The sequence below is a fragment of the Micromonospora sp. NPDC005087 genome (assembly GCF_042872965.1).
Taxonomy (GTDB): domain Bacteria; phylum Actinomycetota; class Actinomycetes; order Mycobacteriales; family Micromonosporaceae; genus Micromonospora.
The window spans coordinates 505,777-552,289 of the sequence record NZ_JBIALB010000004.1; the positions used below are offsets into that span (position 1 = coordinate 505,777).

The 46,513-nt window shown below is 71.2% G+C and carries 51 protein-coding genes and 1 riboswitch (1 of these 52 cut by a window edge); of the genes, 44 read left to right on the top strand and 7 right to left on the bottom strand.

What is annotated here, in order from left to right; translation table 11 throughout:
* From rplB to truA, 29 genes are all read left to right on the top strand, one after another.
* Positions 1–570, top strand: partial view of a 50S ribosomal protein L2 gene (rplB, locus tag ACFYPS_RS13485; protein ID WP_088950237.1) — the 3' portion only. 270 nt of this gene lie to the left of the window's left edge; only the last 570 of its 840 coding nucleotides appear in the window; its start codon lies off the left edge, out of view; the stop codon is at positions 568–570.
* Between the two features lie 12 nt (positions 571–582).
* Complete coding sequence (gene rpsS, locus ACFYPS_RS13490; protein WP_007465299.1) at positions 583–864, top strand: 30S ribosomal protein S19; 282 nt, start codon at positions 583–585, stop codon at positions 862–864.
* A 41-nt stretch (positions 865–905) separates the two neighbouring features.
* Complete coding sequence (rplV, locus tag ACFYPS_RS13495) at positions 906–1,364, top strand: 50S ribosomal protein L22 (protein WP_007465297.1); 459 nt, start codon at positions 906–908, stop codon at positions 1,362–1,364.
* Positions 1,364–2,233: a 30S ribosomal protein S3 gene (gene rpsC, locus ACFYPS_RS13500; RefSeq protein WP_007465294.1), complete on the top strand. Its 870-nt coding sequence runs from the start codon at positions 1,364–1,366 to the stop codon at positions 2,231–2,233. The genes rplV and rpsC overlap by 1 nt, the downstream gene beginning before the upstream one ends.
* A 3-nt stretch (positions 2,234–2,236) precedes the next feature.
* On the top strand, positions 2,237–2,662 hold the full coding sequence (gene rplP, locus ACFYPS_RS13505) for a 50S ribosomal protein L16 (protein ID WP_007465292.1): 426 nt from the start codon (positions 2,237–2,239) through the stop codon (positions 2,660–2,662).
* Complete coding sequence (gene rpmC, locus ACFYPS_RS13510; protein WP_007465283.1) at positions 2,662–2,898, top strand: 50S ribosomal protein L29; 237 nt, start codon at positions 2,662–2,664, stop codon at positions 2,896–2,898. The genes rplP and rpmC overlap by 1 nt, the downstream gene beginning before the upstream one ends.
* Positions 2,895–3,173 carry a 30S ribosomal protein S17 gene (rpsQ, locus tag ACFYPS_RS13515; protein ID WP_089018945.1) on the top strand — a complete coding sequence of 93 codons (279 nt, stop codon included), beginning with the start codon at positions 2,895–2,897 and terminating at the stop codon, positions 3,171–3,173. Before rpmC ends, rpsQ begins: the two co-directional genes overlap by 4 nt.
* Positions 3,174–3,271: 98 nt before the next feature.
* Positions 3,272–3,640: a 50S ribosomal protein L14 gene (gene rplN, locus ACFYPS_RS13520; RefSeq protein WP_015619002.1), complete on the top strand. Its 369-nt coding sequence runs from the start codon at positions 3,272–3,274 to the stop codon at positions 3,638–3,640.
* Positions 3,637–3,957 carry a 50S ribosomal protein L24 gene (gene rplX, locus ACFYPS_RS13525; RefSeq protein ID WP_007465276.1) on the top strand — a complete coding sequence of 107 codons (321 nt, stop codon included), beginning with the start codon at positions 3,637–3,639 and terminating at the stop codon, positions 3,955–3,957. Before rplN ends, rplX begins: the two co-directional genes overlap by 4 nt.
* Positions 3,957–4,523, top strand: a complete 567-nt coding sequence (rplE, locus tag ACFYPS_RS13530) for a 50S ribosomal protein L5 (protein WP_074314595.1) — start codon at positions 3,957–3,959, stop codon at positions 4,521–4,523. The genes rplX and rplE overlap by 1 nt, the downstream gene beginning before the upstream one ends.
* Before the next feature lies 1 nt (position 4,524).
* A complete protein-coding gene (locus ACFYPS_RS13535; RefSeq protein WP_074314593.1) occupies positions 4,525–4,710 on the top strand; it encodes a type Z 30S ribosomal protein S14 in 186 nt (61 codons plus the stop codon).
* A gap of 116 nt (positions 4,711–4,826) precedes the next feature.
* The gene (gene rpsH, locus ACFYPS_RS13540) at positions 4,827–5,234 is read left to right on the top strand and encodes a 30S ribosomal protein S8 (RefSeq protein WP_007465270.1); all 408 of its coding nucleotides are present in this window, start codon (positions 4,827–4,829) and stop codon (positions 5,232–5,234) included.
* 16 nt (positions 5,235–5,250) lie between these two features.
* Positions 5,251–5,793 carry a 50S ribosomal protein L6 gene (rplF, locus tag ACFYPS_RS13545; RefSeq protein ID WP_074314591.1) on the top strand — a complete coding sequence of 181 codons (543 nt, stop codon included), beginning with the start codon at positions 5,251–5,253 and terminating at the stop codon, positions 5,791–5,793.
* Positions 5,790–6,179, top strand: coding sequence for a 50S ribosomal protein L18 (rplR, locus tag ACFYPS_RS13550; RefSeq protein ID WP_354964793.1), 390 nt, complete (start codon positions 5,790–5,792; stop codon positions 6,177–6,179). Before rplF ends, rplR begins: the two co-directional genes overlap by 4 nt.
* A gap of 33 nt (positions 6,180–6,212) precedes the next feature.
* The gene (gene rpsE, locus ACFYPS_RS13555) at positions 6,213–6,827 is read left to right on the top strand and encodes a 30S ribosomal protein S5 (RefSeq protein ID WP_354964792.1); all 615 of its coding nucleotides are present in this window, start codon (positions 6,213–6,215) and stop codon (positions 6,825–6,827) included.
* A complete protein-coding gene (gene rpmD / locus ACFYPS_RS13560) occupies positions 6,827–7,009 on the top strand; it encodes a 50S ribosomal protein L30 (protein WP_030329904.1) in 183 nt (60 codons plus the stop codon). Before rpsE ends, rpmD begins: the two co-directional genes overlap by 1 nt.
* Positions 7,009–7,452, top strand: a complete 444-nt coding sequence (gene rplO / locus ACFYPS_RS13565; protein ID WP_030329906.1) for a 50S ribosomal protein L15 — start codon at positions 7,009–7,011, stop codon at positions 7,450–7,452. Before rpmD ends, rplO begins: the two co-directional genes overlap by 1 nt.
* Before the next feature lie 233 nt (positions 7,453–7,685).
* Positions 7,686–9,014, top strand: a complete 1,329-nt coding sequence (gene secY / locus ACFYPS_RS13570) for a preprotein translocase subunit SecY (protein WP_354964791.1) — start codon at positions 7,686–7,688, stop codon at positions 9,012–9,014.
* Positions 9,015–9,668: an adenylate kinase gene (locus ACFYPS_RS13575; RefSeq protein WP_007465256.1), complete on the top strand. Its 654-nt coding sequence runs from the start codon at positions 9,015–9,017 to the stop codon at positions 9,666–9,668. It abuts the gene before it with no gap.
* An 87-nt stretch (positions 9,669–9,755) separates the two neighbouring features.
* A complete protein-coding gene (map, locus tag ACFYPS_RS13580; RefSeq protein WP_354964790.1) occupies positions 9,756–10,607 on the top strand; it encodes a type I methionyl aminopeptidase in 852 nt (283 codons plus the stop codon).
* 100 nt (positions 10,608–10,707) lie between these two features.
* Positions 10,708–11,289 carry a DUF1707 domain-containing protein gene (locus ACFYPS_RS13585; RefSeq protein ID WP_354964789.1) on the top strand — a complete coding sequence of 194 codons (582 nt, stop codon included), beginning with the start codon at positions 10,708–10,710 and terminating at the stop codon, positions 11,287–11,289.
* Between the two features lie 303 nt (positions 11,290–11,592).
* Positions 11,593–11,814, top strand: coding sequence for a translation initiation factor IF-1 (gene infA / locus ACFYPS_RS13590; RefSeq protein WP_007073013.1), 222 nt, complete (start codon positions 11,593–11,595; stop codon positions 11,812–11,814).
* Positions 11,815–11,905: 91 nt separating this feature from the next.
* A complete protein-coding gene (gene rpmJ / locus ACFYPS_RS13595; protein ID WP_012184307.1) occupies positions 11,906–12,019 on the top strand; it encodes a 50S ribosomal protein L36 in 114 nt (37 codons plus the stop codon).
* A gap of 263 nt (positions 12,020–12,282) precedes the next feature.
* Positions 12,283–12,663 carry a 30S ribosomal protein S13 gene (gene rpsM / locus ACFYPS_RS13600; RefSeq protein WP_007465236.1) on the top strand — a complete coding sequence of 127 codons (381 nt, stop codon included), beginning with the start codon at positions 12,283–12,285 and terminating at the stop codon, positions 12,661–12,663.
* An 87-nt stretch (positions 12,664–12,750) separates the two neighbouring features.
* Complete coding sequence (gene rpsK / locus ACFYPS_RS13605) at positions 12,751–13,158, top strand: 30S ribosomal protein S11 (RefSeq protein ID WP_007073011.1); 408 nt, start codon at positions 12,751–12,753, stop codon at positions 13,156–13,158.
* Between the two features lie 13 nt (positions 13,159–13,171).
* On the top strand, positions 13,172–13,798 hold the full coding sequence (gene rpsD, locus ACFYPS_RS13610) for a 30S ribosomal protein S4 (protein ID WP_089018952.1): 627 nt from the start codon (positions 13,172–13,174) through the stop codon (positions 13,796–13,798).
* 99 nt (positions 13,799–13,897) lie between these two features.
* Positions 13,898–14,920: a DNA-directed RNA polymerase subunit alpha gene (locus ACFYPS_RS13615; protein ID WP_354964788.1), complete on the top strand. Its 1,023-nt coding sequence runs from the start codon at positions 13,898–13,900 to the stop codon at positions 14,918–14,920.
* Between the two features lie 34 nt (positions 14,921–14,954).
* A complete protein-coding gene (gene rplQ, locus ACFYPS_RS13620) occupies positions 14,955–15,515 on the top strand; it encodes a 50S ribosomal protein L17 (RefSeq protein ID WP_121677729.1) in 561 nt (186 codons plus the stop codon).
* A gap of 68 nt (positions 15,516–15,583) precedes the next feature.
* Positions 15,584–16,414, top strand: coding sequence for a tRNA pseudouridine(38-40) synthase TruA (gene truA, locus ACFYPS_RS13625; protein ID WP_354964787.1), 831 nt, complete (start codon positions 15,584–15,586; stop codon positions 16,412–16,414).
* Positions 16,415–16,456: 42 nt separating this feature from the next.
* Here truA and ACFYPS_RS13630 read toward each other — a convergent pair whose 3' ends face one another.
* On the bottom strand, positions 16,457–17,485 hold the full coding sequence (locus ACFYPS_RS13630) for a hypothetical protein (RefSeq protein WP_387324588.1): 1,029 nt from the start codon (positions 17,483–17,485) through the stop codon (positions 16,457–16,459).
* Between the two features lie 138 nt (positions 17,486–17,623).
* On the opposite strand from ACFYPS_RS13630, the gene ACFYPS_RS13635 reads away from it, so the two are divergent.
* From ACFYPS_RS13635 to ACFYPS_RS13645, 3 genes are all read left to right on the top strand, one after another.
* A complete protein-coding gene (locus ACFYPS_RS13635) occupies positions 17,624–18,229 on the top strand; it encodes a methyltransferase (protein WP_354964785.1) in 606 nt (201 codons plus the stop codon).
* A gap of 41 nt (positions 18,230–18,270) precedes the next feature.
* Positions 18,271–19,950, top strand: coding sequence for an ATP-binding cassette domain-containing protein (locus ACFYPS_RS13640; protein ID WP_354964784.1), 1,680 nt, complete (start codon positions 18,271–18,273; stop codon positions 19,948–19,950).
* A 66-nt stretch (positions 19,951–20,016) separates the two neighbouring features.
* Entirely contained in the window at positions 20,017–20,979 is a 963-nt protein-coding gene (locus tag ACFYPS_RS13645) for an aldo/keto reductase (RefSeq protein ID WP_354964783.1), read from the top strand.
* Between the two features lie 114 nt (positions 20,980–21,093).
* Here the strand turns inward: ACFYPS_RS13645 and ACFYPS_RS13650 are convergent, their stop codons facing one another.
* Positions 21,094–26,934 carry a ThuA domain-containing protein gene (locus tag ACFYPS_RS13650; RefSeq protein ID WP_387324592.1) on the bottom strand — a complete coding sequence of 1,947 codons (5,841 nt, stop codon included), beginning with the start codon at positions 26,932–26,934 and terminating at the stop codon, positions 21,094–21,096.
* 311 nt (positions 26,935–27,245) lie between these two features.
* A riboswitch (TPP riboswitch) is annotated at positions 27,246–27,355 on the top strand.
* On the opposite strand from ACFYPS_RS13650, the gene thiE reads away from it, so the two are divergent.
* The 7 genes from thiE to thiC all read left to right on the top strand — a co-directional run bounded on the left by thiE (position 27,350) and on the right by thiC (position 33,310).
* Entirely contained in the window at positions 27,350–27,976 is a 627-nt protein-coding gene (thiE, locus tag ACFYPS_RS13655; protein ID WP_387324595.1) for a thiamine phosphate synthase, read from the top strand. It overlaps the preceding riboswitch by 6 nt.
* The gene (thiO, locus tag ACFYPS_RS13660; protein ID WP_354964780.1) at positions 27,970–29,184 is read left to right on the top strand and encodes a glycine oxidase ThiO; all 1,215 of its coding nucleotides are present in this window, start codon (positions 27,970–27,972) and stop codon (positions 29,182–29,184) included. Before thiE ends, thiO begins: the two co-directional genes overlap by 7 nt.
* Positions 29,175–29,375, top strand: a complete 201-nt coding sequence (thiS, locus tag ACFYPS_RS13665; RefSeq protein WP_354964779.1) for a sulfur carrier protein ThiS — start codon at positions 29,175–29,177, stop codon at positions 29,373–29,375. Before thiO ends, thiS begins: the two co-directional genes overlap by 10 nt.
* Positions 29,372–30,151, top strand: coding sequence for a thiazole synthase (locus tag ACFYPS_RS13670; protein WP_354964778.1), 780 nt, complete (start codon positions 29,372–29,374; stop codon positions 30,149–30,151). The genes thiS and ACFYPS_RS13670 overlap by 4 nt, the downstream gene beginning before the upstream one ends.
* A complete protein-coding gene (locus ACFYPS_RS13675) occupies positions 30,148–30,918 on the top strand; it encodes a thiamine phosphate synthase (protein ID WP_354964777.1) in 771 nt (256 codons plus the stop codon). Before ACFYPS_RS13670 ends, ACFYPS_RS13675 begins: the two co-directional genes overlap by 4 nt.
* On the top strand, positions 30,915–31,700 hold the full coding sequence (gene thiD / locus ACFYPS_RS13680; protein WP_354964776.1) for a bifunctional hydroxymethylpyrimidine kinase/phosphomethylpyrimidine kinase: 786 nt from the start codon (positions 30,915–30,917) through the stop codon (positions 31,698–31,700). Before ACFYPS_RS13675 ends, thiD begins: the two co-directional genes overlap by 4 nt.
* A gap of 17 nt (positions 31,701–31,717) precedes the next feature.
* Positions 31,718–33,310: a phosphomethylpyrimidine synthase ThiC gene (thiC, locus tag ACFYPS_RS13685; RefSeq protein ID WP_354964775.1), complete on the top strand. Its 1,593-nt coding sequence runs from the start codon at positions 31,718–31,720 to the stop codon at positions 33,308–33,310.
* A 57-nt stretch (positions 33,311–33,367) separates the two neighbouring features.
* On the opposite strand, the gene ACFYPS_RS13690 is transcribed toward thiC, so the two are convergent.
* The 4 genes from ACFYPS_RS13690 to ACFYPS_RS13705 all read right to left on the bottom strand — a co-directional run bounded on the left by ACFYPS_RS13690 (position 33,368) and on the right by ACFYPS_RS13705 (position 38,392).
* Positions 33,368–36,271 carry a hypothetical protein gene (locus ACFYPS_RS13690; protein ID WP_387324600.1) on the bottom strand — a complete coding sequence of 968 codons (2,904 nt, stop codon included), beginning with the start codon at positions 36,269–36,271 and terminating at the stop codon, positions 33,368–33,370.
* A 77-nt stretch (positions 36,272–36,348) separates the two neighbouring features.
* Positions 36,349–36,657 (bottom strand): cupin, encoded by a 309-nt coding sequence (locus ACFYPS_RS13695; RefSeq protein WP_354964773.1) that lies wholly within the window; start codon positions 36,655–36,657, stop codon positions 36,349–36,351.
* Positions 36,654–37,604, bottom strand: a complete 951-nt coding sequence (locus ACFYPS_RS13700; RefSeq protein ID WP_354964772.1) for an LLM class F420-dependent oxidoreductase — start codon at positions 37,602–37,604, stop codon at positions 36,654–36,656. The genes ACFYPS_RS13695 and ACFYPS_RS13700 overlap by 4 nt, the downstream gene beginning before the upstream one ends.
* 2 nt (positions 37,605–37,606) lie before the next feature.
* Positions 37,607–38,392, bottom strand: a complete 786-nt coding sequence (locus ACFYPS_RS13705) for an ABC transporter ATP-binding protein (RefSeq protein ID WP_354964771.1) — start codon at positions 38,390–38,392, stop codon at positions 37,607–37,609.
* Positions 38,393–38,663: 271 nt separating this feature from the next.
* Here ACFYPS_RS13705 and ACFYPS_RS13710 point away from each other — a divergent pair, with 271 nt between their 5' ends.
* Both ACFYPS_RS13710 and ACFYPS_RS13715 read left to right on the top strand, forming a co-directional pair.
* Positions 38,664–39,695, top strand: coding sequence for an ABC transporter substrate-binding protein (locus tag ACFYPS_RS13710; protein WP_354964770.1), 1,032 nt, complete (start codon positions 38,664–38,666; stop codon positions 39,693–39,695).
* A gap of 102 nt (positions 39,696–39,797) precedes the next feature.
* A complete protein-coding gene (locus ACFYPS_RS13715; protein ID WP_354964769.1) occupies positions 39,798–40,658 on the top strand; it encodes an ABC transporter permease in 861 nt (286 codons plus the stop codon).
* A 196-nt stretch (positions 40,659–40,854) separates the two neighbouring features.
* Here the strand turns inward: ACFYPS_RS13715 and ACFYPS_RS13720 are convergent, their stop codons facing one another.
* Positions 40,855–42,036, bottom strand: a complete 1,182-nt coding sequence (locus ACFYPS_RS13720) for an ABC transporter substrate-binding protein (protein ID WP_354964768.1) — start codon at positions 42,034–42,036, stop codon at positions 40,855–40,857.
* Between the two features lie 444 nt (positions 42,037–42,480).
* On the opposite strand from ACFYPS_RS13720, the gene ACFYPS_RS13725 reads away from it, so the two are divergent.
* From ACFYPS_RS13725 to ACFYPS_RS13735, 3 genes are all read left to right on the top strand, one after another.
* Positions 42,481–45,579 (top strand): nitrate- and nitrite sensing domain-containing protein, encoded by a 3,099-nt coding sequence (locus tag ACFYPS_RS13725; RefSeq protein WP_354964767.1) that lies wholly within the window; start codon positions 42,481–42,483, stop codon positions 45,577–45,579.
* Positions 45,576–45,983, top strand: a complete 408-nt coding sequence (locus ACFYPS_RS13730; RefSeq protein WP_007465177.1) for a roadblock/LC7 domain-containing protein — start codon at positions 45,576–45,578, stop codon at positions 45,981–45,983. The genes ACFYPS_RS13725 and ACFYPS_RS13730 overlap by 4 nt, the downstream gene beginning before the upstream one ends.
* Positions 45,984–46,073: 90 nt before the next feature.
* Entirely contained in the window at positions 46,074–46,439 is a 366-nt protein-coding gene (locus ACFYPS_RS13735) for a DUF742 domain-containing protein (RefSeq protein WP_387324605.1), read from the top strand.
* The last annotated feature ends 74 nt before the right edge of the window (positions 46,440–46,513 follow it).

Sequence of the window (46,513 nt, forward strand, 5' to 3'; positions counted from 1 at the left end):
CGCATCGCGCTGCTGCACTACGCCGACGGCGAGAAGCGGTACATCATCGCGCCGAAGGACATGAAGCAGGGCGACCGCGTCGAGTCCGGCCCGGGCGCCGACATCAAGCCGGGTAACAACCTGCCGCTGCGCAACATCCCGGTCGGTACCACCATCCACAACGTGGAGCTGCGTCCGGGTGGCGGGGCCAAGCTGGCCCGTTCCGCCGGCGTGGGCATCCAGCTGCTCGGCCGTGAGGGCGCGTACGCGACCCTGCGTATGCCGTCCGGCGAGATCCGGCGGGTGGACGTGCGTTGCCGCGCCAGCGTCGGCGAGATCGGCAACGCCGATCAGTCGAACATCAACTGGGGCAAGGCCGGCCGGATGCGGTGGAAGGGCAAGCGCCCGACCGTCCGTGGTGTCGCCATGAACCCGGTCGACCACCCGCACGGTGGTGGTGAGGGTAAGACCTCCGGTGGTCGCCACCCGGTCAACCCGCAGGGTAAGCCCGAGGGCCGCACCCGCCGTAAGGGCCAGCCGAGTGACCGGCTGATCGTCCGCCGTCGCTACGCCACGCGTAAGCGCGGCTGAGGGAGATAAGACATGCCTCGCAGCCTGAAGAAGGGCCCGTTCGTAGACGACCACCTGCTCAAGAAGGTGGAAGTTCAGAACGACAAGGGCTCCAAGAACGTGATCAAGACCTGGTCGCGGCGCTCGACGATCATCCCGGAGATGCTCGGGCACACGATCGCGGTGCACGACGGACGCAAGCACGTCCCGGTGTTCGTGACCGAGGCGATGGTCGGGCACAAGCTCGGCGAGTTCGCGCTGACCCGCACGTTCAAGGGTCACGAGAAGGACGACCGGAAGAGCCGTCGGCGCTGACGCCGCGGGCATACGGATAGAGGGAACAAGGGGTTACAGCGATGCCAGGAAAGGGCGACGCTCCGGTGCTTCCGGGCGCGCGGGCGGTTGCGCGGCACGTGCGCATCTCGCCGATGAAGGCGCGCCGGGTGGTCAACCTCGTCCGCGGCCTGCCCGCGAAGGAGGCTCTCACGGTGCTGCAGTTCGCGCCGCAGGCTGCGAGCGAGCAGGTGTACAAGGTGCTCGCTAGCGCGATCGCCAACGCGGAGAACAACGAGCGGCTGGACCCCGACGCGCTGCTCGTGAGCGAGGCGTTCGTGGACGAGGGCCCGACGATGAAGCGGTTCCAGCCGCGGGCGCAGGGCCGGGCGTACCGGATCCGCAAGCGCACCTGCCACATCACCGTGGCGGTCGAAGCGGTCGCGCCGGCAGCGCCGAGGAAGGCCGCGGCGAAGAAGGCCGCCCCGGCCACGGAGGCCGCACCGGCCGAAGCGCAGAGCAAGACGGAGGACGCCGAGTAATGGGTCAGAAGGTTCACCCCACTGGGTTCCGGCTCGGCATCTCGACCGACTGGAAGTCCCGCTGGTTCGCGGACAAGCTCTACAAGGACTACATCGGCGAGGATGTCAAGATCCGCCGGATGATGTCCAAGGGCCTCGAGCGCGCCGGCATCTCCAAGGTCGACATCGAGCGCACCCGCGACCGGGTCCGGGTCGACATCCACACCGCCCGGCCGGGCATCGTCATCGGCCGTAAGGGTGCGGAGGCCGACCGGATCCGCGGCGAGCTCGAGAAGCTCACCGGCAAGCAGGTGCAGCTGAACATCATCGAGGTGAAGAACCCCGAGTCGGACGCTCAGCTCGTCGCGCAGGGCGTGGCCGAGCAGCTGTCCAGCCGGGTCAGCTTCCGTCGGGCGATGCGCAAGGCCATGCAGTCGGCGATGAAGAACCCGGTCTGCAAGGGCATCCGTGTTCAGGTCTCGGGTCGCCTCGGCGGCGCCGAGATGAGCCGGACCGAGTTCTACCGTGAGGGCCGGGTTCCGCTGCACACGCTGCGGGCCAACATCGAGTACGGCTTCTTCGAGGCCCGTACCACGTTCGGTCGGATCGGTGTGAAGGTCTGGATCTACAAGGGCGACGCCGTCCCGGGCCGGGAGGCTCCGGCCGAGGCCGGTCCGTCCCGCCCGCGTCGTGGTGAGCGCGGCGACCGTCCCGAGCGTCCGCGCCGTGGCCGGTCGGGTTCGTCCGGCACGACGGCTGGTGGCACCGAGGCTGGCCGTGCTGCTGCGACCACCATCGCGCAGCAGGCCGAGACGCCGAGCGGCGAGCCGGTGGACAGCGCAGCTGTCGCCGCCGCGGCTGCTCCGGCAGAAACGCAGCAGGAGGGCTGACAGATGCTGATGCCGCGCAAGCCCCCGAAGGGCTTCCGCAAGCCGCACCACCCGGACCGCAGTGGCGCGTCCAAGGGTGGTAACCGGGTGGTGTTCGGCGAGTTCGGGATCCAGGCTCTCGAGCCGGCGTACGTGACCAACCGCCAGATCGAGTCGGCGCGTATCGCGATGACCCGTCACATCAAGCGTGGTGGCAAGGTCTGGATCACGATCTTCCCGGACCAGGCCCTCACCAAGAAGCCTGCCGAGACCCGGATGGGTTCCGGTAAGGGCTCGCCCGAGTGGTGGGTCGCCAACGTCAAGCCGGGGCGGGTTCTCTTCGAGATGTCCTTCCCCAACGAGCAGATCGCGCGAGAGGCCATGCGTCGCGCGATCCACAAGCTCCCGATGAAGTGCCGCATTGTTACGCGCGAAGTGGGTGAATCCTGATGGCAGCGGGCGTTAAGGCGACCGAGCTGCGTGAGCTCTCCGAAGAGGAGCTGGTCACGAAGCTGCGGGAGGCCAAGGCGGAGCTGTTCAACCTCCGCGTGCAGGCCGCAACCGGGCAGCTGGACAACAACCGGCGGCTGCAGGTCATCCGTCGGGAGATCGCCCGGATCTACACGATCATGCGTGAGCGTGAGCTGGGGCTCTCGGCCGCGCCGACTGAGGTGACTGCATCATGACCGACGAGAACACGACCGCCACCGTGCGGGCTCGCCGCAAGGTCCGTGAGGGCCTCGTGGTGAGCGACAAGATGGACAAGACCGTCGTGGTCGAGGTCGAGGACCGGGTTCGGCACGCGCTGTACGGCAAGATCATGCGCCGGACGAGCAAGCTGAAGGTCCACGACGAGCAGAACGCTGCCGGCACCGGCGACCGGGTCCTGATCATGGAGACCCGGCCGCTGAGCGCCACCAAGCGTTGGCGGATCGTGGAGATCCTGGAAAAGGCCAAGTAGCGAAGGCTCGAGCTCGCCCGGCGTTGCGTCGGGCGTTGGTTCCGCCAGGCTCCGGCCGTCCTCGGCGGCCGGAGAACCGGCAGACATAGGAGATAGACGTGATTCAGCAGGAGTCGCGACTGCGCGTCGCCGACAACACGGGTGCTCGGGAGATCCTGTGCATCCGGGTTCTCGGTGGCTCCGGTCGGCGCTACGCGAGCATCGGCGACGTCATCGTGGCCACCGTCAAGGACGCGATCCCGGGTGCCGGTGTGAAGAAGGGCGACGTCGTCAAGGCGGTCATCGTCCGCACGGCCAAGGAGAAGCGGCGGCCGGACGGCTCATACATCCGCTTCGACGAGAACGCCGCCGTCATCATCAAGGACGGCGGGGACCCGCGCGGTACCCGCATCTTCGGCCCGGTGGGCCGGGAGCTGCGGGACAAGCGGTTCATGAAGATTATTTCCCTCGCGCCGGAGGTGTTGTGACCGTGAAGGTCAAGAAGGGCGACACGGTCGTCGTCATCGCCGGCAAGGACAAGGGTGCCAAGGGCAAGGTCATTGCGGCCTACCCGCGGCAGGACAAGGTCCTGGTCGAGGGCGTGAACCGGGTCAAGAAGCACACCCGCATCAGCACCACCCAGCGTGGCGCCAAGACCGGCGGCATCGTCACCCAGGAGGCCCCGATCCACGTCTCGAACGTGCAGGTCCTGGACTCCGACGGCAAGCCGACGCGCGTCGGTTACCGGATCGACGACAACGGCCAGAAGGTCCGCATCGCGCGTAGCACCGGTAAGGACCTGTGATGACCACGGCTACCGAAAAGACCATGCCGCGCCTCAAGGAGCGGTACCGCAACGAGATCGTGGCCCAGCTGCGTGAGCAGCACAGCTACGGCAACCCCATGCAGGTGCCGCGGCTGGTCAAGATCGTCGTCAACATGGGTGTCGGCGAGGCTGCTCGCGACGCCAAGCTGATCGACGGCGCGGTCCGCGACCTCGCCACGATCACCGGCCAGAAGCCGCAGGTGCGGCGGGCGACCAAGTCCATCGCGCAGTTCAAGCTCCGCGAGGGCATGCCGATCGGCGCGAAGGTGACCCTTCGCGGTGACCGGATGTGGGAGTTCCTGGACCGGCTGCTGTCCATCGCGCTGCCGCGTATCCGCGACTTCCGCGGTCTGGACGGGCGCAAGCTCGACGGGCACGGCAACTACACGTTCGGTCTGACCGAGCAGTCGGTGTTCCACGAGATCGACCAGGACCGGATCGATCGCCAGCGGGGCATGGACATCACGGTGGTCACCACCGCCACGACCGACGACGAGGGCCGGGCGCTGCTCAAGCTCCTGGGCTTCCCGTTCAAGGAGAACTGAGATGGCCAAGAAGGCGCTGATCATCAAGGCGGCCGCGAAGCCGAAGTTCTCGGTTCGCGCGTACACCCGGTGCCAGCGGTGCGGGCGCCCGAAGGCGGTCTACCGCAAGTTCGGGCTCTGCCGGGTGTGCCTCCGGGAGATGGCCCACCGCGGTGAGCTGCCGGGTGTGTCCAAGGCTTCCTGGTAAGGGCGACCGCGTCCCGGCTGTCGGCCGGGAACTCCTGCACCGATTAGGTATTGCTCTTCGCCGTAGGCCCGGGGCCGATGCCCCGGGAACCCCGGCGAGAAAGGCTGACGAAATCCATGACGATGACCGACCCGATCGCAGACATGCTCACGCGTCTGCGTAACGCCAACCAGGCGTACCACGATCAGGTGAAGATGCCCTACTCCAAGATCAAGGCGAACATCGCCGAGGTCCTGAAGGCCGAGGGTTACATCGCCACCTGGTCGGTCGAGGAGCCCGAGGAGGGTGCCGTCGGCAAGCGACTGGTCGTCGAGCTGAAGTACGGCCAGAACCGCGAGCGGAGCCTGGCCGGCATCAAGCGCGTGTCCAAGCCCGGTCTCCGGGTGTACGCCAAGTCGGACGGGCTCCCCCGGGTGCTCGGTGGGCTGGGCGTGGCGATCATTTCGACGTCCCAGGGGCTGCTCACCGACCGGCAGGCCCGCAAGCGGAGTGTTGGCGGGGAAGTCCTCGCCTTCGTCTGGTAACGGGAGACAGGTAGAAATGTCGCGAATTGGACGTAAGTCGATCCCGGTACCAGCCGGCGTCGACATCACGATCGACGGGCAGACCGTCAAGGTCAAGGGCCCGAAGGGCCAGCTCCAGCACACCCTCGCCGAGCCGATCACGATCGAGCGGGCCGAGGACGGGCAGCTGAGCGTCAACCGCCCCAACGACGAGCGCAAGGCCAAGGAACTGCACGGCCTGAGCCGTACGCTGGTAGCCAACATGATCGTCGGCGTGACCGAGGGCTACCGCAAGAGCCTGGAGATCGCCGGCACCGGTTACCGGGTCACCGCCAAGGGCACGGACCTCGAGTTCGCGCTCGGGTTCTCGCACCCGGTGCTGGTTCCCGCACCGGCGGGCATCACCTTCACGGTGGAGCGGCCGACCCTGTTCCACGTGGCCGGCATCGACAAGCAGCAGGTCGGTGAGGTCGCCGCCAACATCCGGAAGATCCGCCCGCCGGAGCCCTACAAGGGCAAGGGTGTCAAGTACCAGGGCGAGGTCATCCGCCGCAAGGCCGGAAAGGCAGGTAAGAAGTGAGCGCCACGCTGCTCAAGCGCCGCCGCGGTGTCGCCGCCAAGCGCGCCGTTGGGCGTGCGCGTCGGCACTTCCGCGTCCGCAAGAACGTCAGCGGTACGGCCGAGCGTCCGCGCCTGGTCGTCACCCGTTCGCTGCGGCACATGGTCGCCCAGATCGTCGACGACACCAAGGGTCACACCCTGGTGTCGGCGTCGAGCCTGGACGCCTCGCTGCGCGGTGCCGAGGGCGACAAGAGCGCCCTCGCCGGCAAGGTGGGCGCGCTGCTCGCCGAGCGGGCCAAGGCCGCCGGCGTCTCCAAGGTCGTCTTCGACCGCGGTGGCAACCGGTACGCGGGGCGAGTCGCCGCGCTTGCCGACGCTGCCCGCGAAGCCGGGCTCGAGTTCTAACAACCCCGTCACGAGAGATAAGGAAGGCTGCTGATGCCAGGTCAACAGCGCCGTGGCGGCGGGTCCGGTGGCAACGAGGGTGGTCGCCGCGACAACCGCCGTGAGGGCGGCCGCGGAAACGCGCCCGTCGAGAAGACCCCGCACCTCGAGCGGGTCGTCGCGATCAACCGCGTCGCCAAGGTCGTGAAGGGTGGTCGTCGCTTCAGCTTCACCGCCCTGGTGATCGTTGGTGACGGCGACGGCACGGTCGGCGTGGGCTACGGAAAGGCCAAGGAGGTGCCCGCGGCGATCGCCAAGGGTGTCGAGGAGGCCAAGAAGCACTTCTTCAAGGTCCCGCGGATCGGCAAGTCGATCCCGCACCCGGTGACGGGTGAGGACGCCGCTGGTGTGGTGCTGCTCAAGCCGGCCTCGGCCGGTACGGGTGTCATCGCCGGTGGTCCGGTGCGCGCCGTGCTGGAGTGCGCCGGTATCCACGACGTGCTCTCGAAGAGCCTCGGCTCGTCGAACCCGATCAACATCGTGCACGCCACCGTGGCGGCCCTGAAGGGGCTTGAGTCCCCCGAGCAGGTCGCGGCACGTCGTGGCCTGCCGGTGGAGGACGTCGCGCCGGCCGCCATGCTGGCGTCGCGTGCGGGGGTGGCGCACTGATGGCACGTCTGAAGGTCACCCAGCTCCGATCCGGCATCGGGACCAAGCAGAACCAGCGTGACTCGCTGCGTTCGCTCGGCCTCAAGCGGATCAACGACGTGGTGGTCAAGGAGGACCGGCCCGAGATCCGCGGCATGATCTTCACTGTGAACCACCTCGTGAAGGTCGAGGAGGTCGAGTAATGACGATCAAGGTGCACCACCTGCGCCCGGCGCCCGGTTCCAAGACCGCGAAGACCCGTGTGGGTCGCGGTGAGGGTTCCAAGGGCAAGACCGCTGGTCGCGGTACCAAGGGCTCCAAGGCCCGCAAGAACATCTCGGCGGCGTTCGAGGGTGGGCAGATGCCCATCCACATGCGCCTGCCGAAGATGAAGGGCTTCAAGAACAAGTTCAAGGTGGTCTTCCAGGTGGTCAACCTGGACCGGCTCGCCGAGCTGTTCCCGAACGGCGGCCAGGTCGGCCCGCTGGAGCTGGTCGAGTCCGGCGCGGTCCGCAAGGGTCACCCGGTCAAGGTCCTCGGCACCGGCGACCTCGGCGGAGTGGCGCTCCAGGTGTCGGCGCACGCGTTCAGTGCGTCGGCCAAGGAGAAGATCGCCGCCGCCGGTGGCTCCGTCACCGAGCTGTAAGGCGTACGACCCATGGCGCCCGTCCAGTTGTGACCAACTGGCGGGCGCCATGGTCTGCCTGGGGCGTATGCGCCCGGTAATATCGGAATCGGTTTATGTAGCCGGGCACATCTGCCCGGACCGGGATGGGGCTGTTAGAGTCCCATCCCAGCCATGGATTCCGGGCGCTCGCCCGGGATCCACCCCGACCCGCCAGGGATCACCGGCGGCCCGCCTCGCGCAGGAGGAAGAAGTTGCTGTCCGCCTTTCTCAGTGCGTTCCGTACGCCTGACCTGCGCAAGAAGCTGCTGTTCACAGTAGGCATCATCGCGGTCTACCGGCTGGGTGCAACGCTGCCCAGCCCGGGCGTCTCGTACGGCAACGTGCAGAAGTGCCTCGACACCATCCAGGGTGACACCACCGGGGTGGTGAACCTTCTCAACCTCTTCTCCGGCGGAGCGCTGCTACAGCTCTCGGTCTTCGCGCTGGGCATCATGCCCTACATCACCGCGTCGATCATCCTGCAGCTGCTGACCGTCGTGATTCCGCGTCTGGAGCAGCTCCGCAAGGAGGGCCAGGCCGGCCAGGCGAAGATCACCCAGTACACGCGGTACCTGACCCTGGGTCTCGGTGTGCTGCAGGCCTCGGCGTTCGTGGCGCTGGCCCGCTCGGGCCAGCTCTTCCAGAACCGCTGCGACCAGTTCCCGATCATCCCCACCGGCACCGGCATCCCGGACTGGCTGACCCTGGCCATCCTGGTGATGACCATGACCGCCGGCACCGGCATGGTCATGTGGCTCGGTGAGCTGATCACCGACCGGGGCGTCGGCAACGGCATGTCCGTCCTGATCTTCACCTCGATCGCCGCGCGGCTGCCCAGCGAGGGCTGGCAGATCAAGACCAGCAAGGGCTGGGACATGTTCGCCCTGGTCATCGCGCTGGTCCTGGTGGTCATCACCGCGGTCACCTTCATCGAGCAGGCGCAGCGCCGCATCCCGGTGCAGTACGCCAAGCGGATGATCGGCCGGCGGATGTACGGCGGCACCTCGACCTACATCCCGCTCAAGGTCAACCAGGCCGGTGTCATCCCGGTCATCTTCGGCTCGTCGCTGCTCTACCTGCCGCAGCTGGCCCTGCAGTTCTTCGACCAGACCGACCCGGGCAAGACCCAGGCCTGGATCCAGAACAACCTGGTCAACCCGAGCAGCCCGATCTACATCGCGGTCTACTTCCTGCTGATCATCTTCTTCACGTACTTCTACGTCTCGATCACGTTCAACCCGACCGAGGTCGCGGACAACATGAAGAAGTACGGCGGGTTCGTGCCGGGCATCCGCCCGGGCAAGCCGACGGCCGACTACCTGGACTTCATCCTCAGCCGGATCACCTTGCCGGGCGCGCTCTACCTCGGCGTGATCTCGATCCTGCCGAACTTCTTCTTCATCTGGCTGGACAACCAGCAGTACCAGAACTTCCCGTTCGGCGGCACCGCTGTGCTCATCATGGTCGGCGTCGGTCTGGAGACCGTGAAGCAGATCGAGAGCCAACTCATGCAGCGGAACTACGAAGGGTTCCTGCGGTAGATGAGACTCGTTCTGGTTGGCCCGCCGGGCGCGGGCAAGGGCACGCAGGCCGAGTTCGTGGCCGCGCACCTGTCGGTGCCCAAGATCTCGACCGGGGACATCTTCCGGTCGAACGTCACCCAGGGCACGCCGCTCGGTGTCGAGGCGAAGCGTTACATGGACGCTGGCGAGCTGGTTCCGGACGAGGTCACCATCAACATGGTCCGGGACCGGCTGGCGGAGCCCGACGCCAGCGAGGGGTTCCTGCTCGACGGCTTCCCGCGGACCACTCCGCAGGCCGCCGCGCTGGACAAGCTCCTCGCCGACCTGGGCACCGCACTGGACCTGGTCCTGGAGCTGGTGGTCGACGACGACGAGGTGATCCGGCGGCTCTCCGGCCGGCGGACCTGCCGGGGCTGCGGCAAGATCTGGCACGTCGAGTTCGACGCCACCACCCGGCCCGGCATCTGTGACCGGTGCGGCGCCGAGCTGTTCCAGCGCGACGACGACAAGCCGGAGACCATCGCCACGCGGCTGCGGGAATACAGCGAGAAGACCGCTCCACTGGTCGACTACTACGGCGCCCAGGGCAAGCTCGTCGGGATCGACGCCACCGGCCCGGTGGAGGACGTCACCACCCGGGCCATAGACGCGCTGCGGTCGTACGGCGGCTGAGGTCCGGCCGGGCCACGGCGGATAGAGTGCGATCAGCGGGGTACGTGCGACGTGCCCCGCTGATCGGCAACGAAAGGTAATCGGTCCATGCGTCGTCCCCAGCTGGACATCCAGCTGAAGACCCCTGACCAGATCGAGAAGATGCGCGCCGCCGGGCTGGTGGTGGCCGAGGCGCTGCGCCGGATGCGCGAGGCCGTGGCGCCCGGCGTCAGCACCGCCGACCTGGATGCCATCGCCGAGTCGACGATCCGCGAGGCGGGTGGCGTCCCGTCGTTCAAGGGTTACCACGGCTTCCCCGCGTCGATCTGCTCCTCGGTCAACGAGCAGATCGTGCACGCCATCCCCTCGCCGAAGCAGGTGCTGCGGGACGGCGATCTGATCTCGATCGACTGCGGTGCGGTGCTGAACGGGTGGCATGGTGACTCCGCGATCACCGTCGGCGTCGGTGACGTCGACCCGGCGCTGCTCAAGATGGCCGACGTGGCCGAGGACGCGATGTGGGCCGGCATCGCGGCCGCCGCACGCGGGGCAGCCAGCGGCAAGGGGCGGCTCACCGACATCTCGCACGCGGTCGAGACCGCGGTCCGCAAGGGTGGCCGGTACGGCATCGTCGACGGCTACGGCGGGCACGGTATCGGCACGGAGATGCACCAGGACCCGCACGTGCTCAACCACGGCCGGCCGGGCAAGGGCCCGCGGCTGGTCCCGGGCATGGCGCTGGCCATCGAGCCGATGATCACCATGGCGTCGCCGCGTACGGTCGAGCTGGCCGACGGGTGGACGGTGGTCACCCGGGACAGCTCGGTGGCGGCGCACGTCGAGCACTCGATGGCGTTGCTGCCGGACGGAGTCTGGGTGCTCACCGCGTTCGATGGCGGCCGTGCCCGACTGGGCGACCTGGTCACCGCGCGGCAGTCGGCGGCCTCGACCGCGTCCTGACCCCCTGGGGCGCCGCAGCCCCTCCATGGGCCGACCCGGGTGGATCAAGGGGGTCGGCCGGGTGGGACGCCGTTGGCGTGACGGTGGCATGCTTGCCGGCATGGACGGGCGGGACGGGATGCGAGCGGCGGACGCGGATCGTGAGGCGGTGGCCGAACGGTTGCGGGTGGCCCTCGGTGAGGGCCGACTGGACCTGCACGAGTACGACGAGCGGTTGCAGCGGGCCTACGCCGCCCGCACGTACGCCGAACTGGACGCCCTGCTCACCGATCTGCCGCCGGTGGCGCCGCCGGAGCGCTCGACGCTGGCGCCGGTCACCGCACCGGCTGCCGGGCCGCTGGAGGGCGGTGCGGAGCCCTCGCCCGCCCCGGCCGGGGACCGGGGCGTCGCCGCTCGCTGGTTGGCCGAGGTGTGGTTTCCGTATCTGAAGGTGGTCGCCATCGTGGTGACCATCTGGGCGGTGACCTCGCTGCTCAGCCGCGACCTGCTCTACTTCTGGCCGGCCTGGGTGGCCGGGCCGTGGGGCGCGGTGCTGGTGATCCGCACGGTCACCGGGCTGGCCGGGGGAGAGCCCCGGCGCCAGGCGATCGTGCGGGAGCGCAGGCGCGCGAAGCGGAGGCGGCGGCGGGAGTTGCGCGCCGGTGCACGGGACGAACGGGACGACCCCCGACCGGCCGGCTGACCCGCGGGCAGGGGGCGGAGCCGATCCGGCGCGACGCCCCGGCGTTGCTCGGACGGAGATCATCGGGGTCCCGGACGGGGGAGCGCCGCTCGACCCGGCGGCGCGGTGGGTGGCCGGTTTGGCGACCGCCCGCAGGCCGGCGTACACTTTCTGATCGGCGCACAGCGTCCACTCCGGCATGCCCACCCTGCGCTTCGGTGGGTGCTGGAGCCGCGGCTGGCGCGGGCTTTCTGATCTTGGTCAGACACCCGTGTAAGACGTTGTGGGCCGCCCGGAGCAATCGACGTCAGGACAGCGGAGGACATGCCGAAAAAAGACGGAGCCATTGAGATCGAGGGTCGGGTCATCGAGCCCCTGCCGAACGCCATGTTCCGGGTGGAGCTCGCGAACGGCCACAAGGTGCTGGCTCACATCAGCGGCAAGATGCGGCAGCACTACATCCGCATCCTGCCGGAGGACCGGGTCGTCGTCGAACTCTCGCCGTACGACCTGACCCGCGGGCGCATCGTCTACCGCTACAAGTAGTCCTGACGGCGGCCGGGAAGTCCCGTGTCCGTCTTCGACGTCCGGTCTCGCGCTGCGCGCGTCCCCGGGCCAGATGGGAAGTAAGGCAACCGTGAAGGTCAAGCCGAGCGTCAAGAGGATCTGCAACAAGTGCCGGGTGATCCGCCGGCACGGCCGGGTCATGGTCATCTGCACCGACCCGCGCCACAAGCAGCGCCAGGGCTGATTCAGCCCATCCGGCCGGAAGCGGCCGGGTGGCGTTGGCCCAGGTAGATCCCCAGCGACACACAACACACATGCTCGTCCCAGCCACGAGCGGTACGCGAGACGTACTCCTGCGTGGCTGACCCCCGGTCGGAGGCCGGGGCCCGCTTGGGCAGCGACCGATCCCGGTCGCCGACGCTGACAGCGTCGGAAAGTCGGGACGGCCGGTAGCGGGGTGGGACGGGTCCACACCTCCGCCACACATCATGAGGAGTACGCCCGCACATGGCACGTCTAGTCGGCGTGGATCTCCCCCGCGAGAAGCGGATGGAGATCGCGCTCACCTACATCTTCGGGGTCGGTCGCACTCGCGCCCTGGAGACACTCGCCGCCACCGGCATCTCGCCGGACAAGCGCGCTCGGGACCTCACGGACGAGGAGCTCGTGCAGCTCCGCGACCACATCGAGGGCAACTACAAGGTTGAAGGCGACCTGCGCCGCGAGGTCGCCGCTGACATCCGCCGCAAGGTTGAGATCGGCTGCTACGCCGGCATCCGGCACCGCCGGGGCCTGCCCGTGCGTGGCCAGCGGACCAAGACCAACGCGCGGACCCGCAAGGGCCCGAAGCGGACCGTCGCCGGCAAGAAGAAGCCCGGCAAGAAGTAGTTCTTAACCGGATGACGGGGTCGGCCGCCGCCGAGGTGGGCCAGGCCGCAACCCAGTCCGGAAAGTCAACTAGGAGCGCACAGACTTATGCCACCGAAGGCTCGTGCCGGAGCCGCTGTAAAGAAGGTCCGGCGCAAGGAACGCAAGAACGTCGCCCACGGGCAGGCGCACATCAAGAGCACCTTCAACAACACCATCGTGTCCATCACGGACCCGACCGGTGCGGTCATCTCCTGGGCCTCCGCGGGCCAGGTTGGCTTCAAGGGCTCCCGCAAGTCGACTCCGTTCGCCGCGCAGCTGGCCGCCGAGGCCGCCGCGCGTCGGGCCATGGAGCACGGCATGCGCAAGGTCGACGTGTTCGTCAAGGGCCCCGGCTCCGGCCGGGAGACCGCCATCCGTTCGCTGCAGGCCGTGGGCCTCGAGGTCGGGCAGATCTCCGACGTCACCCCGCAGCCGCACAACGGATGCCGTCCGCCGAAGCGTCGCCGGGTCTGAGAGGTAGAGAGAGATGGCTCGTTACACCGGTGCTGACTGCCGCCGTTGCCGGCGGGAGAAGATGAAGCTGTTCCTCAAGGGCAGCAAGTGCGATGGTCCGAAGTGCCCGTTCGAGTCCCGGCCGTTCCCGCCCGGGCAGCACGGCCGCGGCCGCACCAAGGAGACGGAGTACCTGCTCCAGCTCCGTGAGAAGCAGAAGGCCCGCCGTGTCTACGGCGTGCTGGAGAAGCAGTTCCGCGGTTACTACGAGGAAGCCGTTGGCAAGCAGGCCAAGACCGGTGAGGTCCTCCTGCAGATCCTCGAGTCGCGGCTTGACAACGTCGTTTACCGGGCCGGCTACGCCCACTCGCGGGACATGGCCCGCCAGCTGGTCAAGCACGGTCACTTCACGGTGAACGGCAAGAAGGTCGACATCCCGTCGTACCGCGTCAAGGAGCACGACATCATCGAGGTTCGGGGCAAGAGCAAGGAGCTCACCCCGTTCATCGTGGCGCAGGCTCAGGCCGGTTCGCGGGCCGTGCCGGCGTGGCTCGAGGCCATTCCCAGCCAGATGAAGATCCTGGTGCACTCCCTCCCGGCCCGGCAGGTCATCGACACGCAGGTCCAGGAGCAGCTGATCGTCGAGCTCTACTCCAAGTAGTCGGAGCTCGTTGCGGTGGCCCGCCCTCCAGGGCGGGCCACCGGAACAGTTTGTGTCGTGGGCGTCAAATAGCGGGCGTCCCGGAAGAGAAGAGAAAACATGCTCATCAGCCAGCGACCCTCCCTCTCCGAGGAGTCGATCAACGAGACCCGGTCGCGGTTCGCCATCGAGCCGCTGGAGCCGGGCTTCGGCTACACCCTGGGCAACTCGCTGCGGCGCACGCTGCTGTCGTCGATCCCGGGTGCGGCGGTCACCTCGATCAAGATCGACGGCGTGCTGCACGAGTTCACCACCATCCCCGGTGTCAAGGAGGACGTGGTCGAGCTCGTCATGAACATCAAGGAGCTGTGCGTCAGCTCCGAGCACGACGAGCCGGTCAGCATGTACCTGCGCAAGCAGGGCCCGGGCGACGTGACCGCGGGTGACATCCAGCCCCCGGCCGGCGTCTCGGTGCACAACCCGGATCTGAAGCTCGCCACCCTCAACGGCAAGGGCCGGCTCGACATGGAGCTGACCGTCGAGCGGGGCCGGGGCTACGTGACGGCGGCGCAGAACAAGCAGTCCGGCGCCGAGATCGGCCGTATCCCGGTCGACTCGATCTACTCGCCGGTGCTGAAGGTGACCTACCGCGTCGAGGCGACCCGCGTCGAGCAGCGCACCGACTTCGACCGGCTGATCATCGACGTCGAGACCAAGCCGTCGATGGGCCCGCGTACCGCGCTGGCCTCCGCCGGTTCGACGCTGGTGGAGCTGTTCGGTCTGGCCCGGGAGCTGGACGAGACCGCCGAGGGTATCGACATCGGGCCGTCCCCGCAGGACGCCCAGCTGGCGGCGGACCTCGCCCTGCCGATCGAGGAGCTGGACCTCACCGTCCGCTCCTACAACTGCCTCAAGCGCGAGGGCATCAACACCGTTGGTGAGCTCATCGGGCGTACCGAGGCCGACCTCCTCGACATCCGCAACTTCGGTCAGAAGTCGATCGACGAGGTCAAGATGAAGCTCGCCGGGATGGGTCTGGGGCTGAAGGATTCGGCCCCGAACTTCGACCCGGCGCACGTCGTGGACACCTTCGGCGAGGCCGACTACGACACCGAGGACTACCGCGAGACCGAGCAGCTCTAGTCCGCGCTGCCGCCACAACTGAGGAGCACCAAGCATGCCCACGCCCACCAAGGGCCCCCGCCTCGGCGGCAGCCCCGCGCACGAGCGGCTGATGCTGGCCAACCTGGCCACCGCGCTGTTCCAGCACGGCAAGATCAAGACCACCGAGACGAAGGCCCGGCGGCTGCGTCCGCTGGCCGAGCAGCTCATCACCAAGGCCAAGCGCGGTGACCTGGCCGCGCGGCGGCGGGTGCTGGGCGTCGTCAAGGACAAGGACGTCGTCTACGCCCTGTTCGACCAGATCGCGCCCCGGTACGCCAACCGCCCCGGCGGCTACACCCGGATCGTGAAGACCGGTCCGCGCAAGGGTGACAACGCGCCGATGGTGGTCATCGAGCTGGTGGAGGAGCTTCAGGTCGCCGAGCCGAAGGCGAACAAGAAGACCGCCGCCCGCAAGGCCGCGCAGCAGGACAAGGTCGAGGCGCTCGCCCCGGCGGAGGAGGCCCCGCGGTCGGAGAACTCCGACCAGGACGCGGAGCCGCCGGTCTCGGCGTCCGGCGACACCGCCGAGGCGCGCGAGGACAGCGACCTCGCCACCGAGGAGAACAAGGCCTGATCTCGGGCATCGTTCGGGCCCGGCACCCCATCGGGGTGCCGGGCCCGACCCGTAACAGGAGGTACGAGGTGGACGAGCGGATCCGGCTGCGGCTGGATGTCTCGTACGACGGCACCGGCTTCTCCGGCTGGGCCGCCCAACCGACCCGGCGCACCGTCGCCGGGGTGCTCGTCGAGACCCTGGACCTGGTCCTCGGCGCCGGCACGGCCACCGGGTTGACCGTGGCCGGGCGGACCGACGCGGGGGTCCACGCCACCGGGCAGGTCTGCCACCTCGATCTGCCCGCCGAGGTGTGGCGGCAGCACGAGGGTCGGCTGCTGCGACGGCTGGCCCGGCTGCTCCCCACCGACGTGCGGGTGCGGGAGATGACCGAGGTGCCGGCCGACTTCGACGCCCGGTTCTCGGCCACCTTCCGACGCTACGAGTACCGGGTCACCGACGCCCGGTACGGCGCGGAGCCGCTGCGCCGGCACGAGGTGCTGGCCTGGCCGCGGCCCCTGGATCTGGCGGCGCTGAACGCCGCGGCGGCCGGCCTGGTCGGGGAGCACGACTTCGCCGCGTACTGCCGGCGTAAGGAGAACGCGACGACGCTGCGCGAGGTGACCCGGCTGGACTGGCGTCGCGACCCGGACGGCATCCTGGTCGCCACCGTGCAGGCGGACGCGTTCTGCCAGGCGATGGTGCGCAGCCTGGTGGGGGCGATGCTGGTGGCCGGGGACGGCCGCCGCCCGGTGGAGTGGCCGGGCACGCTGCTGACCCGCCGGGAGCGGTCCAGCGAGGTGACCGTGGCCCCGGCGCACGGGCTGACCCTGGTCGAGGTGGGGTACCCGGCCGATCCGACCGAGTACGCCCGCCGCGCCGACCTCACCCGCCGGCTGCGGGTGCCCGTCGAGGGCTGAGCGGACTGGCCGGTCACGGTGACCGCCGACGGCGGGGTGCGGTCAGTCGCCCGGTAGTTCGTCGTCGCCGGTGGTGCCGCTCTGGGTGCCGCCGCTCTCGGTCGGCCCCGCCGTCGGTTGCCCCGCCGTGCCGCCATCGGCCCGCCGTTCCAGCACGCCCCGGCTGAGGTGCAGCTCGAGCATGTCGAACAGGATCTCCCGGATCGTGGTGTCACCGGACTTGACGGCCACCCCGTCCGTGCGGACCACCAGCGCGTACGCCAGGTAGTGGCCGCGGACCTGCCAGCCGACCCGGGCGGGGGCTGTCGCCACCACCTCGGTGCCGTCGCCTTCCTTGCCGACCATGCCCTGGAACCGGCCCTGCCGCTCGTCGAGCAGTTGCCGGATCCGGTCCCGGGCCCGTTCCGCGCTCACCTTGTCGGTCAGGTTGAACAGCCCGGTGGTGACCAGGTGGTTGCCGCCGGGAGCCCGCAGGGTGGCCCGTACCACCTGGTTGCAGCCGAGCCGGACCAGCAGGTCGGCGACCTCGTCGGTGGCGGCGACGGCGCAACTGCCGCTCGAGTGTGTCTTGACCACCTGGTAGCCCGGCTGGCCGTCGGTGACCTTCAGTTCCTTGCCGGGGAAGAGTTCCTTGGCGGTGAGGGGGGCCTGGTCGGTGTCCCGGGAGTCGAGGTCCTGCCGTTCTTCGGCGGGGTCGGACGCGGCGGCGTTCGGCTGGTACGTCGGGGTGGTCTCCGGCTGTGGGCCGCGGTCCACCAGCAGCGCGGCGGCGCCCAGGCCGCAGAGCGCGAGGAGGACCAGGACGGCCGCGCCACCGACCAGCACCTGCCAGAGCCGGCCGCCCCCGCGCCGGGAGGTCGGCTCGATCGGCTCCGCTGAGGTGTAGACCTGCTCGCGTGGCGGGGCGGGCGGGATGTCGGCACGGGTCGGCGGCGGAGCGGACGACGGCAGCGCGATCTGGTTCGTCCGGCGCAGCGACGGGGTGGGGAAACGCGACGGAGAGGGCCCGGCAGGCGGAGGCGGACCAGCGCCGGCCACGGACAGGTCGGACCCGTCATCCGGGTACTCCACGAAAGCGTCCTCATCGGACTCGTACCGATACACCATGTCGCCCAGACTAGGAGGCATTGTCCCTTTAGGGGGTAATAATGGGAAATGTAGGTGTGGGCCGTGTCGGGGCGTGCTGCGACCAATGCGAGAATTGCCGGCGTGACCGGCGACCACTACTTCACCGCTCAGCCCGCCAGCGACGCCCCGCCGCGCGAGGTCGAGTTCTCCGTCGCCGACCGCGACTACCGGCTCGCCTCGGCCGGCGGGGTCTTCTCCGCGAGCCGTCTCGACCCGGGCACCGCGGTGCTCCTGCGCAAGGCCGAGCTGCCCACCACCGCCACCACCGGCGACCTGCTCGACCTCGGCTGCGGGTTCGGGCCGATCACCTGCGTGCTGGCCGACCTTGCGCCGGCGAGCACCGTCTGGGCGGTCGACGTCAACGCCCGCGCCCGCGAGCTGACCGCCGCCAACGCGGCCCGGGTCGGCGCCGGCGACCGGGTCCGGGTCAGCGCGCCGGACGACGTGCCGGCAGAGCTTCGCTTCGCCCAGCTCTGGTCCAACCCGCCGATCCGGATCGGCAAGGACGGGTTGCACGACCTCCTGCTGCGCTGGCTGCCCCGGCTCGCCCCGGACGGCGTCGGCTGGCTGGTGGTCGCCCGGCACCTCGGTGGCGACTCGCTGCACCGCTGGCTCACCGACCAGAGCTGGCAGGTCGAGCGGCACGCCAGCCAGAAGGGCTTCCGGGTGCTGCGGGTCACCCGGTAATTGGATGTACCGCCCGGCCCCTGCAGGGGCAGGATCCCGGCGTGGGATACGTGGACGTGGCAGCGGTCGGGCATATCCTGCCCGATGGTCGGGAACTCTTCGCCGACGTGTCGTTCCGGGTCGGGGAGGGCGGCAAGATCGCCCTGGTCGGGCCGAACGGCGCGGGTAAGACGACACTGCTGCGGATGGTCGCCGGTGACCTGCCGGTGCGTACCGGCGCCGTCGCGCGGGCCGGCGGGCTGGGCGTGATGCGCCAGTTCATCGGCATGATCGGCGACGAGTCGACACTCGCCGACCTGGCGCTGTCGCTCGCCCCACCGCCGCTGCGCGAGGCCGGCCGCCGGCTCAGCGAGACCGAGACGGCCATGCGGGCGGCCGAGGTCCGCGGCAAGTACAGCACCGCGGCCGGCAAGGCGCAGCTGGCGTACGCAGACGCGCTGGGCGCCTGGGGCGAGTCCGGCGGGTACGACGCCGAGGTGCTCTTCGACACCGTCGCCACCATCGTGCTCGACCAGCCCTGGGACGCCGTCCGGGACCGACCGGTCCGCACCCTCTCCGGTGGGCAGCAGAAGCGGTTCGCGCTGGAGCTGCTGCTGCGCGGCCCGGACGAGGTGCTGCTGCTCGACGAGCCGGACAACTTCCTCGACGTGCCCGGCAAGCGCTGGCTGGAGGCGCGGCTGCGCGAGTCGACCAAGTCCGTGCTCTACGTCTCGCACGACCGCGAGCTGCTGGCCCAGACCGCCGACCGGGTGGTCGCCGTGGAGGGCGGCAGCGCCTGGGTGCACCCGGGCGGCTTCGCCAGCTGGCACTCCGCGCGGGTGGCCCGGCACGCCCGCCTCGACGAGCTGCGCCGGCGCTGGGACGAGGAGCACCAGAAGCTGCGCGAGCTGATGCTGATGTACAAGCAGAAGGCGGCGTACAACGACGGGCTCGCCTCGCGGTACCAGGCCGCGCAGACCCGGCTGCGCAAGTTCGAGGAGGCCGGGCCGCCGCCCGTACCGCCGAAGGACCAGGACATCCGGATGCGGCTGACCGGCGGGCGGACCGGCAAGCGTGCGGTCATCTGCGAGCAGCTGGAGTTGGACGGCCTGACCTACCCCTTCGACCTGGAGATCTGGTACGGCGACCGCTTGGCGGTGCTCGGTGCCAACGGCACCGGCAAGTCGCACTTCCTGCGGCTGCTGGCTCGGGGTGGCAGCGACCCCGACCCGGCCAACGGGCCGGTCGACGGGGCGGCCGCGCTCGCCCCGGTGGCGCACGACGGCACGGCCCGGCTCGGCGCCCGCGTGCGCCCGGGGCACTTCTCCCAGACCCACGACCGGCCGGAGTTGATGTCGAAGACGCTTGTCGAGATCCTCTGGCGGGGCGACGAGCACCGGACCGGCATGGATCGGCACACGGCGATGGGGGTGCTCAGCCGCTACGAGCTGGCCGGGCAGGGTGACCAGCGCTTCGGCACCCTCTCCGGCGGGCAGCAGGCCCGGTTCCTGGTGCTGCTGCTGGAGCTCTCCGGGGCGACCCTGCTGCTGCTGGACGAGCCCACCGACAACCTCGACCTGGCCAGCGCGGAGGCGTTGGAGGCGGGCCTGAACGCGTTCGAGGGAACGGTGATCGCGGTCACCCACGACCGCTGGTTCACGCGATCCTTCGACCGTTTCGTGCTGTTCGGTGGCGATAGCGAAGTGGTGGAGACCCCGGAGCCGGTCTGGGACGTGGGCTGAGGCGAAGGAAGGGCCCCTTGTTAACGCCAGGTGTTAACAAGGGGCCCTTCCTTCGCTGGGCATAGGGTGGATCTCGTGACTGAGATGACCTATCGCCGGCTGGGCGACTCCGGGCTCGTGGTGTCCGTGGTCGGCATCGGCTGCAACAACTTCGGCCGTAAGCTCGACCTCGACGGCACCCGAGCGGTGGTGGACGCCGCCCTGGACGCCGGGATCACCCTGTTCGACACCGCTGACATCTACGGCGAGCCGCAGGGCAGCTCCGAGGAACTGCTCGGGCAGGCGCTCAAGGGACGCCGGGACGACGTGGTGGTGGCCACCAAGTTCGGCATGGACATGAACGGCCTCAACGGGCCGGACTTCGGTGCCCGGGGGTCGCGGCGCTACATCGCCCGCGCGGTGGAGGCGTCGCTGCGCCGGCTCGACACCGACCACATCGACCTGTACCAGATGCACGAGCCCGACCCGGGCACGCCGATCGACGAGACCCTCGCAGCCCTGGACGACCTGGTCCGGGACGGCAAGGTGCGCTACCTGGGCAACTCCAACTTCGCCGGCTGGCAGATCGCCGACGCGGACTGGATCGCCTCGTCCAACGGCCGGGCCCGCTTCATCAGCGCGCAGAACCACTACAGCCTGGTGGAGCGGTCCGTGGAGGCCGAGGTGATCCCGGCCTGCGAGCGGTTCGGTCTCGGCATGCTGCCGTTCTTCCCGCTTGCCAACGGCCTGCTCACCGGCAAGTACAAGCGTGCGGGGCGGCCGCCGGCCGGCAGCCGGCTCTCCGGCGGTGGCCGGTACGCGGAGCGACTCGCCGCCGCCGACTGGGACACCATCGAGGCGATCGAGGCGTACGCGGCCGAGCGGGGGCTGACCATGCTCCAGGTGGCGATCGGCGGGCTGGCCGCCCAGCCGGCGGTGACCTCGGTGATCGCCGGTGCCACCACGCCCGAGCAGGTGCACGCCAACGCCGCTGCCGGCACCTGGGAGCCCACCGACGAGGATCTGGCGGCCCTGCGCGCCGTCCTCTGATGCCCGGCGTGGGTGGCGCGGGATCCTGATCCACCCCGCGTTCCCTGAAGTCGGGGTGTCCTGTGGTCCGGGACACCCCGACTTCTGGGATACCGAGTCGATCAGTCGGTCAGATCAGAGCTGGCGACCGGGGGCGAGCCGGGTGGCGTCGCCACCGAGCCGTCCGGCGCCCTTGACCGGCTCGCCGTCGTTCGCCTTGACTCCGGCCTTGCTGGCCGTGCCGCCGAGCCGGACGATCATGGCGTCGGCGTCCCGGATCAGGACGTCCCGGATCTCCGCCTCGCCCACCAGCGTGGCGTTGGCGGCGAGCGTCCGGAAGTCGGTCAGCTGCTTGATCGCCTTGTTGTCGTTGCCGGCAGCCTCGGCCTTGCGGGCCGCGTCGAGCTTCGCCGTCAACTGCTTGTGCGCCTTGGCCGAGAGCCGCCCCGTCGCCTTGAACCGGTCCAGCAGGTTCTGCATGTCCCGGAACGAGGTGGTGACGAAGAACCGGACCGTCGAGGTCGTCGTGTTGCCCGCCTTGTCGGTCGCGGTCACGGTCAGCTCGTGCAGGCCGAGCGGCAGCTCGTACATGGCCTGCAGGGTGCCGCTGGCGTACGCCTGGCCGTTCAACCGGCCCACCACGGACGCGATGCCCGAGGTGGGGTCGACGGCCTGCCAGGACACCCGGACGTCCTGGCTGTCCCCGTAGAGCTGGCCGTCGGCGATCCCGGAGACCAGCAGCGTCGGTCTGGTGCCGTCGATCCGCAGCACCGCCGACTTGAGCGTCTCGGCGTTGCCCGCCTTGTCGGTGGCGCGGAACAGCAGCTCGTGCTGCCCGTCGCCGGTCACCTCGACCGGCGTCGTGTACGGCGTCCACGCGCCGCCGTCCAGCGACCACTCCACCGTCTTCACCCCGGAACCGGCGTCGGTAGAGGTCAGCACGACCGGGATGGTCCCGTCGTGCCAGCCGGCGTCGTTCGCCGGAGCGAACGTCGCCGAGGTGACCGGCGCGGTGGCGTCGATCCGGACCGTGACGGTCTTCGTCGACTCCACGTTGCCCGCCTCGTCGGTCGAGCGGAACCGCAGCTCGTGCTCGCCGTCACCGCTGACCGCCACCGGAGCGGTGTAGTCCGTCCAGGTGGTGGCCCCGCCCAGCTGGTACGCCGTCCCGGCCAACCCGCTGCCGCCGGCCTCGTCGGCCGCGGTGAGGGTGACCGTCACCGGCCCGGTGTACCACCCGTCGGTCGGGGTGCCGGAAACCGCCGCAGTGGTGACCGGCGCCGTCTCGTCGGCCACCCCGGTGCTCAACCGGAAGTAGTCGAACGCGGCGGTCTTCGAGGCGGTCTGGTTGGCGCCGAGCGTGAACAACCCGACCTTCGGGGTGGCCCCGACCGCGCTGTTGGTGAGCGTGGTCAACGCGGTCCAGGTCGTCCCGTCGGCCGAGTACGACGCGGTGAAGGTGTCGCCGCTGCGGGCGAGCCGCAGATGCCACACCGCGCCGGTCAGGTTGGCCGCCTCCGGTTGCGGGTTCTGGACCGCCCCGCCGATCTCGCTGCGGAACTCGATCCGCCGCGTCACCGGTTGGCCGACCTGGTTGTCCGCGATGTAGTCGAACTTGAGGTAGTTGTCGTCGTCCGCGTGCACGATCAGACCGGCCTGCTGGTACTGCTCGTTCAGCAGGCTGCCGTCGACCTTCGTCTCCAGGGTCCAGTCGCCCGACGGCGCGGTCTGGAGGATGAAGTTCTTCGGCCCGGTGTTGTCGGTGCCGTAGATGTCACCGTTGGGCACGTCGACCCGCAGCGCGCCACCGGTGACCCGGTAACCGTTCGGGTCCTCGCGCAGGATCGCGTTCCACCGGCACTTGTCCAGCGTGTCGCCGGTGAACTCGTCCGACGGCACGACCGGTCCGGCCGGGGCGTCCGGCGTGACCTGGAACCAGTCGAAGCTGGCGTCCACCACCGGCGCCTCGGTGCCGCCGTTGACCGCGAAGAGGCCGATCCGCGGGTTGGTGATGCCGTCCAGCGCGGCCGATCGTCCGACCGGGGTGAAGGTCTGCCCGTCGGCCGAGACGGCCGCGGTCAGGTTCGTCCCGTCGCTGATGATCCGCAGGTGCACGGTGTCACCCGCCGGTGCGGCGGTGCTGTCGGCGGCCTCGTTGCGCGGCGTGCCGGCCGTCTCCCGGATGAACTCCACCCGCCGGCTGCCGTTGTAGAGCAGGTCCAGCTTGGCGTAGTTGTCGTCGTCGCCGTACACCAGCAGGCCGGCCTGCTGGTAGTTGGCCGTCACCGGCAGGGTGACCCGGGTGGTCGCCTGCCAGGCCCCGGTCGGAGCCGCCTGGAGCACCAGGTTGGTGGCGTCGTTGCGGGCACCGTAGAGGTCGCCCACCGCCGTGGGCAGCCGCAGCGCGCCGCCGGCAACCGAGTAGAGCTGGTTCTCCCGGACCACGCTGGTCCACCGGTTCTTGTCGAGGCTGGTGCCGTCGAAGTCGTCCGAGCGCGCCCCGAAGCAGGACGTGTTCGGCGCGTCGACCCGCACCGGCACGGTGGCGTACGACTTCGCGCCCTTGCTGTCCGTCACCGTCAGGGTGGCGGTGAAGGTGCCCGGGCTGGTGTAGGTGTGGCTGGCGTCCAACGTGGACGCGGTGCCGCCGTCACCGAAGTCCCAGGCGTACGTCAGCGGGGTGTCGCCCTCGGCGTCGGTGGCCGTGCCGTCGAAGGCGACGGTGACCGGCGCGGTGCCGGTGGCCGGGGTGGCGGTGGCGCTGACCACCGGTGGCGCGTTCTCGGTGACGCCGCGGCCGAGGAAGTCCATCCAGTTGACGTTGAACAGCGACCCCGCGCCGCCGTTCGGGTCCCGGGCGACGAAGTACAGCGTGCCGCTCGCGGCGCCGGTCACCGGCGCGGTCACGTCCGTGTACGTCTGCCACCCGCCGGTGCCCGGCACGGTGGCCGAGGCGACCACCGGTCCGTCGACGGCGCCGGCGCGGACCTCGACCCGGCCTCCGGAGACTGCCGAGGCGGCCCGGAACCGGATGTCGGTGACGTTGGTCAGGTTCGCCGGGGCGAGCGACCACCAGTCGCCGTCCTCGATGAACCCGATGTTCTGGCCGCCGCCGGCGCTGTCGCCGCCGGTCTCCCGCTGCACGCCGGCGTCGCCGCCGCCGGTGCTCCCCGGCGCCCGCCCGGTGGCGGTGAAGTACTCGGCCTGCTTGCGCTTGGGCTGCAACTGCTCGATCGCGCGGCCGGTGAGCGGGCCGGCCCCGCCAGCGCCGCCCTGGTCGGTGTAGGTGGCCTCGAAGACCGCGAAGACGTTCGCCTCGGCGCCGTGCCCGGAGGCGAGCGACGTCTGGACGGTGCCGCTGCAGCCGGTGTGCTGCTCCAGCGGGTGGGCGTGCTCGTCGTGGCCGAGCAGCACCTGGAGTCGCACCCGGTCGCAGTCGATCTGCCCGTCCTCCGGGTCGGTCACCTTGATCGTGTAGTGGACCTGGTCACCCCAGTCGAAGAAGCCGCCGTCCGGCGGGAACTCGATGGTCACCGTCGGCGCGGTGTTGCCCACGGTGACCGGCACGTTGGCCACCGCGGTACGGCCCTTCGGGTTGGTGACGGTGAGCTGGGCGGTGAAGCTGCCCGCCGTGGCGTAGGTGTGCGTCGGGTTGGCCTCGGTGGAGGTCTGCCCGTCGCCGAAGGCCCAGGCGTAGGTGAGCGCGCCGCCGTCCGGGTCGCGCGACCCAGCGCTGGAGAATTCCACCGTCAACGGCGCGGGCCCCGACGTCGGGGCGGCCGCCGCCACCGCGATCGGCGCGCGTTCACCGGCGATGTAGTCGATCCGGTAGACGCCGGAGTTGTCGTTGTTGCCGCCGAAGCCGCTGCCCCACTCGATCAGGTAGAGCGCGCCGTCCGGGCCGAACTCGAAGTCCATCGGCCGGAGCATGCCCATCCCGGTGAGCAACTGGTTGATGTCCACCAACGACCTGCCGTCGGCGGTCACCTGCATGGTGTACATCTTCGACTGGTTCCACTCGCCGAGCAGCGCCTTGCCGTCGTAGTACGCCGGCCACTTCCGGTCGGAGTCGAGGTCGGCGTCGTACCGGTAGACCGGGCCGCCCATCGGGGCGCCGCCGCCGCCGATCTCCGGGTATCGCGCGTCACCGGCGTACCCGTAGTCGACGGTCGCTGGGACGACCGGCGGGAGGTTGGTCAGGCCGGTGTTGTTGGGCGAGTTGTTCACCGGGGCTGCGCAGTCGAACTTCGCCCCGCTCGGGCCGGACGGGAACGTGTAGTCGTTGTACGCCTCGTTCGTCCCGGTGCAGTACGGCCAGCCGTAATTGCCGGGGGTGACGATGTTCCACTCGACCAGGCCGCGCGGGCCCCGGGTGGGGCTGTCCGCGTTGGCGTCCGGCCCGTAGTCCGCGACGTAGAGCGTGTTGGTCTTCGGGTCGGTGCCGATCCGGAACGGGTTGCGGAAGCCCATCGCGTAGATCTCGGGACGGGTCTTCTCGGTGCCCGGCGCGAAGAGGTTACCCGCCGGGACGGTGTACGTCCCGTCGTCCTCCGGGTGGATCCGGATCACCTTGCCGCGCAGGTCGTTGGTGTTGCCGGAGGTGCGCTGCGCGTCGTAGTCCTGGCGGCCCGGCCGCTCGTCGAGCGGCGAGTACGCGCTCGACTCGAACGGGTTGGTGTTGTCGCCGGTGGCCAGGTACAGGTTGCCGACGCTGTCGAACGCCATGCTGCCGCCGGCGTGGCAGCAGGTGTTGCGCTGGGTGTCGACCCGCAGCACCTGCTTCTCGCTGGCCGGGTCGATGGTGTCGCCGGTCACGGTGAACCGGGACAGCAGGTTGCGCGCGATGCCGTCGTTCGGGGCGTGGTAGAGGTACACCCACCTGTTGGTGGCGAAGTCCGGGTCGAGCCGGATGCCGATCAGTCCGTCCTCGTTGCCGGTGAAGACGTCCAGGTCGAGGGCGGTGAACGTGCTGCCGGTGTCCGGCTTGACGACCTGCACCCGGCCGTCCCGCTCGACGTAGAAGACCCGCCCGTCCGGGGCGATGTCCAACTCCATCGGGTTGCTGGTGTTGCTGTCCAGGGTGACCTTCTCGAAGCTCGCGGTCTTCGAGGCGCCGCAGTCGGCGTCCGCCACCCCGGCGGCGGTCCGGATCCCGCCGAGCAGGTGGGAGAGGAACTCCGGCTCGGCGTACGACTCCCGGGTGTGCCCGCCCCCGGTGTACCAGGAACGGCCGCCGTCGAAGTCCTGGCACCAGGCGATCGGGTGGTCGGCGCCCATCGCACCGGCGCCCGGGGTGTAGCTCTTCTCGTCCAGGCTGGCCAGCACGTGCACGTCCGGCCGGGGGTTGGTCTGGTAGTTGTACCACTCGTCGAAGCGGGACCAGCGGTCCGGAAGCTCGGCGGTGGACGGGTGGGCGTGGTCCTCCACCTTGACCGTGGCCTGCTGGTTCGCGGGGTGGTTGGCGAAGTACGCGCCGACGAGGTCGCCGTACCAGGCCCAGCTGTACTCGGTGTCCGAGGCGGCGTGGATGCCGACGTAACCGCCGCCGGCACGCACGTACCGCTCGAACGCGGCCTGCTGCTCGGCGTCCAGCACGTCGCCGGTGGTGGAGAGCCAGATCACCGCCCGGTATTTCGCCAGATTGGCGTCGGTGAACGCGCCACCGTCCTCGGAACTGTCCACGGTGAATCCGTTGGCCTCGCCCAGTTGTTGGATCGCGGCGAGCCCGGTGGGAATGGAGTCGTGGCGGAAGCCGGCCGTCTTGGAGAACACCAGGACGGAGAAGGGATCGGCCGCAGCCTTTGGCGCCTTCGGCGGCACCTGGCTGACCGGGGCCGCGGCCGGCGTGTTTCGCGGGGGGACCTGGGCGGCGGCCGGAGCCGCCTGGGCGGGCAGCCCGAACAGAGTTGTCGAGGCCAGGGCCAGGGAGATCAGGGTCGCGGTGATGGGTACTCGGGCACGACGAGAATGGGACACGCCGCCTCCTATGTCGCGGTGGACAGGGATCGCGGGGGCCGGCTCGCCGAAGACCGTCCCAGATGGAGCCGGTGCGAATGCCGTGCCAGGGCAACCACGCCAGCATTTTGTCGAATCGCTGAACAAATTAATTCGGTTGGATCAATGTCCGGCAAGATGCCGGCGGGTAACGGTTCTGCAACGGTGGGCGACATTCCGAACAGGACCGCATGAAGCGCCCAACGGATCTCGCCGAGCGGTGTGGTTTTCGCCCGCCGGCCGCCGGCCGACCCCGCCTTGGCAGACGGCCGGAACTGTCGTACGGTGACACGCAAGTAACCCACGGGAGTCCGGTGTACCGGGCTGAGAGGGGGGCTGACAGCCCCCGACCGTCGAACCTGATCCGGGTAATGCCGGCGCAGGGAGGAGCGTTGCCGTGCCGTCCCTCGGGCGACTGCATCTGATCACCGACACCCGACCCGGGCGGGATCCACTCACCGTGGTCCGGGCCGCCCTCACCACGGCCCGAGCCGACCTGGTGGTGCAGGTCCGGGTCGAGGACTCCGCCACCGACCGCGAGGCGTACGACCTGGCCCGGCGGGTGCTCGCGCTCTGCGCGCCGTACAGGGCGACCTGCCTGGTCAACGACCGGTTGCACGTGGCGTTGGCGGTGGGCGCCGCCGGTGGACACGTCGGTGCCGACGACCTACCGGTCGCCGCCGCCCGCCGGGTGCTCGGCCCCACCGGCGTGCTCGGGGCCACCGCCCGGGCACCGGAGACGGCGATCGAGGCCGTCGCCGCGGGAGCCAGCTACCTGGGCGTCGGGCCGTGCCACGCCACCAGCACCAAGGCCGGGCTGCCGGACCCGATCGGCCCGGCGGGGGTACGGGCGGTCAACGACGCGGTCGACGTTCCGGTGATCGCGATCGGTGGGGTGACCGCCGCCCGGGTGCCGGCGCTGCGAGCCGCCGGGGCGTACGGGGTGGCGGTGGTGGGCGCGGTATCCGCTGCCGCCGACCCGGCCCGGGCCACCGCCGAGCTGCTCGGGGCGCTGACGTGTTAACAGGGGGCCCTTCCTCTACAGAATCCGTTAACAAGGGGCCCTTCCTTGCGGACGTGGCGGTGGTGGGGGCGGGGCCGATCGGGTTGGCGATCGCCTGGCGGTGCGCCGCCCGCGGACTTCGGGTGGTGGTGCACGATCCGTCCCCCGGGTCGGGGGCCTCGGCGGTGGCCGCCGGGATGCTCTCTCCGGTGGCCGAGGCGTACTTCGGTGAGCGGCAGCTGACCGGGCTGCTGCTGGCGTCCGCCGCCCGGTGGCCGGCGTTCGCGGACGAGCTGACCGAGGCGAGCGGCGTCGAGCTGGGCTACCGGACCGAGGGCACCCTGCTGGTCGGGCTGACCGCGGACGACCTGGCCGAGGCGCGCCGGCTCTGGGCGTACCAGCAGGGGTTGGGCCTGCCGGTCACCCCGCTGCGCCCCACCGAGCTGCGCGACCGCGAGCCGGCGCTCGCGCCGCGGGTGCGCGGCGGGGCACTCGCGCCCACCGACCACCAGGTCGACCCACGGTTGCTGGTGCCGGCGCTGCGCACGGCCGCGCAGCGGGCCGGCGCGGTGCTCGCCCCGCGGGCGGTCCGTTCCCTCGCCGAGGTGGACGCCCGGGTCACCGTGGTCGCCGCCGGCTGCGGCGCCGCCGCCCTCACCGGCCTGCCCGTGCGGCCGGTGAAGGGCCAGATCCTCCGGCTACGCGCGCCCGGCGGCGCCGCGCCGGGCTTCCGGCACGTGATCCGGGGGTACGCCGACGGCGAGCAGGTCTATCTGGTGCCCCGCGCAGACGGCGAGGTGGTGCTCGGCGCGACGGTCGAGGAGCGGTCGGACACCACGGTCACCGCCGGCGCGGTGCTGCGCCTACTCCGTGCCGGCGTCGACCTGCTCCCCGAGCTGGCCGAGTACGACCTGGTCGAGACGGTCGCCGGGCTGCGTCCGGGCACCCCGGACAACGCGCCGATCCTCGGGCCGCTGTCCGACCGGCCGGACGTGCTGGCCGCCACCGGGCACCACCGGCACGGCATCGTGCTCACCCCGGTCACCGCCGACCTGATCGCCGACCTGGTCACCACCGGCGTGCCCGATCCGCTGCTCACGCCCTTTCACCCGGGCCGGTTCGCCGCCGCCGGCCCGGATCCCACCAGCGCGGCCGGTCGGCTGGCCGGGCCTGGTGCGGCCGATGTCGGCGCACCTGATCGGACGACAGAGGAGGACCGGTGGAGTTGACGGTGAACGGGACCGGGCGCAGCGTCCCCGGTGGAGCGTCGGTGGCCGATCTGGTCAGCGACATCGCGCCGCAGCAGCGCGGGGTGGCGGTCGCGGTCAACGGCGAGGTGGTGCCCCGAACCGGCTGGCCGACCACGGCGCTGCGCGACGGTGATCGCGTCGAGGTGCTCGCCGCCGCGCAGGGCGGGTGACCGGCGTGCCGTTCGAGCTGGGTGGGGCGACGTTCACCTCGCGGCTGATCCTCGGCACCGGCGGCGCCGCGAACCTGCACGTGCTGGAGCAGGCGATCCGGGCGTCCGGCACCGAGCTGGTCACTCTGGCGCTGCGCCGGGTGGACACCGCGCCGGGCAGCGCCGGTGGGCTGCTGGAGCTGCTGGACCGGTGCGGGGTACGGCTGCTGCCGAACACCGCCGGCTGCCACACCGCGACCGAGGCCGTGAAGGTGGCCCGGCTGGCCAGGGACGCGTTCGACACCGACTGGATCAAGCTGGAGGTGATCGCTGACGAGCGGACCCTGCTGCCCGACGGGGTCGAGCTGCTCCGCGCCGCCGAGGAGCTGGTCGCCGACGGATTCACCGTGCTGCCGTACACCAGCGACGACCCGGTGCTCGCCCGCCGGCTGGCCGACGTGGGCTGCGCCGCGGTGATGCCGGCCGGCGCGCCGATCGGCTCGGGGCTCGGCATCGGAAACCCGCACCACATCCGGCTGATCCGGCAGGGCGTGGACGTGCCGGTGATCCTGGACGCCGGCATCGGCACGGCGTCCGACGCGGCGCTGGCGATGGAGCTGGGCTGCGACGCGGTGCTGCTGGCCAGCGCGGTCACCCGGGCCGCGGACCCGGTCGCGATGGCGACCGCGATGCGGTACGCGGTCGAGGCGGGTCGGCTGGCCGCTGGCGCCGGCCGGATCGCCCGCCGCTTCCACGCCCTCCCGTCCACCCCCGACGAGGGAAGACCCGACCTGTGACCCCCGAGCGCGTCCCGCCCGGGTGCCCGGCAACCCTGCCGTCGGGCGTTGTCGTGCTGACGGATCGGCGGGTGGCGCGGGGGGCGCTCGATCAGGTGGTGGCGGGGGCCGTTGCCGGGGGAGTGCGCTGGGTGGTGCTGCGGGAGAAGGACCTCCCCCGCGCCGAGCGCGCCGCCCTCGCCGCCGACCTGCGCGCGATCCTCGCCGATGCCGGCGGAACCCTGATCGTGGCTGGCCCCGACCCGCTCGGCGGCGACGCCGTCCACCTGCCCGCCGCCGGCCCGTACCCGCCCCCGACCCACCGGCTGGTCGGCCGCTCCTGCCACAACCAGTCCGAGCTGCACCGGATCACCACCGAGAACTACGCCACCGTCTCCCCGGTCTACCCCACACAAACCAAACCCGGCTACGGCCCACCCCTGCACCCCGAGGGCCTGCGAAAGCTGATCCAGGCCAGCCCAACACCGGTGCTGGCGCTGGGCGGCGTGGAAACCCCAGATCAGGTGATCGCCTGTATCGAGGGGGGAGCAGCAGGAGTCGCGGTACTAGGCGCAGTCATGCGAGCCGAAGACCCAACCGAAGCAGCCACCACCCTGACCAGGGCCTTCACGAAGGCGGTCACCCCGATGACGCAAACCCGGCGCGGAGGCGCCCAGGTCCCCACGACGGGGCTGCGGCCGACCGTGCCCACGCAGGGATCAAGCCTGACCGCCCGGAGTGGGCACGGTCGGCCGCAGCCCCAAACCGCAACCAAGGAGGAGCCGTGACACCGACCACAATCCTCACCATCGCCGGCTCCGACTCCGGAGGCGGCGCCGGCATCCAGGCCGATCTCAAGGTCTTCGCGGCGCTCGGCGCGTACGGCACCAGCGTCCTCACGGCGGTCACCGCGCAGAACACCCGGGGCGTCGACGCCGTCCTGCCGCTGCCCCCGCGCACGGTCACCGAGCAGCTGGACAGCGTGCTCGCCGACTTCACGGTCTGCGCGGTCAAGACCGGGATGCTCGGCAATCCCGCCGTCGCCGACGCCGTGGCCGAGGCCGCCCGGGACGGCCGGCTGCCCCAGCTCGTCGTCGACCCGGTGCTGGTGGCCACCAGCGGCCACCGGCTCGGCGTGGTGAGCGCGGTCGAACGGCTCCTGCCGTACGCCAGGGTGGCGACGCCGAACTGCGCGGAGGCCGCCGCCATCACCGGACGCCCGGTGGACGACGTGGCCGGGATGGTCGCGGCCGCCGAGGCCCTCGCGGCCGGCGGCCCGAAGTACGTGGTGGTCACCGGCGGTGACCTGGACGCGGGCGAGGCGGTCGACGTGCTGCACGGCGGCGGCCACACCACCCTGCTGCGCGCACCCCGGGTGGACACCCGGCACACCCACGGCACCGGGTGCTCGTTCTCGGCGGCGATCGCCGTGCGGCTCGCGCTGGGCGATCCGGTGCCGGCGGCGGTGGGGGTCGCCAAGGAGTACGTGCTCCGCGCACTGACTGGAGCGCGGGGTTGGGAGCTGGGTGCGGGCCGTGGGCCGCTGGATCACTTCGGCTGGTCCGCTTGATCACCAGGGAGGCTGTCATGCAGGCACGAGGCAAGGTGTACGTCGAGGGGTCACGGCCCGATGTCCGGGTGCCGTTCGCGGAGGTGGCGCTGACCGGTGACCATCCGCCGGTGCGGCTCTACGACACGTCCGGTCCCGGCTCGGACCCGGAGGTGGGGCTGCCGCCGCTGCGCGGGCCGTGGATCGCCGAACGGGGTGACGTCGCCCCGGCGCGGGGCGCGGGTACGCCATTGGCCGGGGCGGACGGGCGCCGACCGACCCAGCTCGCCTACGCGCGGGCCGGCGTGGTGACGCCCGAGATGGAGTTCGTGGCGATCCGAGAGAACGTCGACCCGGAGCTCGTCCGCGCCGAGATCGCCGCCGGCCGGGCGGTGCTGCCGCTCAACGTCAACCACCCGGAGTGCGAGCCGGCGATCATCGGCAAGGCGTTCCTGGTCAAGGTGAACGCCAACATCGGCACCTCGGCGGTCAGCTCGTCCGTCGCCGAAGAGGTGGAGAAGCTGACCTGGGCCACCCGCTGGGGTGCGGACACGGTGATGGACCTGTCCACCGGCAAGCGGATCCACGAGACCCGCGAGGCGATCGTGCGGAACTCGCCGGTGCCGATCGGGACGGTGCCGATCTACCAGGCCTTGGAGAAGGTCGGCGGCGACCCGGTGAAGCTGAGCTGGGAGGTGTTCCGGGACACCGTGGTCGAGCAGGCCGAGCAGGGCGTGGACTACATGACGGTGCACGCCGGGGTGCTGCTGCCGTACGTGCCGCTCGCGGTGAACCGGGTGACCGGGATCGTCTCCCGGGGCGGCTCGATCATGGCGGCCTGGTGCCTGGCGCACCACGAGGAGAACTTCCTCTACACCAACTTCGCCGAGCTGTGCGAGCTGCTGGCCCGCTACGACGTGACCTTCTCCCTCGGCGACGGGCTGCGGCCCGGCTCCATCGCCGACGCCAACGACGAGGCGCAGTTCGCCGAGCTGCGCACCCTCGGCGAGTTGACCAAGGTCGCCTGGGAGCACGACGTGCAGGTGATGATCGAAGGGCCCGGGCACGTGCCCATGCACAAGATCAAGGAGAACGTGGACCTCCAGCAGGAGTGGTGCCACGAGGCGCCGTTCTACACGCTCGGCCCGCTGACCACCGACATCGCGCCGGCGTACGACCACATCACCTCGGCGATCGGCGCCGCGATGATCGGCATGTTCGGCACCGCGATGCTCTGCTACGTCACCCCGAAGGAGCACCTGGGCCTACCGGACCGCGATGACGTCAAGGCGGGCGTGATCGCGTACAAGATCGCGGCGCACGCCGCGGACCTTGCCAAGGGCCATCCCGGCGCGCAGGCGTGGGACGACGCGCTGTCCAAGGCGCGGTTCGAGTTCCGCTGGGAGGACCAGTTCAACCTGTCGTTGGACCCGGAGACGGCGCGCTCGTACCACGACGCCACGCTGCCCGCCGAGCCGGCGAAGACGGCGCACTTCTGCTCGATGTGCGGCCCGAAGTTCTGCTCCATGAAGATCACGCAGGAGCTCAAGGAGTACGCGGCCCGCGGCATGAAGGACAAGTCGGCGGAGTTCGTCTCCGGCGGTGGAAAGGTCTACCTGCCGCTGGCCTGATCCGCCTACCCCGCGCCGGCCGCCCGTGCACAGGCGAGCCCGCGCGGGGCTGCGGGGTCAGTCGCGGTGGTGTCGTCCGGTGGAGCGCAGCGAGCGGCGGCCGTTCTCCTGCTCCGGCTCGTTGTCCGCCACCGGCTCGCTCAGGCCGCTGACCCAGTCGACGAACTCCTCGTCCTGTGCCGGCAGCGGCTCGGTCGCCTCCGGTGCGGCCGGGCTCTCCTCGTCGGCGCGGGACCGGTTGCGGCGGAACAGGCCGCCGAGCCGTCCCCGGCGGGAGGGCTGCTCCGCGTCGTTGCCGGCGCCCGGTGCGGCGTCGGCGCTCGCCGGACCGTCGGTATAGACGCCGGTCTGTTCCGGCACCAGCGGAGCGGCCGCGGTCGGGGAGGCCTGTCCCGCCGCAACGGTCGGAACAGGCTCGGCGGCCAGGTCCGGCGTGCCGGCCGCCCGTCGCCATCGGGTGGCCGCCCGGTCCGACGCGCTGCGCGGGACAGCCGGTGTGGCTGTGCCGTTCGGTGTGGCGGTGCCGTTCGGGCTCGACGCTCCGGCGGGAGGTGCCGGGTCGCCGGCCGAGGGCGAGTCGGTCGACGCCGGCCAGGTGGCGCCCGCCGAACTTTCCAGCGGGTCTGCCGCCCCCTCGCGGCGTGCGGTGGTGAACGCGTCCCAGGTGCTGGCCCTGCTCAGGTCCGGCAGGGGTGCCCGGTGCCGGGGGCGCAGCGTCCGCTCGGTCGGCTCCTCCGGGCTGATCGGGGTGTCCGATGCGGAAGGTTCCGGGGCGCCGGCCTGTGGAGGTGCCGTCCACGCCGGGGTGACCGGCCAGGCTGGCGCGGCCGGGGTCCACCGATCCGCCTCCGGGGTGGCTGCCGCCGGCCGGATCAGAGGTCCGGCGGGACCACTCGCGGTCGCGGACCGTTCGGTGTCGGTGTCGGTGGTCCGGGGCGCGACCGCGGCTGCGGAATCACCGCCCGGGTCGGCCGCCGTCGGGCCGATGGTGGCGGGGCTCGCCGCCGGGTCGGTGGTGGCGGGGCTCGCAGGGCCGGTGGTGGCGGCCGGGGTCGCCGCGGGCGTCCCGGCTCCCGGACCGGGCTCGGTGCCCGGGGCGTCCTCGCCGGGGCGGGACCCGTCGGTGGCCGTGCCGGTGCCGTCGGTGGCCTTGGCTGGCCGGGTGGTTCTTCTGGCGCGGCCTGCGGTCGTGGACCTGCCCGGGTCGGCGGCGACCTCCGGGTCGGACGGCGTCGTACCGTCGGCCAAGTCTGCGGTCGTGGCGGCCGGTGCGGCCTTCGGCTTGCGGGTCCGGCGCGGCTTGGGCGCCGGTGCGTCGGCCGTGCCGTCACCGGCAGTGCCGGCGCTCTCGTTGGTCGTCCCCGCGCTGGTCGTGCCGGTGCTCTTGCTCGCCGCGCCCGTGCTGGTCGTGCCCGCGCTCGCTGTGGTCGTGCTCGCGCTCGCTGTGGTCGTCTCCGGGCTCGCGCTGGTCGCGGCGGTGGTGCCGTCGATGGTTGAGTGGTGGCTCGTCGCGTCTTCGCCGGTCGGCTGGGCCGTGCCGGTGGTGGCCGTCGCCGCGGTGCTGGTCGAGCCGTCGTCGCCCGGACCGCCCTTCGGAGCGGTGGGGTTCGGAGCGGTGGGGTCGACGCCGACCGGACCGTCCTGGGCCGGGTCGTCGGTGCTCGGCCCGCCCCTGCTTGGCGTGGTCGTGGCCGGCTCGCCCCTGCTTGCCTTGGTCGCGGCCGGCTCGTGCGTAGTGGCCGTCGTCGCGGGGTCACCGAGGTTGTCGCTGTGGTGGCGGGGACCGCCGGCCGGTCGGGGCAGGGGAGTGCCGGTCGGGTGAGCCGGCACCGACCCGTGTTGGCCGATTCCCGAGGTCGCCGGCCAGTCCCAGTGGGCCGGGACGGTGCGGACGGCACCGGTGCTGTCGGCGGCGCCCGGGTCACGTCCGGTGCTGTCGGCGGCGCGCGGGTCACGTCCGGCGCCGGCGCTGGCCAGGTCCGTGCCGGTGGACTCGGCGGCGCCCCGGTCGTCTGCCGCGTCTGCCGCGTCGGCGCCGGGTAGGGCCGGGCCGGCGGGCAACGGGCGCAGGATGTCGGTCGGCTCGATCGCCCGTCGATCGGCGGTGCGGGTACGCGCCGGCCAGCGCAGCAGGGCGGCGGCGGCCGCGCCGAGCGCGCCGGCGAGGATCGCGATCAGCGCGCCGTAGTAGGGGGTGGTCTGGTAACGATCCACCGCGTCGCCGGGACCGGCGGTCAGGTAGGCGAACGCCACCAGCGCCGGGCCGGCCACCCCGGTGGCCCCGCTGACCAGGGGGACCTGGCCACGCCAGCGGGCCAGGCCGGCGGTCGCCACGCCGGCCAGCAGCGCCGTGAGCGGCAGCAGGACCAGCGCCAGCCGTTGCGCCGCGCCGTCGTCCAACCAGCTCGGCTCGAGGACGCCGAGCCGGACCGTGGGCAGCGGGCCGACCGTGCCGAGCGACGGCAGGACGGAGACCAGCGCCAGCACCCAGACCGCACCGGCCACCGCCGCCATGTTCCAGCCCAGCTCGGGCCGGAGCAGGACGGCGATCGCCGCGCCGGCCCCGATCACCGCGCCGAGCACGGCGCAGATGCCGACCGCCCAGACCGGGTCGACGGAGATCAGTTCGGCTGCCCGGGCGGGCTGCATGCAGAGCGGAGCGACGACGGTGGCGCCGAGCGCGGCCGCGGCGCCGATGGCCAACTGCCGGCCGGTGCTGACCGGCGCGGCGTCCCGGCGGGCCAGGCGTCCGGTGAGGACGGCACCGGCAACGGCGGCGTTCGCGGCGAACCAGCCCACCCAGACGAGCTGGGCCGGCCACTGATTGACGGTCGTGCCGGTGAAGGCGCCGGTGAGTCGGACGATGCCGAATCCGTACGCGACGCCGAGCTGGCCGGCTCCGGCCAGCACGCTCACCCCGAGCGCCGTGAGCAGCAGTCTGCCCCAGGTCCGAAAGGCCATGTCCGGCACGTTACGCACCTGGTACACCCGATCGCCACCGGCGCGCCGCGCGGCGCGCCGGCCCGCTCCCGGCGGGTCTACTTGAGTTCGACCAGCCGGGCCAGGTACGTCGTATCTCCGACATTGGTGAGCATGTGTACGGCGCCGGGGTCCCGGTAGACCACTCCGCCGGTGGGTTCGTCGGCGTCGATCAGGGTGCCGTCGACCGTCTGCACGACGTTCTTCGCGCCCTCGATCGCCACCACCAGGTACGGGTGGTCGTGCCGGTGCAGCGGCTGCCGCTCGCCCGGTTCGAGCCGGATGTGCCAGACCCGGACCCGGTCGTTTTCGTACACGATCTCCTGGCCCACCGGCCCGAGCTTGGTCCCGTCGAACACGTCGGTCATCGTTCTCCGTCCAGTTGCGGGAGCACCTCGGCGGCGATCAGCTCGAGGTGGTCCAGGTCAGCGAAATCGATCAGGCGTAGGTGTACCCGGGTGGCCCCAACCGCGGCGAACTCGCCGATCCGCTGCACGAGTTGCGCGGGCGAGCCGACCACCGGGTCCTCCGGAGGTAGCGCGCTCTTCTCGTGCAGTGGCGCGGCCCGTCGCTTCGCCTCGGCGTCGGTCCGCCCGACGGCCACCACGATCCCGGCGGAGAGCACCAGCGGCGCCCGCCCGGACTCCGTCCGGCCGCTGCGGTCGCACGCCTCGCGCACCCGGTCGTACGCCTTCGCGGTCTCCGCCACGGACTTGAACGGCATGTTGAACTCGTCGGCGTACCGGGCGGCCAGCTCGGGGGTGCGCTTGGGGCCGCGCCCGCCCACGATGATCGGCGGCCCGGGCACCTGCACCGGCTTGGGCAGGGCAGGTGCGTCCACCAGCCGGTAGTGGTCGCCGGTGTAGCTGTACGTCGCGCCCGGCGGCGTCCGCCACAGCCCGGTGATCACCTCGAGCTGCTCGGCCAGCCGGTCGAAGCGTTCGCCGACCGCCGGGAAGGGGATGCCGTACGAGATGTGCTCGCGCTCGTACCAGCCGGCGCCGATGCCCAGCTCGACGCGGCCACCGCTCATCTGGTCGACCTGCGCGACCATCACCGCCAGCGGGCCGGGGAGCCGGAAGGTGGCCGACGTGACGAGGGTGCCGAGCCGGATCCGCTCGGTCTCCCGGGCGAGCGCGGCGAGGGTCAGCCAGGCGTCCGTCGGGCCGGGCAGGCCCGGGTCGGCGCCCATCGACTGGTAGTGGTCGGCGCGGAGGAAGCCCTCGAAGCCGCCCGCCTCGACCATCCGCGCGAACCGGAGCTGGTCGTCGTAGCTGGCGCCCCGGTGCGGCTCCGTGAAGACGGACATCCGCATGTCTATCGTCCTTCCGCACCGGCCGCGGCCGGCTGGTCGCGTTCCATCAACAGCTCGTGCAGGTCGGCGCTGACGCTGGCGACGTCAGCGAGGTGGGCATTGCGGCCCAGGGTGCGGGGTCGGGGGATGGTCACCTCGACGACCTTGCGGATACGGCCGGGGCGGGGGCTCAGCACGACCACCCGGTCGGCGAGCAGCACCGCCTCGTCGATCGAGTGGGTGACGAAGACGATGGTCGGCTTGTTCTCCATGTGCACCCGCTGGAGTTCGCCGGAGAGTTCCTCGCGGGTGAGCGCGTCCAGCGCGGAGAACGGCTCGTCCATCAGCATCACCCGGGGCTCGCCGATCAGCGACCGGCACAGCGACACGCGCTGCTGCATGCCACCGGAGAGCTCGTGTGGCAGTCGCTTCTCGAAGCCGGCGAGCCCGGCCACGTCGAGCAGCTGCCGGGCCCGCTCGCGGTGCTTGGCGCGGCTCCAGCCGAAGATCTCCACGGGCAGGAGAACGTTGTCCAGGACGGTGCGCCAGGGCAGCAGCGCCGGCTTCTGGAACAGCATGGCGATGTCCCGGCGGGGCCGGGTGATCGGCGTCCCGGCCACGGTGATCTCGCCGGCGCTCAGCGGGAGCAGCCCGGCCACCAGCCGCAGCAGGGTGGACTTGCCGCAGCCGGAGCGGCCGAGCACGGCGACGAACTCGCCCTCGGCGACGTCGAGGTCGATGCCCCGCAGCGCCTCCACCCGGCCGGATCGGCCCTCGAAGGTACGGGACACCCCGGACAGTCGGATCATCTCGGGCGGACCTCCGCTGAGTGGACGGTCAGGAATCTGGCAAAGGCTAGCCGGCTCATCACCTAATCGCACCGTCCGGGGTGGTCGTCAGGTTGTTTCCGTTCCGCAACCCGATACGCCTGGCGTCGCAAAGGTGGGTTTCTCGTACGCTGTGCCCGCGAAGAGTCCCCTCACGATGGCGGTGCCCGGCTTCCACCCCTCCTGCCGGTTCCGCCGCGACAACCCCCTCCGGTGGCCTGCCGGCCCCGGTCGGAAAGGACATGGTGCACTGATGAGAAGGCTGACCCGTACGGTCGCTACGGCCGCGCTGGCCACCGCCCTCGCCCTTGTCTCCGCCTGCAGCAGCGGGTCGGATTCGGCCGACGACGCCAAGGGCGGCGACAGCAAGACGCTGGAGAAGGTGACCTACCTCACCTCCTTCGGCCAGTTCGGCCGTGACTCCTACGCCTGGGTGGCGAAGGAGAAGGGCTTCTTCAAGGAAGCCGGCTTCGACGTCGAGATCAAGGCAGGTCAGGGCACCGGTGGTGTGATCCAGACCGTCGTAGGTGGCCAGGCCGACTTCGGTCCGATCGACCTCACCGGTGGTCTGCTCCAGGTCGGCAACGGCCAGGCGAGGGACTTCACTGTTGTGGCCGCGATCCAGCAGCGCACCATGGCCGGCATCGCCACGCTCGAGGGCAAGAACATCGCCTCCCCGAAGGACCTGGAGGGCAAGAAGCTCGCCGACACCCCCGGGTCCGTGGTCCGCAACCTCTTCCCGACGTACGCCCGGCTGGCCGGCGTGGACGTCAACAAGGTGACCTGGGTCAACGGTGAGGCGCAGCAGCTGATCGGCACCCTGGCCTCCGGGTCGGTGGACGGCATCGGCCAGTTCGTCGTCGGCCAGCCGACCATCGAGGCGGTGGCCAAGAAGAAGGCCGTCATGCTGCCGTACAGCAACGTGATGCAGGACCTCTACGGCAACGTGCTGATCACCTCCTCGAAGATCGCCAAGGAGAAGCCCGAGATGGTGAAGCGGTTCACCACGGCGCTGCTCAAGGGCCTGGAGTACAGCCTGGCGAACTCCAAGGAGGCCGCCGAGATCCTGAAGAAGAACGTGGACGCCACCAACACGGCGTCCGCCGCCGCCGAGCTGGAGCTGATGGCCGCGTACGTGCGCTCCGGCAACTCCGGTACCGCCATCGGCACGCTGGACAGCGGCCGGGTCGCCAAGAGCATCGCGATCCTGCAGGGCGCCGGCGCGCTGAAGCAGAACATCACCCCCGAGCAGGTCATCGACTTCAGCCTCGCGCCGAAGGCCTGATCGTCCGGTCGTCACCAGGGGGTACGTCCCACCGGCTCCGGTGGGGCGTGCCCCCGTCGCTCGTCGGCCCCGGTGGGGCCGCGGCATATCGAGGAGGACAAGATGACCGACGTCCGGTCAGCGGAGCCGGTGGCGGAAGTGCCCGCGCCCCCGGGCGCCGGCACCGAGGCGGGGCGAGCGGGGCGGGGCGCGGGCCTGCGTACCGGGGTCGGGGCGGGGCTGTTGCCCGTCGCGGGCATCCTGATCGCCCTGGCGGCCTGGTGGTTGATCGCCCGGCTGGAGCTGGTCCACCCGGCCGCCCTGCCACCGCCGGGCGACGTGCTCACCGCATTCGTCGACAAGCCCGCCCGGATGCTGGAGCACACCTGGGACACCCTGTTGGAGATCGTGTTCGGCTTCGCCCTGTCGGCGGCCGCCGGTGTCCTGCTCGGACTCTCCCTGGCCAGCTCCCGCACGGTGGAGCGGATGTTCACCCCGCTGCTGGTCGCCATCAACGCGGTGCCCAAGATCACGCTGGGTCCGCTGCTGGTGGTCGCGCTCGGTTGGGGTCAGAAGCCCATCCTGACCATGGTGTTCCTGCTCTGCTTCTTCCCGATCGTGCTCTCCACCGCGACCGGCCTGACCACGACCCCGGCCGACCTGGCGGAGCTGGTCCGCTCCTGGAACGCCTCCCGCTGGCAGGCGTTCCGCAAGGTGCGCTTCCCGGCCGCGTTGCCGCAGATCTTCGTCGGGCTCAAGGTGGCCATGCCGCTGGCCGCGATCGGCGCGGTGATCGGTGAGTTCCAGGCCGGCGAGAGCGGCCTGGGCTACGTCATCGTCCAGTACGCCGGCATCGGCGACACCGCCACCGCCTGGGCGGCGATCATGCTGGTGGCGCTGGTGAGCATCCTGCTCTACTCGGTGCTGGTGCTGCTCGAACGGCTCGCCCTGCCCTGGGTCCGAGAAACCACCAGCAGCCGCTGACCATTGAGATCATCACCAGGGCGAGCCGGTTCAGTCCCGGCTATCCCGCTCACCGTGACCGGTGAACGGCCTGAGGTGTGGCCCCGCCGTGCCCGGCGGAGGGATCAAGCCTGACCGCCCGGAGCCGGGTACGGCGGGGGCCACACCGTCCACCGACGCGGGATCGCGCCGGAGGGGGTGTGGCCCTCGACCGGCCTCAGCCCGCCAGCCGCCACCGCCCGTTGCGCGCGACCAGCGTGGTGAGCGCCTGCGGCATCAGCCCGGAGTGGTTGTCCGGCGTCATCCGGATCGGGCCGGAGAGGCCGTCCATCTGGGACGTTTCCAGCACGTCCCGGATGCCGTTCCGGTCCACCCGCCCCGCCGGGCCGCCGGCACGCAGCTCGGCGTCGGCGATGAGCTGGACCGCGTCGGCCGCGAAGGACGAGGATCCGTTGTACCCGCCGAAGCGCGCGGTGTAGTCCTGGAACCACTGCCGCCGGGCCGCCTTCGCCGGCGTCGTGGCGATCACGTCGTCGATCACCATGGTCTGGGTGAAGATGAGCGTGGCCCGTTCGGTGGCCCGGGCCGCCGCGCCGAGGAAGAGGTCGCCGGCCGCCCCCGGATCGAAGAAGAGCGACCCGCGGAAGGTGGTCTGCTGGATGCTGGTGGCGGCCAGTGTCGCCTGCTCCGGCGGGGTCCAGACGACCAGCGCGTCGGGCTTGAGCTTGGCCAGCCGCTCGACCTGCTGCGAGACGTCGGTGTCGGTGGTCTTCACCGACTCCTCGCCGAGCGGTTTGATCGTGGTCTTGGCCAGCTCCCTGCGGAGCGCGGCTGCGCCCTCCCGACCGTAGTCGTCGTTGCTGTAGAGCAGGCCAACCTTGCGGACGTTCTTGCGACGCAGTTCGGTGGTCAGTGCCGCGGCGCTGTCCACGGCGTTCGGGCCCAGCTTGAACACGTATCGCCGTTCCGCGACCGGGCTGGCGATCGCGCCGGAAGAGGCGAGCGCAATGGTGGGAATCTGCTTCTCGTTGATGGTCCCGACCGCGCCGACCGCGCATTCGTTGCAGCCACCCATGATGATGGCGCTGACCCGGGAATCACCGCTGAAGTCGGCGATGTTGCGTAACGACTCGGCGGCGTCGGAACGGTTGTCCTTCCACTTCAGCTCGATCTTCCGGCCGTTCAGCGCGCCGGACGAGTTCAACTGTTCGACCTTGAGTTCCAGGGCCCGTTGGTATGCCCGGCCGACCGGAGCGGCTACGCCGGAGAGTTCGAGGTCTGCGGCGATCACGATCGGACTCGTGTCCTGCTCCGCCCCGCCGAACTGACAGCCGGTGAGCGTGGTGGCCACTACGGCCGATGCGAGCGCCGCGATGGTCGCGGAGCGGATGGGGCTCAACTCAGTCCTCCAGGTGCGGGCGCGGGCGCTGCCCGGTCACCGCCGCTAATCCGTCCTCAGTGGAGGACGGGATCTCCTCTGCCGTACGGTGTGCGCGAAGCCTGCAAAACCTTGCCAATGGCCGGCGCTGTGGTCAAGCGCGGACGCGGGTCGCATTTTCGGGACGGCCATCCCACATGCTGGGGTAACGCAATGTTTGCAAAAGCTCACTTTGCATGCACGCGTGACCACTCTGGAGTTACATGCCCTGTTCAGGGGCTTGCGGAAATGAAGGTATCAGTTGACCGGATCATGGGTTGCGCGCCGTCCGACCGTTTCCTGCCCCACTGCGGCTTCCCAAACAGGACCTTCTCTGATGAAATCGCGGCCGTGCCGCGCGTGGTCCCCTCCGCTCGTGGCACGGTTCGGCGGGTCAGGCGGGGAAGAAACGACGGAGGCGATGTCGTGAGCACCGGACCGACGACCCTGCCCGCGCTCGGCGACACCGCTCGGCCCACGCGCCGACGGTTGCCGAGGCTGCGCGACGCCCGGATCCGGTCCAAGCTGGCGCTGATCCTGGTCGTCCCGGTGGCGGCGGTGATCGCGCTGGCCACGGTCCGGCTGATCTCGGTGGGTGAGGGCGCCTTCGACGCCACCCGGGCGCGGTCGCTCACCGCGCTTTCCATCGACGTCAGCGCGCTGACCCAGGACCTCCAGGTCGAGCGGATGGCCGCGGCGGCCTACCTGGCCGCGCCGCAGCAGCCCGCCGACGCGTACAACCTGCGGGTCCGCCAGACGCAGCAGCGGGTGGACGAGTACCGCGCCGAGCGGGCCCGGATCGGCGAGGTGCCGGCGGCTCTGCGGAGCCGGCTGACCGCGATCGACGAGCATCTGGCCACGCTGGACGGAACCCGCCAGGAGGTGCTCGACCGTCGGCAGATGGCCGTCGCCGAGGCGGTGCTGCGTTACGGCGTCATCCTCACCGACCTGGTCGCCTACGGTGACGGGCTGGCCCAACTGCCCGGCGAGGAGCGCCTGTCGGACAGCCGGCGGGCGGTCGCCGCGTTCGCCCGGGCCAAGGCGTCCGTCGCCGAGGAGGAGGCGGTCGCCTTCACCGCGCTGAGCGCCGGCCAGCTCGACGAGGAACAGTTCTCCTCCTTCGTCGCCACCCTGACCAGCCAGCAGGAGGCCCTGGTCGCCTTCTCGCTCGCCGCCGACCCGGTGCAGCGCGCTCTGGTCGACAGCACCGTCTCCGGTGACGCCGTCGGCCTGGCCGACCGGGTGGCCACCGACATCACCCGCTCGGTGGGGCAGCGCCCGCTGGTCGCCGCCCAGGACGCCACCTCCGCCATCGGCGCGGTCCACGACCTGATGCGCTGGGCCGAGATCCAACTGCAGAACCGGCTGCTCGAGCAGGCCGACCAGGCGCGCTCGAGCGTCATCCGGCAGGCCGTGGTCGAGTCGGTGCTGGTGCTGCTGACCCTGATCATCGCCGTGTCGCTGGCCGTGGTGCTGGCCCGCTCGCTGAACCACTCGCTGCGCCGGCTGCGCGAGGGCGCGCTCTCGGTGGCCAACCACGACCTGCCCGACGCGGTGCAGCGGCTGCAGAACATGGGCAGCGTGGGCGACGGCGGGGTGGACGAGATCGTCCGTCAGGTCCGGGACCCGATCCAGCTCAACAACCGCGACGAGGTCGGTCAGGTGGCGCTGGCCTTCAACGTCGTACACCGGGAGGCGGTGCGGGTCGCCGCCGAGCAGGCCGCTCTGCGTACCAGCGTCTCGGCGATGTTCCTCAACCTGGCCCGCCGCAGTCAGACCCTGGTCGACCGGATGATCGGCGAGCTGGACGCGATCGAGCGTGGCGAGGAGGATCCGAAGCGGTTGGCGCAGCTCTTCGAGCTGGACCACCTGGCCACCCGGATGCGCCGCAACGACGAGAACCTGCTGGTCCTGGCCGGCGCCGACTCCGCTGTGCCGCGCCGTGAGGACGCCCTGGTGGTGGACGTCCTGCGCGCCGCCCAGTCCGAGGTCGAGCTCTACAACCGCATCGAGTTCGGCACCGTGGACACCGACATCTCGGTGGCCGCGCACGCGGTCAACGACGTCGTACGGCTCGTCGCCGAACTGCTCGACAACGCCACCCGGTTCTCGCCGCCGAACACCACGGTGGTCGCCGACGGTCGCCGGATCCGCGACTACGTGCTGATCCAGATCGAGGACCGGGGGCTCGGCCTCAGCGATGAGCAGCTCGACTCGCTCAACCGGCGGCTGGCCGCGCCGCCGAGCGTCGACGTCGCCGCGTTCCGGCTGATGGGTCTGGCCGTGGTGAGCCGGCTCGCCTCCCGCTACGGCATCCGCGTCGAGTTGCGCCGCAACATGGAGGGCGGCACTGTTGCTCAGGTGACGTTGCCCGCCGCAACCGTGGTGCTGCCCGTCAACCGCGGCCGCGAGCAGGTGCTGACCCGGCCACGCCAGCCGATGGCGGTCGAGCAGACGCCGCTCACCCCGGTCGGTCACGCCGAGCCGTTCGCCGGTGCCACCACCTCGGCGGCGACGCTGCCCGAACAATGGCGGACCAGCACGCCGGCGCCGGCGACCTGGCCGTCCCCGCTGGAGGCCCGGAACACCGCCCCGGCCGTGCAGGCCGGCGGCTTCACCGGGGCGCACACGACGTTGCCGCCCGCGTCGGCCCCGGCCACCCCGGTCCCGCCGGCCCGAACCCCGTTCAAGGGCGGGGGTGCCTCGGTGGGCAGCCCGACCGTCGACCCGCTGCCCCGGCGCGGCTCGGGGGCGGACGCCACCGACACGCGGAATGCTCCGGTGCTGCCGGTCGGGCCGGTCGCCGGCCCCGGTGCGGTCGCGCCGCCAGCCGCGCCGCCGGTGCCGGCCGCGCCGGTCACCAACCGGCCCGACTTCCCCGCCGAGGCGCCGATCTTCCGGGAGATGGAGGCGGTCTGGTTCCGGTCGCACGGCGACGACGCCACCGCGATCTTCACTCGGCCGCAGTTCGACTCGCCGCCACCCTCCACCGACGCCGGCACCCGCTCGGGCGGCGGTCACCCGACCGCCACTGCCGCGCCGGCCGCGACGCCGGCCCGACCGCCACTGCCGACCCGTACCCCGGGCGGCTCCGCCACCGACGGCACCGCGACGCCGGGTGCCGCGAGCACCGGCGGGTTCGGCGCCGCGACACCGCCGCCCCCGCCGTCGTACAACCCGCCGCCGGCCGCCCGGACCGCGCCCGCGGCGCCCGCCGCCCCGAGCGCGCCCGCCGCTCCGGCGGTGGACCCGAGCGCCTGGCGGACGGCGGCCGACGAGGGCTGGTCCCGGGCCAGCCGGGCCGCCGAGCCGGCCGCCGCCGGCACCACCCGCTCAGGGCTTCCCAAGCGGGTGCCGCAGGCGCAGCTCGTGCCCGGCGGCATCGAACCGAAGAGCGGCCGGGACCGCAGCCGGCGGACCCCCGATGAAGTACGCGGTCTGTTGTCGGCCTACCACCGTGGCGTGCAGCGCGGGCGGACGGCCGGGACGGACCTGAACAGCACCTCGACCAAGGAGAGCCGATGAACAGGCCAGCTGCCATGCAGGACATGGGTTGGCTGCTCACCAACTTCGCCGACAGCGTGGCGGGTATCGCCCACGTGGTGGCGGTGTCCGCCGACGGGCTGCTGCTCGCCTCCTCCCGGGACCTCCCGGGAGACCGGGCGGACCAGCTCGCCGCGATCACCTCTGGCGTGGTGAGCCTGACCGAGGGCGCGGCCCGCATGTTCAGCGCGGGTGGGGTGTTGCAGACCGTCATCGAGATGGACAGCGGCTACCTCTTCCTCATGTCGATCAGCGACGGCTCGTCGATGGCCGTGCTGGCCGCGCGCAGCTGCGACGTGGGCCAGGTGGGCTACGAGATGGCGCTGCTGGTCGAGCGGGTGGGTGCCGCCCTGGTGCCGCTGCCGCGCGACGCGGTGCGCTCGTAGCGACGACACGACGGCGTGCCGACGGTGCGCCGGAGCAGGGAGGGGAGGCGGTGTGGACCGGCTCCACGGGGGACGAGGAGGTGATCGGGGATGGACCAACGACGCGCTGACCCGCGCGGCGCTCTGGTACGTCCCTACGCGGTCACCCGTGGTCGTACCGAGCCCCGGCAGGACATCGCCCTCGAGGCGGTCCTCACGGCTTCTCCCACCCAGGTCGCCGAGTCCCGCTTCGCCGGGCATGACAAGCACCGCATCGCCTCGGTCTGTGAAGGCCGGGCACAGTCGCTGGCGGAGATCGCCGCGTACACCCGGATGCCGCTGGGCGTCGCCCGGGTACTGGTCGCCGACATGGTGGCCGAGAGCCTGCTGACGTTACACACTGCTGCTCCCGCCGAGGGGTTCGAGGAGCGGATGGAACTGCTTGGAAGGGTGCTAAGAGCGTCCGCCAGTAGGTGACGGCGGGGATGCAGAGTAGCGAAACGGGCACGGAGTCAGTGATCATCGAGTTGTCTACGCTCTGTGATCGCTGG

What these genes read in the sequence shown, in the direction of transcription:
- ACFYPS_RS13535 (WP_074314593.1), top strand. Translation starts at nt 4,525, where the DNA reads ATGGCCAAGAAGGCGCTGATCATCAAGGCGGCCGCGAAGCCGAAGTTC.
- rpmC (WP_007465283.1), top strand. Translation starts at nt 2,662, where the DNA reads ATGGCAGCGGGCGTTAAGGCGACCGAGCTGCGTGAGCTCTCCGAAGAG.
- rplO (WP_030329906.1), top strand. Translation starts at nt 7,009, where the DNA reads ATGACGATCAAGGTGCACCACCTGCGCCCGGCGCCCGGTTCCAAGACC.
- rpsC (WP_007465294.1), top strand. Translation starts at nt 1,364, where the DNA reads ATGGGTCAGAAGGTTCACCCCACTGGGTTCCGGCTCGGCATCTCGACC.
- thiC (WP_354964775.1), top strand. Translation starts at nt 31,718, where the DNA reads ATGCAGGCACGAGGCAAGGTGTACGTCGAGGGGTCACGGCCCGATGTC.
- ACFYPS_RS13585 (WP_354964789.1), top strand. Translation starts at nt 10,708, where the DNA reads ATGGACGGGCGGGACGGGATGCGAGCGGCGGACGCGGATCGTGAGGCG.
- ACFYPS_RS13695 (WP_354964773.1), bottom strand. Translation starts at nt 36,657, where the DNA reads ATGACCGACGTGTTCGACGGGACCAAGCTCGGGCCGGTGGGCCAGGAG.
- rpsH (WP_007465270.1), top strand. Translation starts at nt 4,827, where the DNA reads ATGACGATGACCGACCCGATCGCAGACATGCTCACGCGTCTGCGTAAC.
- rplE (WP_074314595.1), top strand. Translation starts at nt 3,957, where the DNA reads ATGACCACGGCTACCGAAAAGACCATGCCGCGCCTCAAGGAGCGGTAC.
- ACFYPS_RS13690 (WP_387324600.1), bottom strand. Translation starts at nt 36,271, where the DNA reads ATGGCCTTTCGGACCTGGGGCAGACTGCTGCTCACGGCGCTCGGGGTG.
- rpmD (WP_030329904.1), top strand. Translation starts at nt 6,827, where the DNA reads ATGGCACGTCTGAAGGTCACCCAGCTCCGATCCGGCATCGGGACCAAG.
- rpsQ (WP_089018945.1), top strand. Translation starts at nt 2,895, where the DNA reads ATGACCGACGAGAACACGACCGCCACCGTGCGGGCTCGCCGCAAGGTC.
- ACFYPS_RS13730 (WP_007465177.1), top strand. Translation starts at nt 45,576, where the DNA reads ATGAACAGGCCAGCTGCCATGCAGGACATGGGTTGGCTGCTCACCAAC.
- rplP (WP_007465292.1), top strand. Translation starts at nt 2,237, where the DNA reads ATGCTGATGCCGCGCAAGCCCCCGAAGGGCTTCCGCAAGCCGCACCAC.
- ACFYPS_RS13700 (WP_354964772.1), bottom strand. Translation starts at nt 37,604, where the DNA reads ATGCGGATGTCCGTCTTCACGGAGCCGCACCGGGGCGCCAGCTACGAC.
- ACFYPS_RS13705 (WP_354964771.1), bottom strand. Translation starts at nt 38,392, where the DNA reads ATGATCCGACTGTCCGGGGTGTCCCGTACCTTCGAGGGCCGATCCGGC.
- infA (WP_007073013.1), top strand. Translation starts at nt 11,593, where the DNA reads ATGCCGAAAAAAGACGGAGCCATTGAGATCGAGGGTCGGGTCATCGAG.
- rpsE (WP_354964792.1), top strand. Translation starts at nt 6,213, where the DNA reads ATGCCAGGTCAACAGCGCCGTGGCGGCGGGTCCGGTGGCAACGAGGGT.
- rplQ (WP_121677729.1), top strand. Translation starts at nt 14,955, where the DNA reads ATGCCCACGCCCACCAAGGGCCCCCGCCTCGGCGGCAGCCCCGCGCAC.
- ACFYPS_RS13710 (WP_354964770.1), top strand. Translation starts at nt 38,664, where the DNA reads ATGAGAAGGCTGACCCGTACGGTCGCTACGGCCGCGCTGGCCACCGCC.
- rplF (WP_074314591.1), top strand. Translation starts at nt 5,251, where the DNA reads ATGTCGCGAATTGGACGTAAGTCGATCCCGGTACCAGCCGGCGTCGAC.
- ACFYPS_RS13615 (WP_354964788.1), top strand. Translation starts at nt 13,898, where the DNA reads ATGCTCATCAGCCAGCGACCCTCCCTCTCCGAGGAGTCGATCAACGAG.
- rplV (WP_007465297.1), top strand. Translation starts at nt 906, where the DNA reads ATGCCAGGAAAGGGCGACGCTCCGGTGCTTCCGGGCGCGCGGGCGGTT.
- rpsD (WP_089018952.1), top strand. Translation starts at nt 13,172, where the DNA reads ATGGCTCGTTACACCGGTGCTGACTGCCGCCGTTGCCGGCGGGAGAAG.
- rpsS (WP_007465299.1), top strand. Translation starts at nt 583, where the DNA reads ATGCCTCGCAGCCTGAAGAAGGGCCCGTTCGTAGACGACCACCTGCTC.
- rpsM (WP_007465236.1), top strand. Translation starts at nt 12,283, where the DNA reads ATGGCACGTCTAGTCGGCGTGGATCTCCCCCGCGAGAAGCGGATGGAG.
- rpsK (WP_007073011.1), top strand. Translation starts at nt 12,751, where the DNA reads ATGCCACCGAAGGCTCGTGCCGGAGCCGCTGTAAAGAAGGTCCGGCGC.
- map (WP_354964790.1), top strand. Translation starts at nt 9,756, where the DNA reads ATGCGTCGTCCCCAGCTGGACATCCAGCTGAAGACCCCTGACCAGATC.
- ACFYPS_RS13715 (WP_354964769.1), top strand. Translation starts at nt 39,798, where the DNA reads ATGACCGACGTCCGGTCAGCGGAGCCGGTGGCGGAAGTGCCCGCGCCC.
- ACFYPS_RS13575 (WP_007465256.1), top strand. Translation starts at nt 9,015, where the DNA reads ATGAGACTCGTTCTGGTTGGCCCGCCGGGCGCGGGCAAGGGCACGCAG.
- ACFYPS_RS13735 (WP_387324605.1), top strand. Translation starts at nt 46,074, where the DNA reads ATGGACCAACGACGCGCTGACCCGCGCGGCGCTCTGGTACGTCCCTAC.